At 35.4% G+C, this 50,141-nt stretch carries 51 protein-coding genes and 2 pseudogenes; 7 read left to right on the top strand and 46 right to left on the bottom strand.

Translation table 11 applies throughout. The features are described 5' to 3' along the window. Positions 1-421: 421 nt before the first annotated feature. The 20 genes from M3202_RS17770 to M3202_RS17675 all read right to left on the bottom strand — a co-directional run bounded on the left by M3202_RS17770 (position 422) and on the right by M3202_RS17675 (position 12,013). Positions 422-1,198, bottom strand: a complete 777-nt coding sequence (locus M3202_RS17770) for a sulfite exporter TauE/SafE family protein (RefSeq protein WP_251224599.1) — start codon at positions 1,196-1,198, stop codon at positions 422-424. Between the two features lie 59 nt (positions 1,199-1,257). After that, positions 1,258-1,485 carry a sulfurtransferase TusA family protein gene (locus M3202_RS17765; protein ID WP_251224597.1) on the bottom strand — a complete coding sequence of 76 codons (228 nt, stop codon included), beginning with the start codon at positions 1,483-1,485 and terminating at the stop codon, positions 1,258-1,260. A 43-nt stretch (positions 1,486-1,528) separates the two neighbouring features. Next, positions 1,529-2,656: an MBL fold metallo-hydrolase gene (locus tag M3202_RS17760; RefSeq protein WP_251224596.1), complete on the bottom strand. Its 1,128-nt coding sequence runs from the start codon at positions 2,654-2,656 to the stop codon at positions 1,529-1,531. 43 nt (positions 2,657-2,699) lie between these two features. Further along, positions 2,700-3,095: a DsrE/DsrF/DrsH-like family protein gene (locus M3202_RS17755; RefSeq protein ID WP_251224595.1), complete on the bottom strand. Its 396-nt coding sequence runs from the start codon at positions 3,093-3,095 to the stop codon at positions 2,700-2,702. A 17-nt stretch (positions 3,096-3,112) separates the two neighbouring features. Next, positions 3,113-3,346 carry a glutaredoxin family protein gene (locus M3202_RS17750; RefSeq protein ID WP_251224594.1) on the bottom strand — a complete coding sequence of 78 codons (234 nt, stop codon included), beginning with the start codon at positions 3,344-3,346 and terminating at the stop codon, positions 3,113-3,115. Between the two features lie 11 nt (positions 3,347-3,357). Next, complete coding sequence (locus tag M3202_RS17745; protein ID WP_251224593.1) at positions 3,358-3,933, bottom strand: sulfurtransferase TusA family protein; 576 nt, start codon at positions 3,931-3,933, stop codon at positions 3,358-3,360. Between the two features lie 55 nt (positions 3,934-3,988). After that, positions 3,989-4,273 carry a rhodanese-like domain-containing protein gene (locus M3202_RS17740; RefSeq protein ID WP_251224592.1) on the bottom strand — a complete coding sequence of 95 codons (285 nt, stop codon included), beginning with the start codon at positions 4,271-4,273 and terminating at the stop codon, positions 3,989-3,991. Positions 4,274-4,292: 19 nt separating this feature from the next. Further along, positions 4,293-4,592 (bottom strand): rhodanese-like domain-containing protein, encoded by a 300-nt coding sequence (locus M3202_RS17735; protein WP_081733997.1) that lies wholly within the window; start codon positions 4,590-4,592, stop codon positions 4,293-4,295. An 81-nt stretch (positions 4,593-4,673) separates the two neighbouring features. Continuing rightward, positions 4,674-5,153: a DsrE/DsrF/DrsH-like family protein gene (locus M3202_RS17730; protein WP_035661027.1), complete on the bottom strand. Its 480-nt coding sequence runs from the start codon at positions 5,151-5,153 to the stop codon at positions 4,674-4,676. A 72-nt stretch (positions 5,154-5,225) separates the two neighbouring features. Beyond that, complete coding sequence (locus M3202_RS17725; RefSeq protein WP_251194746.1) at positions 5,226-5,453, bottom strand: sulfurtransferase TusA family protein; 228 nt, start codon at positions 5,451-5,453, stop codon at positions 5,226-5,228. Between the two features lie 160 nt (positions 5,454-5,613). Beyond that, complete coding sequence (locus tag M3202_RS17720; RefSeq protein ID WP_251224590.1) at positions 5,614-5,874, bottom strand: metal-sensitive transcriptional regulator; 261 nt, start codon at positions 5,872-5,874, stop codon at positions 5,614-5,616. 89 nt (positions 5,875-5,963) lie between these two features. Beyond that, positions 5,964-6,353, bottom strand: a complete 390-nt coding sequence (locus M3202_RS17715) for a rhodanese-like domain-containing protein (protein WP_235714761.1) — start codon at positions 6,351-6,353, stop codon at positions 5,964-5,966. A gap of 159 nt (positions 6,354-6,512) precedes the next feature. Further along, the gene (locus M3202_RS17710; RefSeq protein ID WP_035661023.1) at positions 6,513-6,896 is read right to left on the bottom strand and encodes a DUF302 domain-containing protein; all 384 of its coding nucleotides are present in this window, start codon (positions 6,894-6,896) and stop codon (positions 6,513-6,515) included. A 98-nt stretch (positions 6,897-6,994) separates the two neighbouring features. Continuing rightward, the gene (locus tag M3202_RS17705) at positions 6,995-7,552 is read right to left on the bottom strand and encodes a carbonic anhydrase (protein WP_251224589.1); all 558 of its coding nucleotides are present in this window, start codon (positions 7,550-7,552) and stop codon (positions 6,995-6,997) included. 9 nt (positions 7,553-7,561) lie between these two features. Next, positions 7,562-9,223: a SulP family inorganic anion transporter gene (locus M3202_RS17700; protein ID WP_251224588.1), complete on the bottom strand. Its 1,662-nt coding sequence runs from the start codon at positions 9,221-9,223 to the stop codon at positions 7,562-7,564. A 64-nt stretch (positions 9,224-9,287) separates the two neighbouring features. Continuing rightward, the gene (locus M3202_RS17695) at positions 9,288-9,515 is read right to left on the bottom strand and encodes a sulfurtransferase TusA family protein (protein WP_035661018.1); all 228 of its coding nucleotides are present in this window, start codon (positions 9,513-9,515) and stop codon (positions 9,288-9,290) included. 14 nt (positions 9,516-9,529) lie between these two features. Beyond that, entirely contained in the window at positions 9,530-10,666 is a 1,137-nt protein-coding gene (locus M3202_RS17690) for an MBL fold metallo-hydrolase (RefSeq protein WP_251224587.1), read from the bottom strand. A gap of 23 nt (positions 10,667-10,689) precedes the next feature. After that, a complete protein-coding gene (locus tag M3202_RS17685; RefSeq protein WP_035661016.1) occupies positions 10,690-11,079 on the bottom strand; it encodes a DsrE/DsrF/DrsH-like family protein in 390 nt (129 codons plus the stop codon). A 17-nt stretch (positions 11,080-11,096) separates the two neighbouring features. Continuing rightward, positions 11,097-11,669 (bottom strand): sulfurtransferase TusA family protein, encoded by a 573-nt coding sequence (locus M3202_RS17680; protein WP_251224586.1) that lies wholly within the window; start codon positions 11,667-11,669, stop codon positions 11,097-11,099. Positions 11,670-11,692: 23 nt separating this feature from the next. Further along, positions 11,693-12,013 carry a rhodanese-like domain-containing protein gene (locus M3202_RS17675; RefSeq protein ID WP_251224585.1) on the bottom strand — a complete coding sequence of 107 codons (321 nt, stop codon included), beginning with the start codon at positions 12,011-12,013 and terminating at the stop codon, positions 11,693-11,695. 193 nt (positions 12,014-12,206) lie between these two features. Between M3202_RS17675 and M3202_RS17670 the strand changes: the two genes are divergently transcribed. After that, on the top strand, positions 12,207-12,599 hold the full coding sequence (locus tag M3202_RS17670; protein ID WP_035661013.1) for a YgaP family membrane protein: 393 nt from the start codon (positions 12,207-12,209) through the stop codon (positions 12,597-12,599). Between the two features lie 54 nt (positions 12,600-12,653). On the opposite strand, the gene M3202_RS17665 is transcribed toward M3202_RS17670, so the two are convergent. The 10 genes from M3202_RS17665 to M3202_RS17620 all read right to left on the bottom strand — a co-directional run bounded on the left by M3202_RS17665 (position 12,654) and on the right by M3202_RS17620 (position 21,862). Then, positions 12,654-13,307 (bottom strand): thioredoxin family protein, encoded by a 654-nt coding sequence (locus M3202_RS17665; RefSeq protein ID WP_251224584.1) that lies wholly within the window; start codon positions 13,305-13,307, stop codon positions 12,654-12,656. A 5-nt stretch (positions 13,308-13,312) separates the two neighbouring features. Beyond that, entirely contained in the window at positions 13,313-14,884 is a 1,572-nt protein-coding gene (locus M3202_RS17660) for a bifunctional metallophosphatase/5'-nucleotidase (protein WP_251224583.1), read from the bottom strand. Positions 14,885-14,907: 23 nt separating this feature from the next. Next, complete coding sequence (locus tag M3202_RS17655) at positions 14,908-16,008, bottom strand: sensor histidine kinase (protein ID WP_251224582.1); 1,101 nt, start codon at positions 16,006-16,008, stop codon at positions 14,908-14,910. Beyond that, on the bottom strand, positions 15,998-16,687 hold the full coding sequence (locus tag M3202_RS17650) for a response regulator transcription factor (RefSeq protein WP_173401240.1): 690 nt from the start codon (positions 16,685-16,687) through the stop codon (positions 15,998-16,000). The genes M3202_RS17655 and M3202_RS17650 overlap by 11 nt, the downstream gene beginning before the upstream one ends. A 21-nt stretch (positions 16,688-16,708) precedes the next feature. Beyond that, positions 16,709-17,269 (bottom strand): peroxiredoxin family protein, encoded by a 561-nt coding sequence (locus tag M3202_RS17645; RefSeq protein ID WP_251224581.1) that lies wholly within the window; start codon positions 17,267-17,269, stop codon positions 16,709-16,711. 18 nt (positions 17,270-17,287) lie between these two features. Then, positions 17,288-18,004: a cytochrome c biogenesis CcdA family protein gene (locus M3202_RS17640; protein ID WP_251224580.1), complete on the bottom strand. Its 717-nt coding sequence runs from the start codon at positions 18,002-18,004 to the stop codon at positions 17,288-17,290. Next, positions 17,988-18,650: a hypothetical protein gene (locus tag M3202_RS17635; protein WP_251224579.1), complete on the bottom strand. Its 663-nt coding sequence runs from the start codon at positions 18,648-18,650 to the stop codon at positions 17,988-17,990. The genes M3202_RS17640 and M3202_RS17635 overlap by 17 nt, the downstream gene beginning before the upstream one ends. A gap of 391 nt (positions 18,651-19,041) precedes the next feature. Further along, a complete protein-coding gene (locus tag M3202_RS17630; RefSeq protein ID WP_251224578.1) occupies positions 19,042-19,929 on the bottom strand; it encodes a hypothetical protein in 888 nt (295 codons plus the stop codon). 310 nt (positions 19,930-20,239) lie between these two features. Further along, positions 20,240-20,761 (bottom strand): hypothetical protein, encoded by a 522-nt coding sequence (locus M3202_RS17625; protein ID WP_251224577.1) that lies wholly within the window; start codon positions 20,759-20,761, stop codon positions 20,240-20,242. Between the two features lie 48 nt (positions 20,762-20,809). Next, positions 20,810-21,862 carry a hypothetical protein gene (locus tag M3202_RS17620; RefSeq protein WP_251224576.1) on the bottom strand — a complete coding sequence of 351 codons (1,053 nt, stop codon included), beginning with the start codon at positions 21,860-21,862 and terminating at the stop codon, positions 20,810-20,812. Positions 21,863-22,868: 1,006 nt separating this feature from the next. On the opposite strand from M3202_RS17620, the gene M3202_RS17615 reads away from it, so the two are divergent. Genes M3202_RS17615 through M3202_RS17595 form a run of 5 tightly spaced genes read left to right on the top strand, consistent with a single transcriptional unit; the run spans position 22,869 to position 25,185 of the window. Continuing rightward, positions 22,869-23,135, top strand: coding sequence for a spore gernimation protein GerQ (locus tag M3202_RS17615; RefSeq protein WP_251224575.1), 267 nt, complete (start codon positions 22,869-22,871; stop codon positions 23,133-23,135). After that, entirely contained in the window at positions 23,132-23,500 is a 369-nt protein-coding gene (locus tag M3202_RS17610) for a spore coat protein (RefSeq protein WP_251224574.1), read from the top strand. Before M3202_RS17615 ends, M3202_RS17610 begins: the two co-directional genes overlap by 4 nt. An 18-nt stretch (positions 23,501-23,518) precedes the next feature. After that, complete coding sequence (locus M3202_RS17605) at positions 23,519-24,655, top strand: zinc-dependent alcohol dehydrogenase (protein ID WP_251224573.1); 1,137 nt, start codon at positions 23,519-23,521, stop codon at positions 24,653-24,655. Positions 24,656-24,672: 17 nt separating this feature from the next. Beyond that, entirely contained in the window at positions 24,673-24,867 is a 195-nt protein-coding gene (locus tag M3202_RS17600) for a hypothetical protein (protein WP_251224572.1), read from the top strand. An 18-nt stretch (positions 24,868-24,885) separates the two neighbouring features. Beyond that, positions 24,886-25,185: a spore coat protein gene (locus M3202_RS17595; protein ID WP_251224571.1), complete on the top strand. Its 300-nt coding sequence runs from the start codon at positions 24,886-24,888 to the stop codon at positions 25,183-25,185. Between the two features lie 128 nt (positions 25,186-25,313). Here the strand turns inward: M3202_RS17595 and M3202_RS17590 are convergent. After that, positions 25,314-25,550 (bottom strand): annotated as a pseudogene (locus M3202_RS17590) (L-dopachrome tautomerase-related protein); the annotation flags it as partial. A gap of 147 nt (positions 25,551-25,697) precedes the next feature. Continuing rightward, positions 25,698-26,108, bottom strand: a pseudogene (locus M3202_RS17585) (DUF4238 domain-containing protein); the annotation flags it as partial. A gap of 149 nt (positions 26,109-26,257) precedes the next feature. Here M3202_RS17585 and M3202_RS17580 point away from each other — a divergent pair. Beyond that, a complete protein-coding gene (locus M3202_RS17580; RefSeq protein WP_251224570.1) occupies positions 26,258-28,597 on the top strand; it encodes a P-loop ATPase, Sll1717 family in 2,340 nt (779 codons plus the stop codon). Positions 28,598-30,159: 1,562 nt separating this feature from the next. On the opposite strand, the gene M3202_RS17575 is transcribed toward M3202_RS17580, so the two are convergent. From M3202_RS17575 to M3202_RS17510, 14 genes are all read right to left on the bottom strand, one after another. Continuing rightward, the gene (locus M3202_RS17575) at positions 30,160-30,438 is read right to left on the bottom strand and encodes a hypothetical protein (protein ID WP_251224569.1); all 279 of its coding nucleotides are present in this window, start codon (positions 30,436-30,438) and stop codon (positions 30,160-30,162) included. A 97-nt stretch (positions 30,439-30,535) separates the two neighbouring features. Next, positions 30,536-32,212 carry a DNA methyltransferase gene (locus M3202_RS17570; protein ID WP_251224568.1) on the bottom strand — a complete coding sequence of 559 codons (1,677 nt, stop codon included), beginning with the start codon at positions 32,210-32,212 and terminating at the stop codon, positions 30,536-30,538. Positions 32,213-32,369: 157 nt separating this feature from the next. Then, on the bottom strand, positions 32,370-34,244 hold the full coding sequence (locus tag M3202_RS17565; RefSeq protein ID WP_251224567.1) for a hypothetical protein: 1,875 nt from the start codon (positions 34,242-34,244) through the stop codon (positions 32,370-32,372). 13 nt (positions 34,245-34,257) lie between these two features. After that, positions 34,258-36,744 (bottom strand): ATP-binding protein, encoded by a 2,487-nt coding sequence (locus M3202_RS17560; protein WP_251224566.1) that lies wholly within the window; start codon positions 36,742-36,744, stop codon positions 34,258-34,260. 276 nt (positions 36,745-37,020) lie between these two features. Continuing rightward, positions 37,021-38,583, bottom strand: coding sequence for a Tn7-like element transposition protein TnsE (locus tag M3202_RS17555; RefSeq protein ID WP_251224565.1), 1,563 nt, complete (start codon positions 38,581-38,583; stop codon positions 37,021-37,023). Positions 38,584-38,587: 4 nt separating this feature from the next. Further along, the gene (locus tag M3202_RS17550; protein ID WP_349775632.1) at positions 38,588-39,181 is read right to left on the bottom strand and encodes a TnsD family Tn7-like transposition protein; all 594 of its coding nucleotides are present in this window, start codon (positions 39,179-39,181) and stop codon (positions 38,588-38,590) included. A gap of 7 nt (positions 39,182-39,188) precedes the next feature. Then, positions 39,189-40,448 carry a TnsD family Tn7-like transposition protein gene (locus tag M3202_RS22595; RefSeq protein WP_251224563.1) on the bottom strand — a complete coding sequence of 420 codons (1,260 nt, stop codon included), beginning with the start codon at positions 40,446-40,448 and terminating at the stop codon, positions 39,189-39,191. A gap of 11 nt (positions 40,449-40,459) precedes the next feature. Further along, positions 40,460-42,067, bottom strand: a complete 1,608-nt coding sequence (locus M3202_RS17540) for an ATP-binding protein (RefSeq protein ID WP_251224562.1) — start codon at positions 42,065-42,067, stop codon at positions 40,460-40,462. Continuing rightward, a complete protein-coding gene (locus M3202_RS17535; protein ID WP_251224561.1) occupies positions 42,060-44,207 on the bottom strand; it encodes a Mu transposase C-terminal domain-containing protein in 2,148 nt (715 codons plus the stop codon). The genes M3202_RS17540 and M3202_RS17535 overlap by 8 nt, the downstream gene beginning before the upstream one ends. Further along, positions 44,204-45,025, bottom strand: coding sequence for a TnsA endonuclease N-terminal domain-containing protein (locus M3202_RS17530; protein ID WP_251224560.1), 822 nt, complete (start codon positions 45,023-45,025; stop codon positions 44,204-44,206). Before M3202_RS17530 ends, M3202_RS17535 begins: the two co-directional genes overlap by 4 nt. A gap of 488 nt (positions 45,026-45,513) precedes the next feature. Next, a complete protein-coding gene (locus tag M3202_RS17525; protein WP_251224559.1) occupies positions 45,514-46,533 on the bottom strand; it encodes a flavin-containing monooxygenase in 1,020 nt (339 codons plus the stop codon). 18 nt (positions 46,534-46,551) lie between these two features. Next, positions 46,552-47,166: a CadD family cadmium resistance transporter gene (locus M3202_RS17520; protein ID WP_251224598.1), complete on the bottom strand. Its 615-nt coding sequence runs from the start codon at positions 47,164-47,166 to the stop codon at positions 46,552-46,554. Positions 47,167-47,231: 65 nt separating this feature from the next. Further along, on the bottom strand, positions 47,232-49,391 hold the full coding sequence (locus M3202_RS17515; protein ID WP_251224558.1) for a heavy metal translocating P-type ATPase: 2,160 nt from the start codon (positions 49,389-49,391) through the stop codon (positions 47,232-47,234). Continuing rightward, entirely contained in the window at positions 49,384-49,767 is a 384-nt protein-coding gene (locus M3202_RS17510) for an ArsR/SmtB family transcription factor (RefSeq protein ID WP_251224557.1), read from the bottom strand. Before M3202_RS17510 ends, M3202_RS17515 begins: the two co-directional genes overlap by 8 nt. Positions 49,768-50,141: the final 374 nt, after the last annotated feature.

Genomic DNA, 50,141 nt, shown 5'->3' with positions numbered 1-50,141 from the left:
ATGTCTTTTTCCTTTCCCCAGAATTATAAATGTCGAAATGTTTCGAATTATATACGGACATTATAATCGACTAATTCTGGACAGGCAATACCGTCAACTTTCGGTAATTTAAGGGTGTCAAAAACACCTTATCTTTTTGAGCAACTAAAAATTGAAACCCATCCTGCTCCATAATTTCATCATTTTCTAAAGCTGACTCTTCCAGAGCCAGGCGAAGTTGTGGTCCTCCTCAACCAATACCCATGGTTAATCGGATGAAGGGTTCGACTCCTTGTTTGATTGTATCTTGTACTTCATTTAAAATCTGTTCGATTGCTATGGGAGTTATTTTAACCATTTTAATCCCTCCTGACTTATTTGAAATTTCAAAACAAATATCCAGTAAAAAAGTTTATATAATCGTTTACATTGTGTATTACTTTTATAAGATATCAATCCAAATCTTAACTGCCGTTGCTGCTATTAATACAGCTAATATTACTTGCAAAATTTTTGTATTCATCTTCTTTCCTGCCATCGCACCCAGTGGAGATGCAATAAGACTGGCCACAATCATAATAAAAGCTGGAAAATAATCAATTTGCCCAGTAGTAATCTTCCCGACCGTTGCTCCAATCGATGAGATGAAGGTGATAGCTAACGAGGAAGCAATGGTCATGCGTGTTGGAATCTTTAAAACAACAAGCATAATAGGGACCAATAAGAACGCCCCAGCAGCACCTACAATTCCTGCTCCAACCCCTACGATTAATGCAAAGCTAGCCGCTAACCATTTATTAAATGTCACTTGATCAAGTGGAATATCATCAATTCCCTTTTTAGGAATAAACATCATGACTGCGGCAATTAACGCTAAAATTCCGTAAATAAGATTAATTCCGCCTTCTGACATCAGTTTTGATCCATAACCACCAACAAAGCTACCAATTAGAATAGCCGATCCCATATAAATAATTAAAGTCTTATTTAAGTATCCGCCTTTCCGATAGGCCCATACCCCACCTATTGTAGCAAAAAACACTTGGATTGCACTTATTCCTGCAACTTCATGGGCACTAAAAGCTGCCAATCCGAATAATGGTGGGATAAAAAGAAGCATGGGATATTTAATAATTGATCCGCCAATCCCTAACATTCCTGAAATATACGAACCTATGAAACCAATTAAAAAGATTGTAATAATAAAAGCAAAATCCATCATAACCTACCTCCTTTTAAAGGAAAAGGGAACCAACCCGGCTCCCTTTTCTTTTATATTTAGCCTTTTTTAATCCAGAACTTTAATACGTCATCTTCTTCCGTATCTGATAGTAACTCATGACCACCAGACTTCGCCCATGCTGCTAGGTCATTTTTTGCTCCTTTATCTGTTGCGTGAATTTCTAGCACTTGCCCTGATTCAAGTTCTGTCATAGCTTTCTTTGTTCTTACAATTGGCATTGGACATGCTAATCCTTTTGCGTCTAATACTTTATCTGAATTCATTTATAAAACCTCCAGTTATTAATTTCTATTTTTTTATCGTTTATTATCTTACTGCACAACGGTTTGGACCAATTTCCATTTCACGTTGTTTTTCTTCATCTGGAGTAATTTTCCCCATATTTGTTTCACGAATTTCTTGATACGCGTTTGGTTGTGGTGGTAGGTTCTCTGTCACCATTGATCTAAACTCATTTTCATCTTCAATATTTAGTCCATGATTTTGAGCGAATAGTGTACCTAACTTCTCGGCCACACTTCCATCTTCATTTAATTCTTCAATGATCATAAAGTGAGCTGGTAAAACAATTAACTCTTCTGATAGTTCTCTATAACGCTTATAAAGTGACTCACGTAAATCTCCTACCCAATCTTCAGCGAGTCCTGCTAAGTCAGGTCTTCCAATGGAATCAATGAAGAGAATGTCTCCGGATAATAGGTATTTTTCATCGATAACAAATGAAGTCGATCCGATTGTATGACCAGGTGAGTATAGCGCATGAATGTTGATCGTTGAGTTCCCGATCACTACGTCATTCCCACCTTCAAGTGCCTCATATTCAAACACCACTTCTCCTGCATCCTTTGGAGGTAACCAGTACGTTGCACCAGTTGTTTCGGCAATTTTTCTTCCTCCAGAAATGTGATCAGCATGTAAATGAGTATCAAATACGTGTGTGATTTTTGCATTGATTTCCTTAGCAAAGTTCACATACACATCTGCCATACGTGTTGCATCGATAATCGCAGCTTCCCCATTTGAAACAACCATATAAGATAGACAGCCTTTACCTAGACGGACAAATTGATATAGCTCACCACCGTTTTTTAGGTCCCCTACTTTAACTGGCTCTAAATATTCACTCCAAGTCTTCATTCCGCCTTCAAGATAAGAAACATCTAGCCCTTCATCAGACAACATCTCTGCTACCATCATTGAAGAACCTTCTTTTGCACAAACGACTAAGACTTCTTTATCTGCTGGAATTTTATCCATGATTTCTTCTACACCATCTAATAGTTCAAAATAAGGAATATTAAAGTAATCAAAGTTTTCTCCTTCAATTTTCCAATCAGCGAAATCCCCTTCATTACGAACATCTAGAATAAATAGCTCTTTCTTTTCGATTACTTTTCTTGCTATTTCTTTTGAATTCATTGCTTTTACTGTCATCGTTTATACCCCCAATAGTATATTTTTCTTCAAAAAAATTTAATTAAAAGGTTAACGTTACATCGGCATCCTTGGCGAATTCTAAGAATGTAACGGCTCCACCCACTTCAATTCCATCAACAAATGCATCTTTTTCTAGCTCCATAACATCCATTGTCATTTGACAGCCAATTAGTTTAACCCCCATTTCCTGAGCCATTTCCACAAGTTCAGGAATGGCTGGAACATTTGCTTTCTTAAAACCCTTTTGGTAATGCTCTTTCCCCTCTGGCATTGGTAATTGACCGTATGCTTCTTTATGAATTAGGTTTAGACCTTCAAAGGTAAAGAATATAGCTACCTCTTGGTCTGTTGCAGCTGCAGCTGTTGCTACATTGAAAACTTTGTAGGCATCAAATAACCCACCATTGCTTGCGATAATCGCTAATTTTCTACTCATCTTCTTTCAACCTCCTATTATTTTCTCAATGCTGACATAATGCTATTTGGATCATAACCAACAACCCACTGGCCGTTCACTTCCGTTTGTGGAACCCCTAATTGACCTGTTTTTTCTACAAGTTGCTGCATAATGGCAGGATTTGTTTCTACATTCACTTCCTTATAGGAAATGTTTTGATCTGATAAAAAGTTTTTTAACATCACACAATAACGACAGTGATTAGATGTATAAACTGTAATCTGATTCATGTTGCCCCCTCCTATTTATTAAGACTATCTGTTGGGTTACCCCATTCACTCATGCCAGGTACGACATTAATAACTGTTTTAAATCCAGCTTCTGCTAACTTTTGTGCGGCTAAATCACTACGGCTTCCAGTACGACACACAACATAAATATCTGCATCCTCGCTTAGTTCATTAAAACGATTCTCAAGTTCACCAAGCGGAATAGATTTTGCACCAGGAATATGATTGAAGGCATATTCAGCTGATTCGCGTACATCTAACACTAGAATCCCTTCATTGTTAGCTAATTTCGCTTGAAGTTCCTCGTTGTTTACAACATGTGGGTGTTTCTTCTCTTCTTTTTCTTCCCCAGTCGCCTTACGCAGATAATGTTTTAACACTTCACCCTCTTCAAGCGTTCCTAAATATTGATGTCCAGTGCTCTGTGCCCACGCCTTAATATCAGCAGTTGATCCTTTATCTGTTGCTTGAATTTCTAATACTTTTCCTGGTTCGAGCTCATTCATCGCTTTTTTTGTACGAACGATTGGCATTGGACATGCTAATCCTTTTGCATCTACTAGTTGATCATATTTAATCATTTCCATTAATAATCCTCCTCAGAATGAATACCTATATAGGTATAATTTATTTCAAAAAAATTTACTGAACGTTACCTTCCCAGTTCATCATGCCTCCAACCATATTGGTAGCATGAAACCCTTGACTTGACAGAAACTCAGTGGCTCTTCCACTTCTAGCACCAGAGCGACAAACGATAATATATTCTTTCGTTTTGTCTAGTTCATGTAGACGAAATTCTAGTAATCCAAGCGGGATGTTTACACTTCCAGGAATATACCCTGCTGCTACCTCATCCGTTTCACGAACATCAATAATATTGGGGTTAACGAGACGTTCTATTTCTTTTGGTGTGATTTCTTTCATAGCTGATCTCCTCCTAACGTTAGTTCCAAGCGCTCATTCCGCCTTTTACATTTGTGATTTTTTGAAAACCCATTTTTCTCAAAAGTTTTGTTGCCTTATTGCTGCGCATTCCACTCTGGCAAATAACAACAACCTCTTTCTCTTTTGATAACTGACTTCCTTTTTGAGAAAGTTCATGGAGTGGAATGTTTTTGAACGTATTAATCTTGTTTCTAGAAAACTCACCTGGTGTTCTCACATCAATAAATTGAACATCTTTCCTCTTTAACTCTTTTTTAAGGTCACTCGTTGAAATTTGTTTTACACCTTTAACAGGCATGAACTTATTAATTAAAAAGAATGCTACTATAAGACCGAATAAAATATTTATGACTAAATCCAATTTAAGTACCCCCTTGGGTTAAATAAATAAGTTCACATTTCCTTCTTCTGCATCAGCTAAATATGCGGCTACACCAGCATATTCTAAACCATCAATCAACTCTTCTTTTTGTAGTCCTAATAGATCCATTGTCATTGTACAAGCAACTAACTTTACGCCTTGTTCTTGTGCCATTTCGACTAAATCAGGTAATGGCATAGCATTGTGTTTTTTCATAACATGCTTAATCATTTTCGGTCCCATTCCTGCGAAGTTCATATTGGAAAGCCCCATATTGTCAGCGCCTCGTGGCATCATTTTCGCAAACATCTTTTCTAGGAATCCTTTTTTCACTGGTACATGCTGATCTTTTCTGAAGGCGTTTAGTCCCCAAAATGTTGAGAAGATCGTTACTTCATGATCATAGGCTGCAGCACCGTTTGCGATAATAAAAGCAGCCATCGCTTTGTCATAATCCCCACTGAATAAAATGATTGTTGTTTTTTTCTTTGCTGTCATGTTGTCCACTCCTTTGTTTTTGCTTAACTCATACCAGTACAGGTATATAAACTTTCAAAAAAAATAGGTTGGTTAGCCTTTTTTAATCCAGAACTTCAATACACTATCTTCTTCAGTATCTGATAGTAACTCATGCCCACCAGATTTTGCCCAAGCCGATAAGTCATTTTTGGCTCCTTTATCGGTCGCATGAATCTCTAAAACCTGACCTGATTCCATCTCATTTATTGCCTTCTTCGTTTTTACAATTGGCATCGGACAAGCTAGTCCTTTTGCATCAAGAACTTTATCTGCCTTCATTTAGATAGCCTCCCTTTTCATTTTAATACATATACCTCTATAGGTATTATAAAAGAATAAAAAAATTTGTCAATAACTTTTTAATCTGTTTCGCAAAGCTCATTTAAACCTATAGGGGTATTGTAATTGATATCACTCACCCCTGTCAATCATCTTTTTATTATCTGCTTTTTACTAATAAGTTCACAGCTTGTTGAATAAGCGCTTCTGTGTCTTCGCCTTTTACAATTTGCTCACGGACACACTGCTCTAAGTTAGAGCTTACGACTAAACCAATCGTTCGGTCCAACGCATTTCTTGCGGCTGACATCTGAACGACAAGATCCTTACAGTCCTTACCCTCTTCCATCATTCTAAGAATCGCTCTGACTTGTCCTTCTACACGTTTTACTCTGTTTTTCATTTTGTCATTGTACTCCATGGATTTCCCTCCTTTTTCTACAGTTAAACCTAGTTGGTTGTTTATTTGTTAATACGATTAAGAATATCGTCATATAAGCACCTATGAAGTTATTTTGTAACCTCGCCTTCCCACTTAAGCATTCCGCCTTTTACACTGACTAAATCTTGATACCCAAGATCCTTTAATGCATTTGCAGCTTGAAGACTTCTGTTTCCACTGCGGCAGATGATGACGATTGTTTGATCTTTAGGAATAAGTTCGGTTTGATCACCTAGTGTACTTAAAGGAATATTCATCATACCATCTATATGCCCTTCATTAAATTCATGAGACTCACGAACGTCTACAAAGAAAACATCTTCATGTGGCTCATTCATTAAATTGGCTAATTGTTCCGTGTTCATTTCATCTATCCCTGCATTAAGCGATAATTTATATCCAAAAAAGCCAATTAATATGGTTATAGGGATTATGATATGCCAATATTTTTTTATCAATGATCTGCCCTCCTCGTTGTTTATACTCATATAATATACCCTTATAGGTATATAGTCAAGCCTAATTTTTAAATGGAAATTATTATTTAACAAGCAATAAAGAAGTCTCTTAATGAAAAGTCATGACCTTTCACAAGAGACTTAAATTGGTTGTTTCCCTTAAATACTTTTATCTATAGCGGACATCAATCTTTTTTCAATGTCTAAGGCAATCTCATTCAATTCCTCATCATTTACATTTTGAATTAAAGCAGATGGCTTCGGCATTCCAATTTTTGTTTTTCCTTGGTCTGTATAAACAACTATTTTACAAGGGAGAAAGTAACCAACCATTTTATTTTTGTCTAATACTCTTTTCGCTTCATGTGGATTACACACTTCCAAAACTTTATAAGGTTCATTGAATTCTAACCCTTTCTCTTGGAGCTTTGCTTGAATGTCAAACTCCCATAAGACACCAAACTTTTCTTCCATAAGAGTTGCTTTCAACTTTTCAATTGTTTCTTCCATCGTGTTCGATGTTTCAATTGTGTAATCAAACATGTTATCTCTCCTTTTAGGTCTTTTTCATACCACACAGGGTATACAGTAAGGTATGTCGGTCTTGTTGTCAAACATTAAACTCATTTTTTTATATAACTTTATAAAGGATAAACCCTTTCAAGCTCTCCGGACTCTACGTGAAACAAGCAACCAATCATTTGTACACCTTGCCCATATTTTTTATAGATCGGATGCTGTTGTAGATGTTTAACTTGTGATAATACATTTTCTCTAGTTAACTCATCCATCGAAACATCTTTTAACAAGTTGTGATCCGGTAAACTTTTTCTAACCTTGCCAATCCAACCTCGGAGTTCTTCTTCATTATTGCCCGACCAAGCTGCTTTGACTCCCCCACAATCAGTATGGCCTTTGATCACAATTACTTTTACATTTAAATGTCTTAAAGCATAGTAAAGACTTGCTGAAAAACTCTCATCCTCAATAGAAATTTGGTTAGCAATATTTCGATGAACAAACATATGCCCTAAAGGCATTTGTGTGACGACAGAAGGGCTTACTCGTGAATCGCTACAGGACAGCACAAAAAATTCTGGAGCTTGCCCCTTCTTTAATTCATCAAAGAAAGTTGGATCATATTCTTTCATCTTTCTTATAAATTCTTCATTTCGTTTACGTAACTCTAAATTCCGCATAGCTTTCACCTATTTTCCGATTGCTTTTAAAGCTTGGTTAATGGATAAATAGTTAAGATTATCGCCATATTTCTTATCCCAATCTGCCTTCTTCATTAAATCCATCACAGGGCCTTTAATCCCTGCAAATAAAAACTCAATTCCACCTTTACCACACGACTCCATTACTTCTTCTAAAGAATGAATGGCAACAGCGTCAATTGAATTGACACCTGAAAAATCAAGGATAATCCATTTCGTTTCTGGTTTTTCGCCAACTCGCTCACATAGTTTATCCTCTAAAAAGGTCATATTGGCAAAATACAGTGAAGCATCCGTTCTAAAAATTATCACCTCAGGATCCACTTTCGCCTCAGGATAACGGTTAATGTTTCTAAAAACATGATCTTCTGTTAAATATCCTAACTCGGCAACATGAGGATAGGCACTTCTAGCAATAAACACGAGCAAGGAAAAGGCAATCCCAATCAAAATCCCTACTTTAATTCCGAGCACAAGTGTCGCTATAAATGTAACCACCCAAGTCCAACCGTCCGCTTTTCGTATCCTAAATAATCGTTTTGCTTCCTTTACATCAATGAGTTTATAGACAGCAACCATAATGATGGCTGCTAAAACTGCATTAGGAAGGTAATAAAATAACCCAGTGAAAAAAAGCAAAGTGAGGATAATTAATGCGGCTGTAATCAGTGAAGCTAATGGTGTGCGAGCACCTGCTTGATAATTAACAGCTGACCTCGAAAAACCACCTGTAACTGGATAAGCCGAAAAAAATGATCCAGCTACGTTTGCTAAACCAATGCCGACTAACTCTTGATTCGGTACAATTTTATATTTTTCTTTTGCCGCAATTGCTTTTGAGACTGAGATAGCCTCCATAAAGGCAATAAATGAGATCGTTAAAGCAATTGGCAGTAGTGAGACGGCTGAGCTAAGTGAAAGAACTGGCAGACTAAAAGCTGGAAGTCCTCTTGGTACTTCTCCCACAATCTTCACGCCTAATTCATCTAGCCTTAAAAATAACACAACTAAAATGCTTAGTGTTACAACTACAAGAGGGGCTGGGATTTTTGGAAGACGTTTCAATCCAATTAAAAAGAAAATACTAATCAACCCAATTGCCAACGTAACGATATTTATCTCCACTACTCTTACGATTGCCTCCCAAACAATGGTGAAAACATTCTGGTCCGCAAGTATATTCACCCCAATTAGATGCTTTAATTGGCTGAGTCCAATGGTAATAGCGGCAGCTGATGTAAAACCACTTATAACCGCATTCGATAAAAAATTTACAAGGAATCCAAGCCGGAACAGTCCCATTAAAAATAATATAAGTCCGACCATTAACATAAGTAAAAGCGTTAATGAGATATATTCTGCTGTACCTGGTTCTGCTAAGACAGATACACCCGCTAAAACTAATAAAGAGTCCATGGCAACTGGTCCTACGGCCAATTGACGAGACGTTCCAAATAGTGCATAAACAATAATCGGAATAGTAGACGCGTATAGACCAATGACAGGCGGAAGTCCTGCTAACATCGCATAAGCCATTCCTTGAGGTATTAACATCACCGCTACAATTAAGCCGGCGGACATATCTCCTCTCAGATCTGTTCTCTGATAATTGGGGATCCACTCTAATGCAGGAATAAATTTTTTAAACACATCTATTGCCTCCTTTCTGTTGTTAACAAATGGTATGTAGAAGGGTGCAGAGCACCCTTCTTAATTAGGATTTCTTAATATAGAATGTAAAGACTCCATTCTCTTCTTTGTCACTTACTAATTCATGCCCTCCAGAATTTGCCCATGCTGTAAGGTCATTTTTTGCACCTTTATCTGTAGCTTGAACCTCTAACACTTCACCTGACTGTAATTCATCCATTGCCTTTTTTGTTCTCACAATTGGCATTGGACACGCTAGACCTTTTGCATCTAAAACTTTCGTCACTTCCATCTTTTCATTCCTCCTTAACGTACTGCACAGCGATTTGGCCCAATCTCCATCTCCCGTTGTTCCTCAAGATCAGGATTGATCTTGCCCATATTCATCTCTCGAATTTCCTGATATGCGTTCGGCTGTGGCGGTAAATTTTCTGAAACGGTTTTTCTAAATTCATTTTCATCATTGATGTTCAACCCATGATTTTCTTTATACAACTTACCTAATTCTTCTGATACGCTCCCATCTTTTTTCATTTCATTAATTCCCATGTAATGGGCAGGTAGCACAATCAGATTATCTGCCAATTGTTTGTACCGGTCATAAAGGGTTTGTCTAAGATCTGATACCCAGTCTTCAGCTTTTCCGGCTAAATCAGGCCGGCCAATTGAATCGATAAATAAAATGTCTCCAGTTAAAAGATATTGATCATCAACAATAAAGGACGTACTCCCTATCGTATGTCCAGGCGAATAAATAGCTTTGATTAACACTTTCCCAACCCTGATCTCATTTCCATCCTCAAGCTTCGTATATGAATACGTTACCTCTTCAGCATCCTTTGGTGGTAAGTGATATTCAGCACCTACCTTTTCAGCTAAAGTTCGTCCGCCTGAGATATGATCAGCATGAAGATGCGTATCTAACAGGTGAGTTAGCTTTAAGTTATGTTCGCTAATAAATTGTTCATAAGGTTCAATCATACGTGCTGCATCAATGATAGCTACTTCTCCATTTGATTCAACTAAATAGGATAAACACCCTTTACCAATTCGAACAAATTGATAAATAGTACCTCCACCTGTTAAATCACCTATTTTAATGGGCTCTAGATGTTCACTCCAAGCTTTCATTCCGCCTTCAATAGAATAAACATTGTTGTACCCCGCATCTGCAATTTGTTCAGCGACAAATTCAGAGGAACCTCCCTTTGCACAAATAACATAGATCGGCTGATCTTTAGGCAGTTGATCCATAATCGGATCAAGACTGTCAATTAAATCAAAGTAAGGCTTGTTAATAATATGGACGTTTTCCCCTTCAATTTTCCAATCGTCAAAATCACCTGTGTTTCTTACGTCTAAAATAAAAATGTGATCGCCATTAAGAATCTTTTTTGTTAACTCTTTAACATTGATTCCTTTAATCGCCGTTGTTGTTGTCATAGTTCCCCTCCTATAGTTCTGTATTAAAATGTCAGGGTCACGTCAGCATCTTTTGCATATGTCAAAAATGTAACGGCACCACCAACATCAATTCCCTCAATAAAATGTTCCTTCTCTAAACTCATGACATCCATTGTCATTTGACAAGCAATCATTTTTACACCCATTTCTGTTGCCATCGAAACAAGTTCATCAACTGGTGGGACGTTGTTCTTCTTAAAACCTTCTTGGAAATGTTCTGTTCCTGCAGGCATTGGAAGGCTTTTATGTGCCTCTTTATGAATTAAATTTAATCCTTCAAAAGTGAAAAATATTTCAACTTCAGCATCTGTAGCAGCAGCTGCTGTTGCGATATTAAAAACTTTGTAAGCATCAAACATTCCACCATTTGCAGCGATAATTGCAATTTTCAAGACACTCTCTCCCTTTTTTAATGAAGTTTATTTATTGGGCCCGTCCATTCTTTCATTCCAGGTACCACATTTTTCACACGATTAAATCCCTTTTCAGCAAGCTTTTGTGCTGCGAAATCACTTCTGCTACCCGTGCGACACACGACATGAATCTCATCACTTTTATCTAATTCTTCAAAACGTTCTTCAAGCTCTCCTAACGGAATATGAACAGCTCCCGGAATATGACCAAAAGCATATTCTGCAGATTCTCTTACATCTAAAATGGTGACTTTTTCGTTACCCTCTATTTTCTTTGATAATTCATCCAGCGTAACAACATGAGGATGATTGGTTTCGTTTTTTTCTTCTTCTGAGCTTGCTTTTCGAAGGTAGTGCTTTAGAGTATCTCCCTCTTCAATGGTTCCCAGATATTGATTACCTGTACTATCTGCCCATGCTTTTATATCAGCCGTTGAACCTTTATCAGTCGCTTGTATTTCCATGACTTGACCAGGTTCAAGCGTATTCATTTCCTTTTTTGTTTTAACAATTGGCATCGGACATGCTAGACCTTTTGCATCTAATGTTTTATTTACTGTTACTTCCAATTTCTTCACCTCCCTAATATCTTTTATTTTCGTTCTAATTCACCTTTCCAATGCAACATTCCACCTGCCATATTCTTCACCTTATACCCTTTGCTTTTCAAGAATTCAGCAGCTCTCCCACTTCTGGCACTGGATCGACAAACTAAGATATGTTCTTTGCTTTTATCTATTTCACTAAGTCGATCCTCAAGCTCTCCAAGTGGGATATGGTGGATACCAGGAATGGCTCCTTCCGCTATTTCATCATGCTCACGAACATCAATGATGCTGTCTCGCTTGCCTTCATTTATGCGTTGTGACACTTCGGTTGGTGTAATTTCTTCCATTTGTGTTTTTGTTGACATATTGTATATTTCCCCCTCAATATGCAGATAAAAAAAGAGTGGTACATAGTTATCATTTCAAAAAAATAAATTTTTACTTCTTCAAAATTAAAAAGACTTTGCTAATTTCAGTTAGCCAACCCAAAAATCAAATTCGCCCTTTACTCCTATTCTGCGAAAAGTTTTATCAATTAATTGAAAGAGGTGAACTCACATGGGATTCCTTCCCCCAACTTCAAAAAGAGTTCAGTTTAACACTTCAGAAAGGATTAACGAAAAATTTGCATTAGAAACACAACTTAATATTGAAAGATATCGATATGAGGACCAAAAAGAAATAATGAGGAGAATCGAAGCACTTGATCAAGAGTGGGATACGGAACGAGTTTTAGAAGCTTCAGCATCATCTTTCATTCTCCTTGGAACCATTTTAGGTCTCACGAGTCACAAAAGGTGGCATTTACTTTCAGGAGTAGTTGGTTATTTTTTACTCCAACACTCTTTACAAGGTTGGTGTCCTCCATTACCTCTAATAAGGGAGCTGGGTATTAGGACCGCTAATGAGATTAATGAGGAACGCAATGCTTTACAAACTCTTTTACACTAAATAATTATGGCAAAAAAGACCTCAAACACAATGTTTAAGGTCTTTTAAGATGAATTAAATACTATTATGGGTTTTATAATCTTTTAAAATCAATTCAACTTTTTCAATACCAAATGAGTGTAACGTTTGTTGTAGACACCTTTTCATCTTGTAAGCATTACGTTCTGAAATTGTTTTTTCTTCATGGATAATATAAACTCGTGCTAAATCTTCTTCAAACTCAACTAATTCTAAAGTAGCACTATCTGGAAACGGGTTAATTAATGGTTGTAAATCAGCTTCTAATAGCAAATTGATTGCTGTGATACGAGGCGTTTTCACCGGTGTTGGATTAGTAAAATCTATGTCTACCGCTTCAAGTGCGTCACCATTGAGTAAATAGATAGTGTAAGATTCTACACTCTTCTCTCTTTTGGCTCCGCTTGGTAAGGTTGTATAGTTTTTTTTAGTTTTAATGAGTTGTATTACCTCGTCTGTTTCCATAAATCCCTCAACCCGATTAACTTCTTTTCCATTTTTATCTCGAAACAACGTAGTAGGATTATTACTAATCCGTGCCTCATTCGTTAACTCAGGTTCTAGATCAATAAACACAATCGAAAATGTTAGCTCAGGTAACAAGGTTGTAACCTCTTCCAGAACATGCCGCATCGTTCTACCTAAGGGGCAAGCTGACATTGTAAATAAAGTGATGTTAGTCACTTTCATCGGTTTCACTCCTCTATATTGCTATTCTCTAATGGAAAACACCCCTTTTGAAATTTCTGGGAATCTCGTATACGTAATGGTTTACTCCACCCTTCTTCATATACAGGTAATGCCGGATTACTATGCATCCAGTCGATCACCATCTCAATATCTGTTTGTTCCCATTTACACACGTGCTGTCCTTTTTTTAAAGATGAGTACTTGTGGCCACCTTCAAACATCAACTGGTTCAAAACAACTTTATAGAATTGATCAAGGGAGATTGGTTGATTATTCACTCTTACATTTAGAACTAAGTTTTTCAACTTAGAGGAATATTGATAAACAAAAGCAAGTCCTGTTACTTGAATAAGACCACCAACTCGTTCTTCTACGTCTGGATAAATTTGGTTTAAAATACTTTGTTCTAAAGCTGCTACAATATCTTTACCTTTTAATTGTACGGTATAAATAGACGAACGATGAGGAAGCAAGTTCGTTAATTGTTCGAATGTGATAGGCCCAGGAGGAATCGTTACCCCAAATCCTATTCCGGGTAATATTGAGATATCACTTGCTGTATTAATACGTAGTATATTGCCAAATAACGTTTCAGCCGGCGATTCTCGCTTATAATTACGGATCATAGGAGATGTAATACTTCCGACATCCTGTTCTAGTCGATCTTTGTACTCAAGCCGCATATCATTTATCATTCTTTGTATATTTATATTCGGTTGTAAGTTCTCAGGTATAATTGGGATTATACTTCCTTCTGCTCCTACTAATGAGCTACGATTAAATTGTAACTGTAGTACCCCAAGCCCAGTATAGTATGGTGTAGACTGGGCAATGATGACACCTTTTCTTATCTCCTTTGGAATAGGTTCATGAGAATGCCCTCCAACAATTACATCAATTCCTTCTATGTTTTCTGCAATCTCTCTATCTAAATTCGATCCTAAATGCGACAATATAATTACGCAGTTAACACCCTTACCTTTTAATTGATTAATGTCCGATTGTATTGTTTCTAAACTAAACGTGTATTTAGCACCATCTGTATTCTTTTTTGACGTTGTTTCGGTTGTTAAATGATAAGTCAGACCGTAGATACCTATTTTAAAACCATTGATCTCTTTTACCATATAAGGATAACCTAATAAAGGTGCTTCTGTTTCCTCTTCTAATAAATTAGCTGCTAACATAGGAAAGTTCGCTTCATATGCTCTTTGTTTTAAAACATCTATTCCATAATCTACATCATGGTTTCCTGGTGTCATTGCATCATACCCTAATTGGTTCATCAACTTAATATAAAAATGCCCTTTTGTTATATTCGCAATTTCACTATCACAGAAAACATCTCCTGCTTCAAGTAGAAGCACATGATCATTTTCTCTACGAATGCGATTAACTGCTTCAGCTAAATAGGCAAAACCACCTAACTTTTTATAAAGAGGAAATGAATGACATAGTCGCAATTGAGAAGAGATATCCAAACTAGATACCTCAATAGGCAATAAATGTCCATGACTATCATTTGTATGAAGTAATGTGAGTGTCCAATTGTCTTTTTTTTGCTCCTTATAACTCATTGACAGCCTCCTAAAAAACAACTTTATCCAGAAAACGTTCTTTCATTTTCAATTGGTAACGTAAACCAAAATGTATGAACATTTTTACTCGTTTTTAGACCTACTTCTCCGTTATGACTTTTAATAATCTCTTTGACAATCGATAGTCCTAGCCCAGACCCTCCTAAATTACGATTCCGTGAAAGGTCAGCTCGATAAAAACGTTCAAAAGGTTGGTTCGGATCTTCAACTGGAATAGGTAGCCCTTCATTTTTCACTTGAACTTGGTAGCCTTTTTCACTCATAAAACCTTTAATCTCCATCCATCCCCCCTTATCATATTTGAGGACGTTTTCAATTAGATTTGTTAAGACCTGTTTCAATCCCTTTTTCTCAGCGTGTAACTGTTTATCTTCTACGCTAACCTTGATTTGGATCGATTGTTTCTGAAGTTCTAAGCGAAAAATTTCAACTTGGCTTTCAATGAGATGACGAATAGATAAGCACTCATAATTTACAGAGCTGCCATATTCATTTTTCCAAACATTAAGTTGTTGCAATTGTTCAACAAGACTTGTAAGCCTCTTCGACTCTTCGAAAAGAGAATCGTATAGCTCTTGATTTCCATTTATTACTCCCGATCTTAACGCCTCTAAATAGCCATTGATATTGGTTAAAGGAGTTCTTAACTCATGAGCAACATCTTGGGTCATTTTCTCACGAGATTCCTCTACTTTTTTTATTTTCCTTATCATCTCATTAAAGTGCCTTGATAATTGCCCGATTTCATCAGAATTTTTGTTATAAATAATCACTGGATCGTTCCCTTTTGCAATCTCTTTTGTCACCTCCGTTAATGTACTTAGTGGGTATAATAATGAACGAATGAAATAAAAATGAACGACCGCAGCAATGAAGATGGAGAGAATAACAGCGTAAACCAGGTAAGAATCCAATTGATTTGTAAAACCCAACCTTTGTTCAGCTGAAAGAGAATTTTCTTGTTCTATTAAATAGCAAGCAAAATCTTTTACAGATACACCAACAATCCAAATGACCAGTCCGACAACGATGCTATTTATCACCGTTAGCTTCAACATAAGGTTTATTTTTATCATTCTTTTTACGATTTGTTTAAAAGGCAACAAACTGATACCCCATGCCCCGAACTGTTTTAATACAATCTGGAGCGTCTACTTGCTCTAGTTTTTCCCTAAGATTTCGGATATGGACATCAATTGTCCGATTCGTAATATCTTTCTCAACATTTGGATAAAGTTCTTCGATCATCTGTTCTCTTGATAAGATTTGATTCGGGTGCTTCATGAACATGTATAGTAATTTGCTTTCATTATTTGTTAAAGAAAGTTTCGTTCCATTAAAATTCACTTCTCCCTTTAAAGGCTTCACTGTGATCCCTTGAAAACTAATTTTATTACAACGATTCTCTGTTCGACGCAGCACCGTTTCGACGCGAGCAACAAGTTCATTGGGACTAAATGGCTTTGTTATATAGTCATCCGCCCCCATTCTGAGACCATTAATCCGATCCTTTTCTTCCACCTTGGCTGTAACCATGATAATCGGACTATCACTTTTCTTCTCTGTCCTAATCCATTTACAAACCTCTTCTCCACTGACTTCAGGAAGCATTAAATCAATGATCGTAAAACACGGATCGTACCGCTCAAACATGTCTATGCCTTGTTTGCCGTCTCCCGCCTCCCACACATCATAACCTTCTTTTTCAAGATAGATCTTAATTAATTGTCTTATTTTATGATCATCTTCTACAATTAAAATAGATTTGCCCTTAGTGTTCACTCCGAACCTCCACATCTCGTATTAATTAATATTGTTTATCATTGTCTCCATCATTTCATAAGACATGGGCCCAATTACTTTATTTTGAACTAACCCCTCAGTATCAATGACATAAGTTGTTGGTATAGAGTAAGCTTGGTACATCGCTCCAATATCACCATCCACATCTAATACAACTGGAAATGTCAATTGAAATTCCTCATACACAAAAGGCCTTACCGCATCTTTATTTCGCTCTTGAGTTGTTAAATTAACTGCCAATATTGTAACTCCATCATTCTTATGCTTCTCATAGTAGTCTTGCATATGGGGCATTTCAGCTCGACATGGTGGGCACCAAGTTGCCCATAAGTTTAGGATTACTTTTTCCCCTCTAAAGTCTGATAACTTCAATGGCTCTCCTTCTAATGTTTCTAATTCAAAGTCCGGTGCCAAATTTCCTTGGTTTAATCCTACTTCAACATCTACTACAGTCGTTTCACTATTCGGTTCATTCCCACTTTGTCCACGTATATCCATTAAACCCCATCCTATTAGCCCAACTAAAAGGAGGATCACAATCAAATTCTTTTGTTTTTTCATCTTTTTATTTTCCTTTCCTTAACCAAAATAGGTGAAAGTTGCAAGCCAAGCACTAATTCTTTGAAATTGACCTGTAAATAGAAGCAAACCTAAACCGATTAAAATCCAACCATTAACTACACTCAATTTAGGTAAGATTGAATTAATATTCCTTACAACTTTCAATGAATAGGTCACAAGTATTGATACCATTAAAAATGGTATCCCCAATCCTAACGAGTACACTGACAATAAAATCACACCACTACTTACTGTTTCGTGCGAGGCTGCTAATAATAAAATAGAGGATAAAACAACACCTACACATGGACTCCATCCAAATGCAAAAGCCATTCCAATTAAAAAGGAAGGTCCTGCACCTGACCTTTTAGATTGCATATGTATTCTTTTTTCCCTCATAAGGAATTTGAGTTGTAAAAGGCCTACCATTTGAAGTCCAAAGATGATAATAAGGAGTCCGCTTATTTTTTCAACAATGTTTCTATTTTCCATAAACATTTGACCTATGAAACTTGCGGATACTCCTAAAAGGACGAAGATGATACTAAATCCTAAAATAAAGCTAATTGATCTAGTAAATACTAGTTTCTTATTTACATTGACCTTATCAGAGACTGTAGAACCTGTTAACGTAGCAATGTAAGCAGGAAGTAATGGAAATACACATGGTGATAAGAAAGAAAGCAGTCCTGCGGTAAAGGCTACTAAAATGGATAAATTATCGATTTTTCTCACCTCTTTTCCTTTTCTGCACGATTAGTATAAGTAGAGCTAACAGGATAAAGCCAATTTGGAGATTTGTGAACCCAAGAATAACTGGTTTTATATGAGTCAAATAACCTAAAAAGATTTGACCTAGACTATAAATTAATAGGCTGTTGGATAATCCTTTTCCAAGATCTACTTCTTTATTCTTCGACATGACAAATAGTAGCCACCCAGCTAAAACAATTTGACCAGAGTAGTAAATATAATTTGTATGGATTAAATAAATAAAATAAGTTGCGCTCCCTGCAAGCCAACCACTGAAAGTAAGATTCACATACGTTACTATTCCTATGCTCTGCTTAGTAGATTGAAAGTAAATATAAATGAAGCCCATTAGAATTCCTAACAACATTCCTTTTTGACCACCATCAAAATAAAGAATACCCAGTGGATAGGCAAAAGCATGAACCGGATTGAATAATACATAACTTAGTTTCCAAACAATAAAACTATAAAATAACGCATTAAATACCGTATCTAATAATGGTTTCTTGTCTAAATTTAATCGACTTAAACGAATGTTCATTGCTAGATAGGCTACTACTAGTGCAACCCCAATAAAGATCCATTTGCTAGGCAAACGTATCGAACCAATAATTAAAAACTCCTCCATAATTCTCCTCCTTTATTCTCAGTTATACTTTGTGAATATTAAGAAACGTTTAAGAAATAAATAAAACGAAAAAAGTGCATTTTTACATGCACTTCTCCATGACTCTATAACTAAATAAAGTACGATCCATAATTAACAATACCCCCTAAAAAATTGAGAGTACAGTACCCATAATACTAAAGATAATAAATATAGCTCCTACCAGGAACCAAAGATAAACAGCTGGTCATATTGGACGCGATATTTTAGCCTTTTTACCATCTGTTGTCCCTTTATTCATTCCACACTGGTTAGTTGAACAACTTTTTTTCTTCATTCTTCATATGATGCACCACTTCCTCTACTAAATAATACCCATATAGGTATAGTTTATACCTATATGGGTACATAATCAACTAAATTTTTTTAGTCGCTTCCGTCCACTTTTTATCACTTCACGTATGTTTCTATCAAAGTAACATGCTTTTAGGCATGACAATGGCTCTTCTTGTATGATCTCGACCCAATTCATACCCGGCATATCACAATTAAACGGGCAGAGATAGCACCGCGATCGCTTCTCCGGAAAATTGTTCTGACTCAAAAAGGTTATGCTTTCCTCTGTTGTTAGCCCCTGCTCCACTAGCGGGTATGCCATATAAATGTATTTGTATTGTGGACTTTGCCACATATTAATACGATTTAATTCATCATATGAAAAACCGATATCTTGTATAATGGCCACATTAGCCGGCATGCGTTGGTTATGCATTCGTCCATATTTTTTTAGGATTATTTTACGGATCGTTTGCTTCACAGGTACAATCTTGAAATCAATCGTACATTGTCTTGGAGTCATACCCGCGGGAATTTCTGTTCCATTCTCATTAAGCTTACTGAGGTAGAGGGGCATTTGAAATCGTTCGTAATCCGTTTCGAGATACCTCCATAACATCTCCTCTAAACCGGAATGCATGCTGCTGTGTCTTGTCACAATGAAAGGTGTATCAATTCTTTTCTCCATCAATCTGTTTTTCCACCAGTCAACTTGCTTCCGGATAAAATCAGGTTCGGCTCCTGTGTCACTAAAAATAATGAAATCATAGTGAATCTTTCCCTGGATGTGGTCCTCAAGAAGGTGCGCTGATTGCGTCCCTCCTCCGAAAGATAATACGTAATAAATATCATCTTTTCCATCTTCTATTAACTTATTTATGATCTCGTTTTTACTCTTGAAATATCCCTGGATATATTTTTTGTGTTGAGTATAATCATTAGGTAATAGTTCGAGCTGCTGCATCTACTATCTCTCCTTTTGTTTTTAAATTAGTCAAAATCTATAATTGAACCATAAGATCTGACTTGTTTCTTTTTTATTTGCTTTTTACATGTATCACATTGGAAAATTAGGATCCTTTCCTCCTCGTCCTCTAAACCATTTGTCGTATAGAAACTGGGAATCCACTGTCCCTTTCTAATTAGCGTTGAGCTCATATGTTTACAAAAAAGTCTCTTTATCATTTTCCTCATCCTTTCCTTTTTAATGAAAATCGAAAAGAGCCCTCTGATAATCAAAGGACTCTTTTTGTTAACATATAGTCAGGCTTGGCTTATAAGCCAAGTTTTTGTTTTTCTCTTTCGATAACTGGGTTTAATATAACAGTCATCATATCTTGCTTGACTCGTTCGTGGTACTTCTCAGACCTACATTCCACTTCTTTAGATGATGGAAAACTTACCCGCTCTACCGAAACTAAATACTCGAGATGAGCGCGGACAGCTTCTCTTAAAATAGATAAGCCCGCTCCATACGGCGCCTCTATTTTAATGCATAGATCTGGTACTGTGTAAGTTGCTAAATCATCAAAAGTATCGCCGTGGTGCTCGACGGTATAAAAATACCGGTAGGAGTTTCTTGTAATGGCTCGTGTCCTCCCTGTTGGAACTAAAATATCCCAAGGGTCATCTGTAACGTCAATTTCATATGAAACCTCGTAATCAGAGATTTCATTCAAGACAGATACAATCCGTTCTGCGTCTTTTTCCGCTTCTTCCAAAGATGAATAGTGTGCATCTAGTTCACCTTTGTACACGTCCTCTATTGTTTGCTTAAAAAAAATTGAACATTTCATTTCAAGCAACTCCTTTTCCTTTTTAATCTACTGAGTTTCTGATCCCTGTTACTCTACTTCTTCAGCCAGGCCTAAAACAGACTTATGTCTGTTAATATTGGGGCCTCTAAAAATATTATTAATCGTAACAGTACGTATACCGTATTTTGTTTCTACCTCTACTTTAGCACCAATCCTTAAATTATCAATTAGGGTATCAGGAACTACCCAAGTAAATAAGCGATTGTTGTCATCATGATGTGCCTCTATTAGCTGTACATTTAATATGTTATCGAGAATCGCTATTGCTTTCTCTCGATAACGTTCTTCAAATTCATCCAAACATTCCTCTAAACTGGCACCTCTGCGTACCATTTCAGAGACAATTACATTTGCTACTTTCCGATCAAGGTTTTGGAAAAAAGCGTTCCCGAATTTAATTTCTTCATCCGTTTCGGCTATTATTGAAATAATAACCTTTTTAAGTAAACTGTTGTGTTTTTCAGCCGCTGAGTACTCAATATCATTGTAATATTGCCAGTAATGTTCATCCATGATATCAGCGGCTTGGACCGATATAGGATTAACAATGTCCTGGCGATGCTCCTCAGGAAATTCCAGTTCCAAATTTCCCTTACTGTCTTCTTTTTCAGCCAATGTAATCACTTCGCCTGAAAAATCAATAGCATTCGTTTGATCGCTTTGACCTTCCATGATCAAAACTGAATTTGAAAGATATTTATAACTTTCTTTAAGTGAATAGTAAGCTGTGTTAGCAACATCAACGTTGCTATTCTCATGAGTAGTAAGGGGTTGTATATATCCCCTTTTTATCATAAATACTTCTCTTGGAGCTACCGGCTTTAAACCGCCCTCTCCTATTAGTAATTCTCCTATTATAGAAAACTGATTAAAAGAGGATTCGTGAAACACTTCTACGAACCCTTCAGACGATAATGCGGAATAACCAGTTGCATCAACAATATACAGCTCTGCGCTTTTTGGTATATGAGGAAGTTCCACGGCTTCTCGAATAATTAGCTGCCCTGGAGCAATTTGAGTGACCCAAACTGCTTTAGCGCTAATTAATCGTGATCTCGTATCAATGTAAATTGCTTTCATTTTTATTACTCCTTTTTTTAGCAGCCTGCCTTGTGGTCAGGTCTTATGCTCTTTTTGTTTTGAACGTTGATAAAAAGTCCTCTATAATCATGAGAACTTAGCTGGTGTAGACACATAGTGGTATTTGTTTTGGTTTTTGGTCTGAAGCTACCTGAATGTGCCTCCTTTCCTCGTTTTTTATATGAACGCAAAAAAAGCGCAACAAGAAAGGAGTTTCCCTTTTGTTGCGCTTTAAAAGCGTGATATATACTCTTACAGCTCAAAGAGCTATTATTGTTCTTTCTTTTCAGAATAATCTTATCATCTTCTCGCTGAATGACGATCAGAGAAGTACATAAGAGTAAAAAATTTGTAACTCGCCTCCTTCAGCTAATGGAAGGTACCGAGAAAAAAGTTCGAATGGTAAATTATTATTATATTAAATGTCACAGTTGAAATCAACTGGATATTGACTACTATTGGTTGCAACTCCTGAGAGCAATTCGTTTAAAAATTGTTTGAAACAGCCACAGACTAAAAATCTCGATGGAAATATTTAAAACACTCTCCTGTTAATTGAATCAATATTCTATTACGCAAAAAGAATCTTGACTGTGGTTATAGGAGCGAGGCATTACTTTATTTAGACTCATGATTTTCTTTTTATTATCCTTAATGGTATAGAAAATTTTACGATTAGAAAATCTACATTGATATTCATTGTAAATCCTTACAGTATTTCTATCGGCTGCAAGTATTTCTGGATATGTTAGGGCTTCATCAAAATTCAAATCCCTTATAAGGGGTAGCGTCAGGAAAATGCGGATTTACAACGTTAAGGAAATTTTCAATATTAAAAAGCCTAATTTCTCAATTGAGAAATTAGGCTTTCATTGCTTCATTAAAGCGCCCGATTCTTAAAGATGTAACCTGTTTCCAATTTTTTAAAAAAACATTAAAGAATGTTAACTCCTATTTTGGGAACAATACAATTGGTTGTATTAAAGAATAAGGAGGTTAATTAGAAATGGATAATCAAAAATTAGCCGATCATGAATCATTGGATTTACATGAGGCCATTAACTTTAAAACGCTTTGTATCGCCAAGTCTAAATTAATGCAAGGACTGGTCTTTGATGATGATTTGAGGAATTTAATGAAAAAAGATGTTGAACAATCAATACAAGATCTGACTGAATTGCAGTCCCTCTATGAACGAGCACCCTTTCAAGCTCCTGTTCCTCAAAATCGTCCAACACCCATCATTAAAGGAAAGGAAGGAAACATTCATTGAATAATGATTATTTGGACCCAATAAACTCGCTGCATATGCCTGAACTAGCAGACACAACCTTTGCCATGGACTTTCTTCTTCGTGCCAAAGAAGGCGTTCGTAACATAGCTGTAACATTGACCGAATCCGCATCACCTGATGTCCGTGCTGTATTAAAAAAACAATTGATGCAGGGCATCACAATGCACCAGGAAATTTCAGAATTAATGATTACTAAAAAATGGTTCCACCCATACGAATTAAGTGAACAGTATAAACTAGATCAACTCTCTGCCAATAATACATTGAAGATTGGCAAAATGAACCTATTCCCTGTTGAGACCAATAGAAAAGGTATGTTTGACCGGACACCTGATGATCACTAACACTGGAGGCTGTAACCAATGAAGGCAGTAACGTATCAAGGTATTAAAAATGTTGTAGTCAAAGAAGTGCCAGATCCAAAAATTGAAAAACCAGATGACATGATTATCAAAGTGACCAGTACTGCGATATGTGGTTCTGATTTGCATTTAATTCATGGCATGATTCCTAATCTGCAAGAAAACTATGTTATCGGTCATGAACCGATGGGAATTGTTGAAGAGGTTGGACCAAATGTTACGAAAGTAAAAAAAGGGGATCGTGTTATTATTCCTTTTAACATTGCCTGCGGGGAATGTATTTATTGTAAAAACCAACTGGAAAGTCAATGTGATAATTCTAATGATAATGGTGATATGGGTGCCTATTTTGGATATTCTGGAACAACTGGCGGTTACCCAGGCGGGCAAGCGGAATATTTAAGAGTGCCCTTTGCCAACTTTACTCATTTTAAAATTCCAGAAACTTGTGAAGAACCAGATGAAAAGTTAACAGTTATTGCCGATGCGATGACTACTGGTTTTTGGAGTGTTGACAATGCAGGGGTCAAGGATGGAGATACAGTTATTGTTCTTGGCTGTGGTCCAGTTGGTCTTTTTGCTCAAAAATTTTGTTGGTTAAAAGGGGCAAAACGAGTCATTGCCGTTGATTATGTCAATTATCGCCTGCAGCACGCCAAGCGCACCAACAAAGTAGAAATTGTTAACTTTGAGGACCATGAGAATGTAGGAACTTATCTTAAGGAAATCACCAAAGGCGGTGCTGATGTTGTCATTGACGCTGTTGGTATGGACGGTAAAATGACTGATATGGAGTTCCTTGCCAGTGGAATGAAACTTCAAGGCGGAGCATTAAGTGCGTTTATCATTGCTTCACAAGCAGTGCGCAAAAGTGGGACAATTCAAGTTACAGGCGTTTACGGCGGCAGATATAATGGTTTCCCTTTTGGAGATATTTTTCAGCGAAATATCAATATCCGCTCTGGGCAAGCACCTGTGATTCACTATATGCCATATATGTTTGAATTAGTTTCGACAGGAAAAATTGATCCAGGAGATGTTGTGAGTCATGTACTTCCACTTAGTGAAGCAAAGCGAGGCTATGAGATTTTTGACACCAAAATGGATGAATGTATAAAAGTCGTGTTGAAACCTTAAGGAAGGAGGTTTAAAAAATGAACTACGCCTTACATGAAGTTCTTGAGGTCCATGAGATGGCTGCATTTAAGACCACTTGTTTAACTAAATACAAAACGATGAAAGCGTTAGTTACAGATCCGCTATTAAAAGATATTATGCAGCAAGACATTGATGTATCTACGCGACAATTACAAGAATATGCTTCCATCCTTTCCAACGCTAAGCAGTAAATTAGGAGGTGAATGAACATGAATCCAATTATTGAAACTTTAACTGGCATGGACGCACTATCGGATCAAGTGGTTACAATGGATCTACTCATTTCAGCTAAAAGTGGAGTCAGAAATTATGCCATGGCCGTTACGGAGTCAGGAACACCGGAAATTAAAGAAATGCTCACTCGCCATTTAGTGGAAGCTCTTGATCTGCATGAACAAATATCCGCATATATGGTAGAAAAAGGATGGTACCATGCTTGGGATACAAACGAACAGATTAGTTTAGATTTAAATAATATCAATACAGCATTGAACTTACCCACCCTATAATAATAAAAAGGGAGCAGTTTAGGATTACCAACTTAAACTGCTCTAATAAATCCAAAAATATATACGATATCCCTCCTTTTGTGGCTTCAATTTATTTACGATTACAAATTTGAAGCTATTTATTATTTTCAATTGGTTGGCGCAGGAAATTCACCAATTTTCATACGAAGTAAACTATAAGGTTTTTGTCGCAGATCTTTTCCATAATTAAATCTTGCCTGCCGATGTAATTGGTTCACAATGACATATAAGTATTCATCCGGACCAATCGAAAAAGTATCCGGCCATAAAATTCTCGGATCATGTGCGATGGTTTCCATTGTGCCATTCGGTAATATACTTCGAATACTATTGTTCTCATAATCCAAATTCTCTATAAAGTGAGGAATCAGTCTATCCAAAACACCGGATTTAAGATGGTAATAAAATGCTATGTTTTCATCTAAATCATTACTAAATAATGAATTAAACTCACTCGGCATGATCGTCTTCATAAATTCAAAAAATTTAGCACCTAAAATTCTATAGGAAGGAGTTCGTATACTTTGGATAGCAATAAATGTGGCCAATTGCTTCTTATCCGTTTCATTAATTAAATCGTTTAGTTTTGCGGATAAAATATCCTCGGTAGACAGTATCTTATCATTTACATTTCTTAAACTATTACTTATCGCGTCTTCGAGGACAGAAAGATAGTTTTCTAGGTATTGCCTTTCTATGGTTTGGTTCCCCGCTTTTTTTTCACTCTCTACAAACTCTTCAGGAAAGTCATAATAGTACATTTGTTGTGCGACTTTGTCAATATGTAATTTTTCCAACGGTTTGTTCAGTTGTTTATCTATGTAGTTGATCTTCTCTCCCTCAGCAAAATTTCGCAAATAAAATCTTGGAACATAATGCTGTCTTTTTTTCAAATTACTCATTAACTCCAGTCCCTTCACTTACTAAACAGGCCTTAAAAATGAAATCTGATTCATGATTAAACAAATAAATAAAGTAAGAGTAATGAAAGCTAACATTTTTTTGGATATTGTAGTAAAATTATACTAAATACGTATTAGGAGTGTCCAGTATGGCAAATCCAAAAGCTTTCTTTGCATATTCTAGTCAAATACCTGCTGTATTAGAAGATATCAGATCTGCAGTAAAGTTAATTAATGATAGCAAGCAGATATCCATTACTACCTGGGAAGATTTTTCGATCGGTGGACAACCTATAATTAATAAAATATTGAAAGCAATAAGAGAATGTGACCTATTTATTTGCGACCTCACTGATCTTAACTCTAACGTATTGTATGAATTCGGTTATGCTATTGCTCACAACAAAAAGATTTGGATTACCCTTAACTCTACACACCCTCAAGCTGAAAATAACTATAAAGCTTTTCGCTCGATTAAAACGATTGGATATGTTTCCTACAACAATTCTCAAGACCTGACTAACAAGTTTTTTTCAGAGTTACCTCATGAACACGATAATCCATTTTCACTTAATGCTGGCGGTATTACAAAAAGCCTGATCTATCTGAAATGTGATACGGCGACCAGTGCAGCTAACGCTGTGAGTCAAACACTCTTAAAAACAAGAATTCCTTTAAAAACGGATGACCCCTATGAGGGGGAAACACCTTTGACTTGGTATCTTGAAGAGTTACCAAGTGCTCTTGGGGTTGTAATACATTTTCACACTTCTTCCAGTGAAAAAGAAAAACCTTTAGTAACTGCAAGAAAGTCCCTTGTCGCTGGTCTATCACACGGCTTAAGTTTAAAAACATTATTGTTAGGTCATGCTCCCTATGAACCGCCATTAGACTACCATGATCAATTCATGATTCATATGGACGTAAAACAATGTGAAAATATATTAAATGAATGGCTTGCTCCTATTATAGAGATATATAATGACCAAGCTGTTGACTATAGAGAGTATAGATCTGAACAGAGAGCCTTAGGGAAATTGTCCAACTTGATAATTGGGGATTTTGTAGCGGAAAATGAAAATCAAGATTTACTAGACTACTTTCTTGAAACATCAGAATATCGAGAAGCCTTAACAGCTCAACAAGTCTTATTTGTTGGAAGGAAAGGGACAGGAAAGACTGCTAACTTAATCAAACTTCAAAACGAACTTTCATCAGACAAGAGAAACTTTATATTAACAATTCAACCACAAGGCCATGAATTTGAGGGTGTACTTAGTGTATTAGCGAAAATACTCAATAACTCTGAGAAGGGTCATTTAATAGAAAGTATATGGAAATATCTAATCTATACTGAAATTGCTAAACAATACTACGAGCATTTGCTTGATCAACCCTTACACTATGAAAAAACTGAAGAAGAGAGCCAGTTTTTTCAATATGTAGTTGATAACCTTAGATACATTGATGCAGATTTTACATTGCGTTTAGAAAATATTGTCCAGAACCTAGGAGAGCTTGACCAAATGGATAGTATTGAAGAACAACGATTTAAAGTAAGTGAGTTTTTACATGAGAAAATGATTAGCAAATTAAGAGACCACCTAGGAAATGTTCTATACAAAAGGGAAAAAGTGACCCTTTTAATTGATAATCTCGATAGAAGTTGGAATGATAATGCAAATCTTGAGAAATTGAGTGATTTGTTGTTTGGATTATTGAATGTTGTTCAAAAGATTACTGAGGAGTTCCAAAGAAAAAGCTATAAACATTTAAAAGTTAATCTATCTTTGATTGTCTTTTTAAGAAGTGATATTTTCTCAAGAATAATGAATTACGCACCAGAAAGAGACAAGATTCCTTATAAACACTTATCCTGGTCCGAATCAAGAATGTTATTCAGAGTTATTGAAAATAGAATTGAATATAGTATAACCGGGGTAACTAGCCCGGATGTCTTATGGGAAGAATACTTTTGTGATAAGGTAAGGGATCTCCCGTTAAAAGAATATGTGGAAAAATTAATACTTCCTAGACCTCGTGATATTGTATTTTTCTTTAAAGAAGCACTTCAAGTAGCTGTTAATAATGGTCATTCAAAAGTCGAAGAAGAGGACTTTATAGAAGCCGAATATGCTTATTCTCACTATGCTCTAAAATCATTACTACCAGAGAATGGTGGTCGTGTTAAGGACTTTGAAAACATTTTATATGAATTTGCTGGAGAAAAGTCTATATTATCACGTGATGAAATTGAACATTACTTAGCTGATTATGGTCAAGATGTAGAAGAATTAATAACCATTCTTTGTGAGATGACCTTTATTGGTCAAGAAATTCGAGACGGAGTCTTTGAATATTATAGTGAAAAGCGCTCTCCACTCATTACAGATAAGCTTGCAAACAAATTAGCCCAACGAAAAAATCAACCTAAGAGATACCAAATTAATCCTGCTTTTCACGCTTATCTTGAGATCGAAAAATCTTAAACGTGCTTTTGTTCATTAGAAACCCTCTTTCACTTTTTCTTTATTTTGAAAAAGGACACAAAAAGCCCTTTGACTTATAAATCAAAAGGGCTTTAATTTAGTTGAATTAATATTGGTCAATGAGTAACCTTGGATTTCTTTACAAATTAACCGTATAATACAAGTAAGGTGAATATTATTCACAGACTTGTTTATACTTTACCAAGAGTAGCCGCGTGTTGGTCGCACACGACATCTTTGTTTTAGCAAATTGCTGGCCATATAAGCGGTCGGCAGTGGTTCTAAGTAAAGTAACTCCACATTGCCGGTCAAGCAGAGTGTGGGGTTTCTTTTTTAATTGAAGAATCATGATTACGGATTACGACCATGATGAGTGTTAGAAATAGTACTCCAGAAGAAATTGCCATCATTGCTGCATCAAATGTAACCATGTGTCTCACCTCTACCCTAAACGGAGGCTCGACCGGCCACACTTCTACTTTGCAATTTACTATCCCTATTTACCATTTTTTTCACTATTTTTACCTGTCCTTGCTTATTCACTCTGATAAGTTAGCAAGTTTTAGACTCCTTCAGACCTAGTTAAACCATTAACAACTATCCATCCAGGTTCTTTACATGCTCAATGATAACATGCAAGTTTTTTGGTTTCGAATAAATAATGGGTTTAGCATCCGGAGTATCTTTCACTGGGTGATGTGGATTTATTTTATAAATTTCTCCACAAACTATTTACCTAATTACGGATTGTAATCTAGTATGAAAGTATGGATAAACTCAAACGTATTTTCGCTGACCAATTGACTCCTTATTTGCCCTATTTATTTAGTATTATTTTATTGTTATTACTTGTGAAAGGAAATACTCTACCTTACGTTATTCAATCTGAAATTTCAAAATTTCTAGTTTTTAGTATCATTTGTATATTCTGCGTTATGATAACAAGAAAACAGCCAATAGCAGTGTTAGATGAGTATTTCCCTTTTCTCTACCAATCTGGCCTTTTAACTTCAATTTTCTTGATTGTTCTATGTTTGGTTATGATCTTAATACCGAATTCTGATTTGACTTTCAGCTTTATACCCTTAGTTATTTTTTATTTTCTTGCACTTTTATTTATATTTGTAAAAACGATAAAAGGATACATCGAAAACATTGAATCTTCTTCATACTATAAAGCTTTATATAAATGCATTTTAATCATTCTCATACCCGATTTTTACTTTGTAGTTGTATTTTCATTTGTGTTCAATTTTTATAATTTTGATACGACCAATCCCCAAATTTTTTTCACATTAATGCAATTTCGTGTTGGTATCAACCCCTCATATACTGAATTAGCAGAAAGGTTCACTAGTGATTTACTGGTAAATGGGTTGTTGGTTGTTTACCTATATGCCTCAAAAATTGTTGAGCTAACATTTTTAGCCTTCTTTATCGCAGCAATCAATAATAAAATAAAGAATTTCAAGAACAAAAATAAATAAAATATGCTTTGGCCATAAAGATTACATGAAGTTGGAACTTCATTGGAACCCTACAAAAAATCGTTATAGGAGGTATTAACTCACTTCAACAATTAGAACTTTGAATTCAGCCTTATCTTTATGGTCTATATTTGAAAAAGTACGCCAATTTACAATATAAGATTTTTCTAGTGTGATTGGATTTTCCCTGCCACCACGTTTTGTCGCTGCTGATGCTGTTTCTTTCCAGGACAAAGTACCGAGTAGGTTTCTTCCCTCATGAATTCTATATGCTGCATCAACTAAATCGATTTGTTTTGGTTGTGTTGGAATAATAAAGTTGTTTAATTTGGTACATTGAAATACGTATTCCACCGTCCTTAAAAGTAGACGGTGGATAAAAGAGTTGTTTAATTTCCAAACTTATTAGGAAATAACGCTTGAAATTAAAAATAATAAAGTTGTTCTAAATCTAAGGTTTTCTAACTATCAGAATATACTCCTCCATCATGGTTTTTATTTGATCATTCCTGTTTGCCGTTGAATTTATATAATATGGCAATCTCTTAAAAGAATATTCTCTAGTTAAATCTGTTACTTTCTCATAACCCATAAAACTAAACCAATCGCTTAAAATTTCTCTCATATTAATATTGATTTTGCCTAGAACTGTCCTATGCCCGACTATCCATGCTTGAAAGCCATGTTTATTAAGAGTTTCGTTTGTACACACTACAACCTGATACAAATCTCTAAAAAAGTTCAGTACTTCGTCTTTTCTTCTAGAGACCGATAATATTTTCCTATTAATTGTATCCTTAACTGGCTTCATTTTCGCTTTTAAGAGTTCCATATTATCTAACCTATCGCTCTCTTCCCCTTGAGACAAAACACTAAAAAAATGTTCTGTATTCTCTATACTTAACTTCTTTACTTCTTTACGAGATAAAGAAGTATCCTCATTATATACTCTGTAAAAATCCAATCTTACTCGCTCTTTTAATAAACCAAAAAGATCATTACTTATATCTTCTTTATTAATTATTCTATCATTTTCGGCATCCTTTTGAAGAGCTATTAATTCAAGCTTCATTTCTTTTAACTTTCTAACTTCTTCATTTATTAATTTATCCATTTTACATATTAACTCTTTCATAGTGTTCGAATTATCGATAAATGCATTATCATTTGCTATTATTTTTGACTTTTTCCCACCTAATAAATACTCGTCGCAATTTTCGGAATAAACCCTTATACCTAAGTATTTATATAACAAATCAGACATCCATTGCAATGGTAATCTAGAAAATTGACCGTATGCTACCGTGCTTTTAGAGTCACCATATGGTGGGGAAGTAAGTACAAGATCTACTTTTCTTCCTTGAAGAAACTTCAACTCCTTAGCATTGTCTAGTACAATTTCCATAACACTTTCATTCTTATAAGCGTTGTTAATTTGAGTTAACATTTCTATAAGGCTAATTACATTCTTTGAGAAAACCTCTATTGCATTTATATCAAATTTTTTTATTTCGCTTGGCGTCTTTCTATATAATTTAAATTCACTATTCCTACTTAGAGAACACATTCTAATACTTGAGCTAAAAGCATTAAGTAAAATTAAAGCATAACATTCTCTGTTCTCTATTCCTTGATCCTTTAAAAAATGACTTATTTTTTCTTTAAGGAAAGATAGTTCCCTAATAGTATTCTCTTTAAACCAGTATTCTATATTATGAAAAACGGTCATTTTAATAGCTCTTGCATTTTTATACTCTTCTTGCAACCTCACTATAAAATTTTCAATATTAGTTACTACTTCATTACGGTTTGAAAGAGTAAGTACTTTGGTACGTGCTATTAAATTTGCTAAAGGATTTAAATCGGAACCATAAAAATCTAATCCTAAGTACTTTGATTCTAACGCCGTAGTCCCACTACCTACAAAAGGGTCCAAAACACTTCTAATTTTATGTTCCTTTTTAATTTGACTTAATAAAGTAAATACTAAATTGGGAACAAGTTTAGCAGGATATGAATGGATATTACTCTTTGAAGGAAAAAAAGAAGCATAGCTATTATTGCCTGAATAATTTAAGTTAAGATTTTCCCAAGAAGAATTATTTTCATCTGTTTTTTTTGGTTCCACTTTATCTCACCTCAATGCTGTATAACAATCAATTCAATTTCAAGAAAAAACTCTTTAAAAATAAGTTTTTCACATATGTCTGTCCGTATTCTAATCCAGGACTATGCCGTATGTAACTCTGTCACATACGGCATAAGTAAAATTAAATTATATATTTTTATCTAAAAGGAACTTTCTCTAGTCCTATACGACTTAAATTTGAAATATTACCTTGTATTATTTTAAGTGTTAATTCCTTATCTAGCCTGCCAATTCGAACTAAATCAAATTCATCTTTTTCAAAGTTCATCTTTACATTATACTTTAGACCTGCAAGAGTTGGCAACAATTCCGACTCCTTTAAGTCACCTAATTTTGTGGCGTTTTCTATGTAATAATGAATATTTTTTATTGAATCTATCCAAGGTTCTAATGTTTCTTCAAGATATTTTTGAAAATGATAACTTTTATATGGACGAGAGAATTTAATTAAGTTTTTGTTTAAATGTGCTATACCTTTCAGATTTAGTGAACATAAATCAAGTAGTTTGTCCTCTAAAGTAATAATTTGTTTACATGGTTTTAATACATAATAATTTTCGTCAACTTTTATTGGCCATATTAATTCTTCACTCTTTTTAGGATCTTTCAAATCATGCACTACTCTTTCAACTTCAATATTATCATACAGACAAAGAACTACTGAATTTTCATTTCTATTCACACTATCAGTAACGAATTTCGGGAATCTCAAAGGCAAGTCACAACTTGCTGATATTAATACTGCATATTTCGGTACTTGTTCACCATGTAAAGTTATTTGAAACAGATCCCCCGTAGAAATATTTTCATAAATACTATTTATACCATAGTCTAAAATGTTAAACTCAGAAAAATCTTTAAAAGAGCCACTTTCAATTTTTTTAGCTATTTCATTTTTACTATATTTTATAACTTGTTGCTGACCAATTTTATCAATAAGTAATTCATCCCTAGTACGAGCTACGCTTATAATATTTTTAATAATATTTAAATAATTTGAATCACTATTTAACCTCTGGTATTCCATCTTCTTTAATAAACTATTATGCGTTCGGTTTAAAATATCAACAAACCTCTCACCTTCTATAAAAGAATCCTGCAAAAGCAATTCAAATCTCTCTTCAGGCATGTTTATTAATTCAGATGTAGCTTGCTGAGTTAAAGATACTCTCGAATCAAGATAATCATGGAGCGAGTACCCAAAAGCTGCTTTCTCTATGGTCTGAAGAAAGCTATCAACTAATTCTTCTTTTTGATTTGTTTTATTAATTCCCCAAAGTTGATAGGCAAAAAGATACTTAAATTGAGATTTACTAAATTCCGTATCACCCTTTATAACAGAGGGGTTTTTCCTCATGTATTCCTCAATATATGTGACTTTTGACTGATGATGCTTATATGAATCTAAATTTTCATGTGAGTAAACTATTGCCAAATCAAAATTATTTTTCCTATATTGTTTTATTGAAGTAATTGTGTCAATGATAACATCCTTAGACAGCCCCGTCTCTTCCATATTCATATCTAAAAGGAACAATATTCTTCCTTCTTTTTGTGCTACCTCTTCTAACTTCAAATTACTTACGGTTTGAAAAACGACTGATGAATCCTCACAGATCTTTTCTAGCATGACCTTCAGGACCTCTAAGGGCATAATTTTTCTATCCAATGAAAAAGTTTCTAATACCCGTTCTTGCAAGTTAATTAATTTACTGCCTGCTTTTATATTTAGAAGATCTTCCACAGTTTCAACTTCTTCGTCTTCTAACGCATCCGTTTCTTCAGTTGAACATTGTATTACAAAATCTTCAAGGAAATCTACCAACTCTTTTTCCAAGTGAATTTTTATGCTTTCTTTATACGAACTCCCATCTATTTTTTCCCATTCATCATCATAAGATATTATATGGCTTATTTTTAGATTTTCCAACCAACCTTTTAACTTAGATATATTTCTCTCAACTATATCTCCCTGTGTTAAATCTTCCTGTCTTATTACTTGTTGTGACAATTTAATTCCCCCCTCACTCACTATCAGAACTTGGAAATTGCACTTTCAATTTATAGTAATTACCTCGGTTATTAGTTGAGTGCTTATCTATTTCGATTACTCCATGTAAAGAACGAATCAACTCTTTCACAATGTATAATCCTAACCCCCTTCCATCTGGTTTCATACTTTCATAAGGCTCAAATAATTTATTGATTATATTTTTATGAAAACCAGGTCCAGAATCCCAAATAGTTATTGTTTTATCATATTGATTTAATTCGAATTGAATCTCCTTATCTTTGTTGGCTTCCTGATTCACCCAATATAATGAGTTTAGAAACAAATTATCAAATATAGTAATTAAAACACCCTTATTCCCTTTTATTTCAAAATCATCTCCTTCTATTATAACTTGCATCTTAATATTCTTGGCTTTATTTGCCATTGGCCCATCACTTCGATACAAATCATTTAATAAAGTCTTAATTGAGATTTGAGATAATACAGTACGGTTTTTTTTATATGTCGGTTCTAAATGTTTTAGTTGTAATTGTAAGAAGGAAATTTCATGTAAAATTGAATCTTGGTAATTCCCAAGATTTTTAATGTCATTCTCATTTAAGGATAAGTCGCTTATTAATAACTTTTTGGAGTTTCTAGCATAACTACTTATATTGCTTTCTATTTTATTAAGTTCATGAGTCAAAGATTCAACTATGATCCCTTGCCCTGCTAAACCTACTAATGATTTTAATTGAGTTATTTCTTGTTCATATCTAAATCTTTCTTGTTTAGTAAACTCCTCCTCTTTCTGTGCTGTGGTCTTTAAAACTTCTATACTTTGGGCTATTTTTTTATAAGTAGAATTTAACTTCATTTCCGGTGAAGTATAAATTTTTTCCGTTTCTTTTTCTAAATCATTTAATAATTTTTTTTTCTCTTCTAAATTTGCTTTAGTACGAGTAAAAACAATATTACCATCCATCGTTTTTAACTCTATTTTTGTACTTTTAGAAATTGGTACATTAAATCTTTTTCTTAAATCAATGTCTTCTCTAAAAGCAATAAAGGAAACTATGTTTTGGATAATATTCAGAAAATTCGATCCGTACTCATCTTCTATTAACCCTTGTCTATTAGTTTGTTCCTGTAATCCTTCGCTTGTTTGACTGTCTAAATTTACATATCCAGAAACTGTATGTTCCTTGTAAATTGTCGCTTTTAACCTTTGAGAACGATAAGTAAACTTAAACCAATCAATATCTGGACCATATGGTAATATTCTAAAATCATTCCTAAAAAGATATACCCCGCGTGAAGAATTAAGTATCGACCGTATTTCCTTAACAGTATTAAATACATAGCCATTATCATCTAATATAGCTTTATCCTCTGTTAAAGCACTTGGGGAAAGATCAGATGCATAGAGTTTTCCGTTAAAGTTTCCTGGATTTGCCTCTATTTTTTTCCCAAGATTAGTATCATAGTAACTCTGCATCTCGATTTTTTCCAAGTAAGGTAATTCACTTGTGTAATCCTCCAATAAATTAATCTTATAGGTTTTCTTCATATCGGTGTATGGCTTTATTATCTTATACTCTAAAAAACCTACATTCTTCATATTTCTTATTGTGTCTGAAGCTAAACGTTCAAGGTAACGCCTTTTGTTTAGTATAGATATTTCTAGTTCCCAATTATTTAAAGAAAAATCGACTTCAACATCACTGACTAATGATAAAAGATTCTCTTCAATATCCTCATTGGTAATTCTTTTATTATCAATCTCTAAAAAAACTTTAAATCTTTGCTCTTTATTTTGTAAAAATGGATTAACCATCCCAAATATTTCACTTTTAATTCTTGTTTCAGTCTTTCTATCTATTTTCCAAAAATTAAGATTTCTTATGCCCTCTATAATGAGTCTTGTTCCTAACTTAGGATCTTCCAAATATTTATATTCTATCGAAGCCTTTACACTAGATAGGTCACTATCATGTTCATTATCACGAAAATCTAACCAATTAATTTGAACATGGAATTCATTAGAAGTTTTGCATATTTCTTTATCCTTCTCAGTCATCAAATAAGCTAAACGTTCCATTCTTGGAGTAGTATGCACTGTAACATGGTGTCCTAATCTTTGAATAGAAAGTCTTCCTAGCCCTTTATTACCTAATGTTCTTCGATTATAATAAGGCGAGAATTTTTCAACTTTTTTAAAGTGAGTAGAAATCCTAAGAAAAGAGTTTTCCAATATTGAGGGCAACATTCCATTGCCATTATCACTAATAATGATTCTCCCTTGCCCATGACTAGTCATAGTTTTAGTATCTACTTTAATTGTTACTTTTCTACAGTCTGCGTCATAAGCATTCTTAATTAATTCACCTAACGCAACAAATTCATCTGAGATTAGCTCTTCTCCCAATTGATATATCACCCTTGCAGACACACTAATTGGGAGCTCAAATTTAGTGGAGTTCTTAGTAAAATGATTCTCCTTAATTATCTTTTTCATTCTCTTATCACCTCTATAGAGAGAAAAACAGAATACACTACTATTATTCTATTATCAATTTACCATATTTTATACTTACAATACAGATATAAACATAATTTCTACTTGAATAGCACAAATAGAGGATTTTAAGTTAAGGTAGACCCAATTAACACCTAATAATTGAGATAATACCCAGAAAAATCCTATTATACCATGCTTGGATAGCTAAGATTTATTTGTCAGTACCGCTTTCCCTTTTCCTTAAAATAATTCTTGAAGAGGTAATACAAAGTATCAATCTATAAATTTCATCATTCGGCGGCTCCACTTACTAGGAACTTCTCTTAAATGCCTTACCTTCATATGCGGGATGGACTCCATAAACGACTTACTCCAACTACCACCAAAAAAAACTAGGTTTAAAAGAAGTTCTTTAATCCTACCTTCATCTCGCTGATATCCACCTTTTGCTGGTATTACCAATGTTGAAATTGATTTATCATCCGGAACTGCTACTTCAATGATGTACGACATTTTTCTAAAAGAAGATACTTTTGCTATGGCACAAACTCTCCTTCTCCCATCCGGTAAAAATGAAAATTTTCTACCGAGTGGTAGATAAACAATATTTAGCGCCACTGACAGCTGTGGGTTATTTTTTGATAAGTATTTTATCATTTTAATAAAACCATCAAGACCGTATCCTGAAATCTCCTTGGCAATCTCTAATGACTGAAATTCCAAAGGCTTTATGTTCCCGCCGTAAACTGGTTCATCCACACCGACTACCTTTCCTCTTTTCGTTCCTCCACCGCTGCCTTTATTTGAGATATAAATGTCTCCTTGATTTACTTTTTGATTGAACTTCTTAACAGCTCTAATAACTATTGGATCTTTGAATCCTAGTTGAATTGGATCAATTTCATCGACGATTTGATTCGTCTCTTCCTTGGAACGATCTTGTTCTTTTTCATTTAATTCATGCAGATCTTCTTTATTATTTCCTTGTGTTAAACGATGTTTTTTAGGTGCGTTTGTGTATAGACGCCTTTTTATCGATGGGTGACTATATTCAATTTGCGAGACGGGAATCGTCATATTATCGATGCCGATTAATTCTAGAATCAAGACGTCTTGTTGGTTTATTAAACCTCTGAATGCAATATTTATATTCCTAAGTGGTGGGATGGCAACCTCCAGCATTAGATAAGAGCTCGTTTTAGTTGCATTTGCGTAAAGATTACTTTGAACGGAAGCAAACGATTGTTTAATTTCCTTATTCAAATAAAGCCAGGAAAAGTATTGGACAAACTTGCTGCTGATAACGGTAGATGGGAGTTGGTGATTAAAATCTATCGCTACACTATTATTGCCGAAAGTGGAAGCCTTAGAGATCATAAAGTCTAATCCGTTCGGCCTTACTAATGCGTTGGATAGTGTTTTGTTTTTAGCAAAAAGAGCACGAATCAGTTCTACATGAGAAATATGATAGGTGATTTGCTCTGCCTGAAATGACCATATCTTCTGATTCATTAATGTAGGCTCTTTGAATAAAAAGTAGTTAAACTTACGACAAATATCAATTGCATTGCTCACTTTCCCATTTTGGAGATTTGTGACTTTTGCTTCACCATATGTTCCTTCTTTTTGGGTTGTGAAAGGGAGGCCTTCTTGATAATATTGTCCGACTCTTAAAGTTGGAAGTAAGCCAATGGGTAACTCAATTATTTGTATTTTATTTTTCGTTTTAAAGGCAACGTCAATATACCATTGATGGGTTGATTTCATTTTCACATTTCCTATCCAATGTAAAGAGGTTATTTCATCTTTAAAAGGCCATGGTCTGATCCTGAGCATCTGATCACTTCCTCACATTCAGGGATTCTTGCTGCAATAATGCATAGTTTTCTATCGTTTGTTTAAATTCCTCTGTTAAATATTTGAGCCCGGCTAATCGGACAATCTTCCACTCCATGATGTCTTCATTCGCCATCATGAGTTTTTGACATGCCCATTCCACTCTTCTTAATTGGAAAGCCTCTCTCGTTTCTAAGTTTTTATTTAGATACTCTCTCGTTTGTGGTAATTTATCTAAATGTTTTTCGATAAGTCCGAGCTTCCCGATATTCTTTCCAACTTGGCTTTTATTTATAAAAACCGGCTTTTCACACTCTCTTAATCGAGAAATTGCTCGTTTTACTTCGTCTAGCACTTGTTTATCTCTTTTGTACCAGTTCACTTTTGAAGGGGCTGCAATTCTTTTTATTCTGGGAGAATGGACAAGCAACCATTCTTTGTCGTTTCGATAAAGCCACGAATATAGAGCGTTATTTGAGCCTCTCAATATAGTGACTGATTTATTGGGATGTGAATCTATTAGCGTCATCCAAATTCGTCTGTTTTCCAACACTTTTTCTGTATTTTTTTCGACACCCGTCGTTGGAACAAGTGAAATTCGATTTTTATATTTTTTTTACCGTTCCAATATCACAATTTAACGTCTTCGAAATGGCGTAATCACTTTGACCCTGTGTTACTAGTAATTGCAATCGATCTAACCATACTTGTCCAAAATGCTTCACTCGCCCAATTTTAAACGCATCTTCACTAGTGATATCCGGTCCACGTCGAGAATAGATAAAGCCACATGTACATTTAAATGTGCCTACTGGCCTTCGAGTACCTGTACATGTCGATAGCGTGACAGAAGGAATAACGCGTTTATGATAATGGTCAGCTGCTGGATTCAGGCAATAATAGGGCGCTTTACCGAATGGATATCGTTTTTCTCTTGCGTATTGATAGAATGAGTTTATTCTTTCTCCAACGAAATTGATAATTAACATATGTCTAATTGGGTGAAATGATTTTCGCTGCTTTCTCGTAATATTTTTAAGCCAACAGGACTCATTTAAATAGTCCACATTAGATTGAACCAATTCCAAAAACTCTTGCCCGTAAAATGAAATAAATTGCTTGGCTAGTTTCTCTTGATTAACAGTCCCATAAAAATTAGCAAACCCTTGTTTTTGCAATAAATATTTATATGCTGATTGAATGCCTTTTACAGTAAATATATGATCAGCTTCCATAAGCTCAACTGTTTGTTCGGTTAACATTGTAAGAAAGAAAGTTGTTTTTTCATTGGTTTTAGCAATTGGAACTGAGGATAAGTTACTTGCCTTAATCGACTGATATTCATGTCTATTACGCCCCCGAAAAAGAAGCTTCGAACTAACTAACAACTCATTATGTTTGTTACATACAAACACACTTGGTAATTGATGCAATAGTCTCCAGTAAGTTTCTCCTCTTTCATTCAGATCTTCTTGGACACATCTCTTACAGTAACGAAAATAAACAATGTCTTTTATAGAGCTCGCCATCACACCTGTAGCTAAATGGATTGATTTAGACCAAGTTCCTTTCTCCATTGCCATATAGACTGCCTCTTTCTGACTCTCGGACAGAAAGGAGGTGTAGTACCGGTAAAACGTATGGTTTTTTATCCAACTTTCTACATCAGGAACGTCAAAGTGTTGTATATTTTCGTATATCTTTAATAAGTCCGTTGGTAAATCTGGCACTGCTATCATATTAGAATTACCATAGAGGTCTCTCATTGTTTGTTTTGGACTTATATTAGCAGAATGTAGATGATAACGAGCAAACCAACTATATAACAATTCATCCTTATATAATCTTGGGAAATAGGTAAGCACAGTGTTCACCCCTAGATGGCAAAGTCATTAAAAGGATGTTTAATATACCCTGCTATATTTAAAGAATCATAAGCTGATTTTTTATCTTTTTGTCCTTTTACTACAATGTCATTTAACACACTAAATTGAGACCATTCACTCTTCCTCTTTTTCGGCAAACGCTGCTCTTCAATTATTGTCAGTGCTTTTTTCATTAATTCAGTATGTGCTGCATCCCCAAGCTCATTAATGGCTTTAGTTGCTGCTTTCTCAGCCACAGATGCAGTTACGTCCAGACTTATTAGAGTGGTTATTAATTTTTGTAACTTTGATACTGTTATATTTTGACGCTTCTGCTCCTGTTCTTCCTTTTTCTTTTGAATGGTTGCTTTAAGGTTAATCTTTGATTGATGGTGCTGTAGATGAGTCTCAATATCCATAGGCATAATATCCTCGTATCGTTCCAACTCTGAAATCTGACCATTCTTCAACGCTTTTAGCATCGGCTGGACAAGTTTCAAATCATCTTTTGCAACTTTTTTAATTAAAGCTGGAGTTAACTTTTCAACTCCTGTTTCAATGGCTCTTCCTTGAGATAAAGCAAATAACTTAACTGCTATATCAATGATTCCTTGGCTTTCTTCATATAAAACTTGATTTAACTCTTTGGTCAATGAGGTTTCCTTTTGAACCCATTGATATTTCCACATGCTCTCAATTAGTAAGTCCCAATCGTCATCTTTTTTCATTTGTTGCCATACCATATCGCCTTGTCCGCTGCCCCGACGTGCTTGACGAAAATCTTTTTGTAAAACACTTTTTGCTCGCATCGTTCCTATCATCATCACAGGAACACCAATTTCATTAACAAGAGTCACAAAGAAGTTCATCATTTTTTCTGAATTATTGTCACGAGTAGTAAGTAGATGTTGAATTTCATCGATGATTAATGCACCCACACAATGTATACGCGCTATCTGACCCATCCTTGTTACCATGGAGCTAATTGAATTTCTTCTAGTTCCGAATCGTTCGTAATAGTTTGTTCCGAGAAGTTCATCCAATTTTAATAAGAAATCCATACATAGCGACTTTAACGAACCATCATGAGGGCAATTCAGTTTTAGCCAGACTACTTGAGTAATGTTTAATGGATATTTGTGGATAATTAACTTCGGATACTGATCCAATACTCTGCCAATAGCTGTTGTTTTTCCAATACCGGAAAAACCCATCAAAGTAAAGCTTGATGCAGTGGACCACATATGGTTCGTTAACGTTTGACCTTCTAGTATGTGATGAGCCGAAGACAATTGATTTTTAAATTCGGGAGAGTTTGGATTTCTACTCACATAGCCTTGTCTTAAAAGTCTAGAAAACCGTTGTTCTAAGTCAATATGTTGCATAACCGGTTGAAAAAAGCGAGTTATTCTGGAAATAGAATGATACCGATAATAGGACGGCAAAAGCTGTTCTTCCTTTTCATAGTCAAGGTCCACACTCATAGCGTCGTACGCAGCTTCTGGAGAAAGAATAGGGGGTAGGGCTTCAATCAACGGGTTGCCTTGATAATCAATTACTTCTTGATGCTTATACTCTGCCACCTGCGCATTCATTAGCTTTCTTTCAATATTACTCATCCTCTTTCTCTTTCCTCCTTTCTAAAAACTCCCTTATATTTGGCCTAGCATACGTTTCTTCACTTTCTTTTGATTGTTCCAAATATAATACTTCACCTGTTTTGGTATAAGGTTTAGGCTTTTCAGATTTAAACGCTTCACTTTTTTGATTCTCTTCTTTTTCATGCTTTCTATGTTTTTGGATTGTTCCAACTTTTTCAGTCTTGCTTAGACTACGATTTAATTGAGTTTTTTTCTTATTTTCAGCTTCTTTTACAATTGCTTCTACTTCTGAAAGATAATCGATATCTTTTTGCAGCTGCTTGTGTTCAGCATTGATTTTTGACAGTTTCTCTTGCTCCTGTAAATAAATTATTTCTTCTAATCCAGCACCCTTATATCGTTCTGAAATAGGTAACAAAGTACAGACTTCATAGGAAGCCGCACGGGCTTTGATCAGATAAACATTATCCATACACCTTGGATCAAAAGCAATATTTACTTTCCAAGTCCCTTTTTGGCGTGCTGTTTCAAACCATGCTTCTTTCATTGCTTTATCACAGCTGTAGAAAATCCCTTTATAATTAATGCCTCTGTGTGTGACAGTAGCCTTTTCTCGCTTCATTAGAGCGGCCTTCACAGTGTCTTCGGGAAAGTATTTTAATTTACCTGTCCGATTTTTCATGCCCCACTTCCAAAGCTCTAAAGGGATAGGTTCTACTTCATCTCGAACCATTTCCTCATCCCGAACATAACCGCCCAAATAATGTTTCTGGTTATAATGCAAGATTTGCTTAATAATTATTTTTGTGAAATCATCAACGGTTAAAACTGCATCAAGCCTGTAATCCCTAGCCCCCCGTTGTTGAAAGTCTTTATCGACATAGCCTGGAAGTAGCGGTTTAACCTTCTTTTGAATTAAGTCAAAATGCTTTTCAACTATTCCTTTCCAATCTGCTCGATAAGGGGCTGTATTTTCAACGTGAAGACCAAAGGCATCAATTAAGCGCTCTACATTATACCCTTCAAACTCCCCTCGGTCTGCTAGAAGTATCTCTGGCAGATATTCACATGGCCAATCTTCCCGGCTAATGGAGATATCGTATTCAGCACAAAACTTCTCTTTATTTGACACCGTATTAGCTAAGGCCATCATTCCACCTAACCAGGAAGGACCTTCCAAACCAATATACATTCCAACAACCATACGACTAAAAACATCCATGACTAAATAAATGATTGGTCTCCCTATTACCCAATTAGGATTGAATTTTGATACTAAATAAATATCTCCTATTGTGGCATCAATTTGATAACGTGATCCTGGACCAATTACTTCTGAATTAGCTATATTTAGAACAGCCCTTAAATCCTTGTCAAACTTCTTACGACCTTTTCTAGCAATTGTTGATTCAATGATGTTATATTCTTTGTTATACCAGTAACGGAATTGGACCAATGTTGGCAGCTTCTCTTTATCTTCAATAATCACTTTTTGAATGCCATCTTCAAAATAAAGGTCTTTCGCATAAAACTCTTTTATCATCATTTTATATGCATCTGTTAAACGGTTTTTCTTTGTCGTTAAGTAATATTTCTCAAGAGCAACTCTGAATATTTTCTTTGTCGTGTCATCAATATTTATTCCTGTCGAGGAATACTTTCTAGGGCGGCCTCGCTTCTTATTCCCAGCCTCTCTCTCCCTGCCTTTTGCGCCAGAATTCATGTAATCCGGTAAAAGAGCATTAATTGTTTTACCTCTTTGCCAGTATTTTCTTAAATATTTGCGGACAGCTGGATATGAAACTCCATGAACGTTTATTGCTTTATTAATATGACTCGACCGTGGCTTTTTCTCAAAGATCGCTGGCTCATCTTGGACCATCTCTTCAATGACTTCCCAAGATTGATTACGCAATAATAAATACTTTTCAGGTACTTCATCTACATCAGGGAATACAAAAGGTTCTTCTCGGATTTTAATAAGCAAATCCTGAATAACTTCGTCCTTTAATTCTGAGATCGTCCTTTTAAACGGTATCGCTTTTGCGTCCTCTATATCTATTAAGTAAGCTATGATATTGCCTTCATCAACCCAGAGAATACGGTATTGCTTATTCGTTTGAATGTCTTTCAACAACTCATTCACAAAAAAGTTCACGTTCCCCACCTCTCCGAAGTTGAACGATCTAATATGGAAGCAAAATCGCAAGCAGGCTGAGTTAAGTCAATCTTCTTAGTCACGTCCACCGTAATTCTTTTTTGGGCAAGCATATGCTTAAAAATGGCCAATGCGGTTCCTTCAGTTAATTGGTAATCAATATCGAAATCATTCAAGACTTTAATAAGTGGCTCCGTTTCCTTTATGAGATGGTTTAATAAAATCTCTTTTAGTGTAGGATTGATATCTTCTGATAGTTCCCTTGAGGAGCGCAGCCATTCAATATTCTGAATGGTTTCTTTAGGAAGCTCTTTCTCTGTAACAATCCCCCACTCAATGTTCTTTTCTTCCCAATACACTCGTTCAATCTCAAACTTTTCAATGACTCTGGAAGAATTGAGTTCTTTTGAGGGCTTGACTGTTCTTGCGAAGTTAATAATTTTTTCATTGATTCTAGTAGTGATGTAAAAATCAGTTGTCATGACAATTGGTGTCTTTGATGTGGGATCTTCGGGGTGTTTTATTCCTATTCTTTCAGCAATTGTTGTTGTCACTTCACGATCAAGAGGAAATTGCTCTCGAATGTCTATTACTTGATCTGACCATTCAGCAAGGTAAAAATAACCTCTTTCAAAGTCAGATAGAAAATGATGAATTCTCTCAGTCTTCAACCCTTGTATACGGTGTACTCTCCCGTTTGAAGGAACATCATAAATTGTGAGCCATGGTTTATAATTGGAAAGCTCACCTTGCCCTCTACCTTCCTTGATAAAGCGAGCAATCTTATCTTCAGTCCACCCATATTTTCTTTTTGCCATTTAACCACCTCATCTCGATACAAAAAAACTGCCAGCAAGGGTTTGTGCGACTAAGTCTTCCCATGCTGACAGTTTTTAAACAACTTTATTATTTTTTAAACGACTTTATTATGATTTAAACAACTTTATTATCACTCAACATTGGTGACCTCCAATATAAACTATCATTCGATAGCATAATCGTATATCCTTTTTTCACTTGGTTATGGGAAGAAACAACTTGTTCGACTCTTGAAATATCTTTTATAAAAGGGGTACCACCAACAAAACGCGGAAAACATACGCTAAGCAAATTTCGACATAAAGAAAGCCGATTTTTCCTACGCTAAGGAATTATCGACTTTTTTAATTTGTTGTTCCTTAATCGCGCTCGTTGAAGAAGTGATATTGTTATAGGTCAGCTTGCATAGCGTGAACTTTGATACCCATGGGATGAGTAAACTAAAGATCCAAAAGAGGTTTTTTTTCAAAACTCCCATTTTTATTTATTATAAGATTTCTCCTGCAATCATTTTTGAGTCATCACTTACACCATAAATGAGTGCCGAACTTCTCTTACTTTGCCAACTTTGGCCTATGAAATAAAGTCCCTTTATCTCTGTAATTCCAAAGCGATGAATGGGTTTACCGTGATCATCTATAACTCCATCGATATCAATCCAAGAGTAATTATTTCGATATCCGGTTGCCCAGATGATTGACGTTACTTTTTTGGGGAGCGTATCTTGTATATGTACCTGACCGTCAATGATTTGCCGAACACGACCAAGCATCTCTACCTGACCTTTAACGATCTTATAATCATCACCAATGATGGGATCTCTCTTTTGGAGCATTTTCCCCACCATTGAGGACGGGCTTGCTTTAGAGATTCTGAAAGTCTCTAACCACCAAAATAAGCTTTTTCCTGCCAATCTTTGAGGAATACTTTTTATAGGTTTACTTTTCGCAAGCATGACGGTATGGGTCTTCGATAACTCTGCGGCAATTTGAATTCCTGTATTTCCAGCCCCAACAATTAATACATCCCCTTGAGGGATCTGTGTTGGATTGGTATATGCAGAAGCATGAATCATATAGGGAATTGAGCGATCATGAATGTCTGGAATAAATGGATCATGGAAAGCTCCAGTTGCAATCACTACGTTTTTTACCTTATAAGTTTGATTTTGAGTGAAGACAACAAACGTTTGATCATTTTCTCTTGATAGCTTTATGACTTGTTGGTTGTGTAGGATCGACAATTGATTTCTTATTTCAAACTCTTGTAAGTACGAAACTACTTCATCTTTATGAGGAAACCCTTTAGGGTCTCCCCTGAATGTAAAATCAAATAACTGGCTATAATTTCTTGGCGTAAATAATCGCAAAGATTCATATCTTTTTTTCCATGAGTCACCTGTCTGTTCATTCTCATCAAGGATCAATGTTTTCTTTTTATCTTTCAATGCATAAGCCATCGCTAAACCAGCTTGCCCACCACCAATCACAATCACATCATATTCCATTAATCTTCTCCTTTAAACTTATTGAAAGAGTGGTAACAGAGCGTTAAATGTGCCATTTTCAAACATAATATAAACCCCTAAACCGATGAATACGATAGGTACAATCCAACGCTCATATTTTTCTATTTTTTCCGAGATATAATGTACAGACGCTAAACGATAACTAATATAGCATAAGACACTCACCATAATGAAGAAAACTATAATAACAAGGGGCATTTCACTTGTATTTAGCGTAGTGAAGTAAGGGACATAAATAGAAAAATCATCTGCACTTGAAGCTAATACGATAAATGTTACTGTTAAAAACAGCTGATTAAACCGATTAGAAGATAAAATGGATAAGACATTGCTATCCTCATCACTTTCGCCCTGTACCCACACTTTTATGCCTAAATAAATAGGTAAAAGTCCAAGTAAACCCACAATCCATTGTTGAGGAACGATGTTGGCCACACCGTAAGCAGCCAAAAAACTCACCGTAATGATGATCGCCGTTCCTAAGTATTGTCCGATAAAAATGTGTTTTAATTGCCCTTTTTTCGTTTGTGAAAATAAGACAATAAGAAGAATAAGGTAATCAATGCCCGTAGCTACATAAACGGCAATTGCAGTTAAAATTGTCCCCATTATTTTTCCAACTCCTGATCCAACATTCTCTTTAGTTAAGGACTTTCCGAACAGGAAAGTCTTCGTATTTATTCATCTTCTTCGACACGCATAAGTCGTAAACCGTTTAAAGCGACAAGAAGGGTGGCTCCCATATCGGAAAGAATGGCAATCCAAAGGGTTAGCCATCCAGGAATTACCAAAAATAAGGCAAGCAACTTAATTGCAATGGCAAAGGCAATATTTGCCTTAATGATATTCAACGTTTTGCGGCTGAGTTTGACTGTAAATGGAAGCTTTCTTAAATCATCACCCATTAACGCAACATCTGCGGTTTCAAGTGCAGTATCGGTGCCAGCGCCCCCCATTGCTATTCCAACGGTAGCAGCTGCTAATGCAGGAGCATCGTTGACACCATCCCCAACCATCGCTACGTTATCGTACTTGGATCTCAATTGTTTAATGACATCTAATTTGTCCTGAGGTAATAATTCCGATTGAACATCAGTTACTCCGACATGGCTACCAATCGCATTCGCCGTACTATGGTTATCACCTGTAAGCATAACGGTTCGTTTGATTCCCGCTTGATGAAGCTTTTGAATAACATCCTTACTGACTTCTCGAACTTCATCTGCAACAGCTATAACGGCTAGTGTTTCTTTCTCTGTTCCAACGACCATAACTGTTTTTCCTTGCTTTTGAAGCGCTGTTACATGCTGTTCGACTTCCTTATCAAAATTAGAATTCGATAGTTCTTTAAACAGTTTTGGATTACCTATATAATACATAATCCCATTGATCGTGCCTTTTATCCCTTTTCCCGTAATTGAAGAAAAATCATCTACTTTTATGTCAGCATAAGATATATTTTCATCTTCAGCCTTTTTTATAATGGCTGATGCCAAAGGATGTTGAGAACGATATTCTAAAGCTGTTATGATCGACAACAGTTGTTCATCTGTTTGATTATTCAATTCCCGATAATCTGTCACTACAGGAACACCTTTTGTTAGAGTACCCGTTTTATCAAATGCAATGGCTTTTAATCCACCGATTTCTTCTAGATACACTCCACCTTTGATAAGAACACCTTTTTTCGCTGCATTTCCAATCGCCGAAACAATTGAAATTGGTGTGGAAATAACCAACGCACAAGGACAACCAACGACAAGTACAGCTAAACCTTGATAAATCCACGTTTCCCAGCTGCCATCAAAGATCAACGGCGGAACTGTGGCTACTAATGCTGCAATAATCATAATGATCGGTGTGTAGTATTTCGCGAATTTATCAACAAAAGCTTGAGACGGAGCACGTTCTGCTTGTGCTTCCTCAACTAAATGAACAATTTTCGATATCGTTGTATCCTCAACCAGTTTCGTAATTTCAACCTCAAGCAATCCTTCTTCATTAAGAGTCCCTGCAAAAACCTCATCATCTACGGTTTTCTCAACCGGAACAGATTCGCCGGTAATTGCGGCTTGGTTAATAGCAGAGTATCCATTGACAATGACTCCATCCATCGCAATCTTTTGTCCAGGTTTAACAATCATGACATCACCGATCGCAATATCCTTAACATGGATCGTCATTTCCTCACCGTTCCGTTTGACCAATGCTTCTTTTGGTGCGATATCCATTAATGAACTAATGGACTTTCTTGCTCTATCCATAGAAAAACGCTCTAAAGCTTCACTGATGGCAAAGAGGATTACAACAATAGCAACTTCCGCCCATTCTCCAATAATGACTCCGCCAATAACAGCAATTGTCATTAAAGTTCTCATATCGAACTCAAAACGCATTAAATTTTGCAAACCAGTTCGAAAGAGCGAAAGCCCTCCGACTAACATCGAAGTTATAAATAATAAAGCAGTGATCATGTTTTCATTTCCGTTTACAAACATAGAAATGAAACCGAGCGCCATAAATAATGCCGAATAGAGTAAGGTACTATGCTTTTTATAAAAAGCTATTTCTTCTTTATCAGGTAATTCTCCTTTCGAATCTTGCCCTCTTGAATTTTCAACAGACACTTTTAAGTTTTCAAAAGCTCCTGCTTTTTCTAGTTCCTCTGTTGTTGCTTCACCGTATACTGATATTTTTGATGCTCCAAAATTCACTTTTGCGTCTTCTACACCTGGTAAATCCTTAACGTTCTTTTCAAATTTACCGGCACAGTTCGCACACGTAAATCCTTGGACACGATATACATTCCCCTTGTTTTCTGGTGCTTTTTTAGACATGATAATCCTCCTGGCTGTGAACCATCGCATTTATAATTAAACTTGTAACGTGGGGATCATCTAGGGAATAAAAAACCAGCTTCCCTTCCTTCCGACTTTTAGCAATACGTAAGTTTCGCAAATGACGCAAGTGATGGGAAGCTGTCGCATTTGTTGTGCCGATGATGATCGCAACATCACATACACATAGCTCATTTTCCTGCGTCAATGTATAAGCAATCTTAAGTCTTGTTTCATCAGACAGTGCTTTAAAAATATCTGCCGTTGAAGTAAATTCTTCCGATTCAATCTTCAAGGATAGCTTGTTGACTTTCTCCTTGTCATAACAAAAAATTTCACATTGGTCGTTATTATTTGTGGTCTTAGTAGTTTTCATAAAATCCCTCCACATTCAAATAATCATTTGATTATAAGTATATTAAAATCATAGTTCTCTTTTATAATGTTGTCAATAAGATAATCAAATGATTATAATAATGTTTTAAAAAATACGGACATAGCAAACCAGCCTGTTCATATAGAATTAATGTATTTACCCAACGTTCAATAAAATTATCACCATAAATGACCGTTTTTGGTTATGAATAGAGAACTTCTCTAAAAACCTTAAAAACAACTTAAATGAATCAATTTCATAAAGCTTAGTTCATTAATGTTACACGAAACCGATTTTGCTTTTAGCGTTTTTAAAATTGAATTAAGCTACTTGAATGTTCTCCTTGTTGGCAATGGATTTAGCTATACGATCAC

It is taken from the genome of Halalkalibacter oceani, assembly GCF_023715605.1.
In the GTDB taxonomy this organism is placed as follows: Bacteria; Bacillota; Bacilli; order Bacillales; family Bacillaceae_D; genus Halalkalibacter; species Halalkalibacter oceani.
This window is presented reverse-complemented; position numbering and strand designations above follow the sequence as displayed.

What these genes read in the sequence shown, in the direction of transcription:
- M3202_RS17770 (WP_251224599.1), bottom strand. Translation starts at nt 1,198, where the DNA reads ATGGATTTTGCTTTTATTATTACAATCTTTTTAATTGGTTTCATAGGT.
- M3202_RS17765 (WP_251224597.1), bottom strand. Translation starts at nt 1,485, where the DNA reads ATGAATTCAGATAAAGTATTAGACGCAAAAGGATTAGCATGTCCAATG.
- M3202_RS17760 (WP_251224596.1), bottom strand. Translation starts at nt 2,656, where the DNA reads ATGACAGTAAAAGCAATGAATTCAAAAGAAATAGCAAGAAAAGTAATC.
- M3202_RS17755 (WP_251224595.1), bottom strand. Translation starts at nt 3,095, where the DNA reads ATGAGTAGAAAATTAGCGATTATCGCAAGCAATGGTGGGTTATTTGAT.
- M3202_RS17750 (WP_251224594.1), bottom strand. Translation starts at nt 3,346, where the DNA reads ATGAATCAGATTACAGTTTATACATCTAATCACTGTCGTTATTGTGTG.
- M3202_RS17745 (WP_251224593.1), bottom strand. Translation starts at nt 3,933, where the DNA reads ATGGAAATGATTAAATATGATCAACTAGTAGATGCAAAAGGATTAGCA.
- M3202_RS17740 (WP_251224592.1), bottom strand. Translation starts at nt 4,273, where the DNA reads ATGAAAGAAATCACACCAAAAGAAATAGAACGTCTCGTTAACCCCAAT.
- M3202_RS17735 (WP_081733997.1), bottom strand. Translation starts at nt 4,592, where the DNA reads ATGCCTGTTAAAGGTGTAAAACAAATTTCAACGAGTGACCTTAAAAAA.
- M3202_RS17730 (WP_035661027.1), bottom strand. Translation starts at nt 5,153, where the DNA reads ATGACAGCAAAGAAAAAAACAACAATCATTTTATTCAGTGGGGATTAT.
- M3202_RS17725 (WP_251194746.1), bottom strand. Translation starts at nt 5,453, where the DNA reads ATGAAGGCAGATAAAGTTCTTGATGCAAAAGGACTAGCTTGTCCGATG.
- M3202_RS17720 (WP_251224590.1), bottom strand. Translation starts at nt 5,874, where the DNA reads ATGGAGTACAATGACAAAATGAAAAACAGAGTAAAACGTGTAGAAGGA.
- M3202_RS17710 (WP_035661023.1), bottom strand. Translation starts at nt 6,896, where the DNA reads ATGTTTGATTACACAATTGAAACATCGAACACGATGGAAGAAACAATT.
- M3202_RS17705 (WP_251224589.1), bottom strand. Translation starts at nt 7,552, where the DNA reads ATGCGGAATTTAGAGTTACGTAAACGAAATGAAGAATTTATAAGAAAG.
- M3202_RS17695 (WP_035661018.1), bottom strand. Translation starts at nt 9,515, where the DNA reads ATGGAAGTGACGAAAGTTTTAGATGCAAAAGGTCTAGCGTGTCCAATG.
- M3202_RS17690 (WP_251224587.1), bottom strand. Translation starts at nt 10,666, where the DNA reads ATGACAACAACAACGGCGATTAAAGGAATCAATGTTAAAGAGTTAACA.
- M3202_RS17675 (WP_251224585.1), bottom strand. Translation starts at nt 12,013, where the DNA reads ATGTCAACAAAAACACAAATGGAAGAAATTACACCAACCGAAGTGTCA.
- M3202_RS17670 (WP_035661013.1), top strand. Translation starts at nt 12,207, where the DNA reads ATGGGATTCCTTCCCCCAACTTCAAAAAGAGTTCAGTTTAACACTTCA.
- M3202_RS17665 (WP_251224584.1), bottom strand. Translation starts at nt 13,307, where the DNA reads ATGAAAGTGACTAACATCACTTTATTTACAATGTCAGCTTGCCCCTTA.
- M3202_RS17660 (WP_251224583.1), bottom strand. Translation starts at nt 14,884, where the DNA reads ATGAGTTATAAGGAGCAAAAAAAAGACAATTGGACACTCACATTACTT.
- M3202_RS17645 (WP_251224581.1), bottom strand. Translation starts at nt 17,269, where the DNA reads ATGAAAAAACAAAAGAATTTGATTGTGATCCTCCTTTTAGTTGGGCTA.
- M3202_RS17635 (WP_251224579.1), bottom strand. Translation starts at nt 18,650, where the DNA reads ATGGAGGAGTTTTTAATTATTGGTTCGATACGTTTGCCTAGCAAATGG.
- M3202_RS17630 (WP_251224578.1), bottom strand. Translation starts at nt 19,929, where the DNA reads ATGCAGCAGCTCGAACTATTACCTAATGATTATACTCAACACAAAAAA.
- M3202_RS17625 (WP_251224577.1), bottom strand. Translation starts at nt 20,761, where the DNA reads ATGAAATGTTCAATTTTTTTTAAGCAAACAATAGAGGACGTGTACAAA.
- M3202_RS17620 (WP_251224576.1), bottom strand. Translation starts at nt 21,862, where the DNA reads ATGAAAGCAATTTACATTGATACGAGATCACGATTAATTAGCGCTAAA.
- M3202_RS17615 (WP_251224575.1), top strand. Translation starts at nt 22,869, where the DNA reads ATGGATAATCAAAAATTAGCCGATCATGAATCATTGGATTTACATGAG.
- M3202_RS17605 (WP_251224573.1), top strand. Translation starts at nt 23,519, where the DNA reads ATGAAGGCAGTAACGTATCAAGGTATTAAAAATGTTGTAGTCAAAGAA.
- M3202_RS17600 (WP_251224572.1), top strand. Translation starts at nt 24,673, where the DNA reads ATGAACTACGCCTTACATGAAGTTCTTGAGGTCCATGAGATGGCTGCA.
- M3202_RS17595 (WP_251224571.1), top strand. Translation starts at nt 24,886, where the DNA reads ATGAATCCAATTATTGAAACTTTAACTGGCATGGACGCACTATCGGAT.
- M3202_RS17580 (WP_251224570.1), top strand. Translation starts at nt 26,258, where the DNA reads ATGGCAAATCCAAAAGCTTTCTTTGCATATTCTAGTCAAATACCTGCT.
- M3202_RS17560 (WP_251224566.1), bottom strand. Translation starts at nt 36,744, where the DNA reads ATGAAAAAGATAATTAAGGAGAATCATTTTACTAAGAACTCCACTAAA.
- M3202_RS17555 (WP_251224565.1), bottom strand. Translation starts at nt 38,583, where the DNA reads ATGCTCAGGATCAGACCATGGCCTTTTAAAGATGAAATAACCTCTTTA.
- M3202_RS17540 (WP_251224562.1), bottom strand. Translation starts at nt 42,067, where the DNA reads ATGAGTAATATTGAAAGAAAGCTAATGAATGCGCAGGTGGCAGAGTAT.
- M3202_RS17530 (WP_251224560.1), bottom strand. Translation starts at nt 45,025, where the DNA reads ATGGCAAAAAGAAAATATGGGTGGACTGAAGATAAGATTGCTCGCTTT.
- M3202_RS17525 (WP_251224559.1), bottom strand. Translation starts at nt 46,533, where the DNA reads ATGGAATATGATGTGATTGTGATTGGTGGTGGGCAAGCTGGTTTAGCG.
- M3202_RS17515 (WP_251224558.1), bottom strand. Translation starts at nt 49,391, where the DNA reads ATGTCTAAAAAAGCACCAGAAAACAAGGGGAATGTATATCGTGTCCAA.
- M3202_RS17510 (WP_251224557.1), bottom strand. Translation starts at nt 49,767, where the DNA reads ATGAAAACTACTAAGACCACAAATAATAACGACCAATGTGAAATTTTT.